Annotated in this window: 55 protein-coding genes and 8 pseudogenes (2 of these 63 running past the window's edge); 32 read left to right on the top strand and 31 right to left on the bottom strand. The window is 66.9% G+C overall.

What is annotated here, in order from left to right:
* Positions 1–66 carry the start of a zinc-dependent metalloprotease gene (locus GNX96_RS03375; protein ID WP_163566970.1) on the bottom strand. It extends 996 nt beyond the left edge of the window, so only the first 66 of its 1,062 coding nucleotides appear in the window; it begins with the start codon at positions 64–66; its stop codon lies off the left edge, out of view.
* Positions 67–204: 138 nt separating this feature from the next.
* Positions 205–1,611, bottom strand: coding sequence for a D-alanyl-D-alanine carboxypeptidase/D-alanyl-D-alanine endopeptidase (dacB, locus tag GNX96_RS03370; RefSeq protein WP_163566969.1), 1,407 nt, complete (start codon positions 1,609–1,611; stop codon positions 205–207).
* 76 nt (positions 1,612–1,687) lie between these two features.
* Between dacB and GNX96_RS03365 the strand changes: the two are divergent.
* Positions 1,688–2,182, top strand: a pseudogene (locus tag GNX96_RS03365) (inorganic diphosphatase).
* Here the strand turns inward: GNX96_RS03365 and GNX96_RS03360 are convergent.
* The 7 genes from GNX96_RS03360 to GNX96_RS03330 form a co-directional block, all read right to left on the bottom strand.
* A complete protein-coding gene (locus tag GNX96_RS03360; RefSeq protein WP_163566968.1) occupies positions 2,183–3,820 on the bottom strand; it encodes a long-chain fatty acid--CoA ligase in 1,638 nt (545 codons plus the stop codon).
* A 199-nt stretch (positions 3,821–4,019) separates the two neighbouring features.
* Positions 4,020–5,702, bottom strand: a complete 1,683-nt coding sequence (locus GNX96_RS03355; RefSeq protein ID WP_163566967.1) for an MDR family MFS transporter — start codon at positions 5,700–5,702, stop codon at positions 4,020–4,022.
* On the bottom strand, positions 5,699–6,205 hold the full coding sequence (locus tag GNX96_RS67040; RefSeq protein WP_279579247.1) for a hypothetical protein: 507 nt from the start codon (positions 6,203–6,205) through the stop codon (positions 5,699–5,701). The genes GNX96_RS03355 and GNX96_RS67040 overlap by 4 nt, the downstream gene beginning before the upstream one ends.
* Before the next feature lie 257 nt (positions 6,206–6,462).
* Positions 6,463–6,732 carry a DUF4235 domain-containing protein gene (locus tag GNX96_RS03345; protein ID WP_163566966.1) on the bottom strand — a complete coding sequence of 90 codons (270 nt, stop codon included), beginning with the start codon at positions 6,730–6,732 and terminating at the stop codon, positions 6,463–6,465.
* A complete protein-coding gene (locus tag GNX96_RS03340; protein WP_163566965.1) occupies positions 6,729–7,019 on the bottom strand; it encodes a DUF3618 domain-containing protein in 291 nt (96 codons plus the stop codon). The genes GNX96_RS03345 and GNX96_RS03340 overlap by 4 nt, the downstream gene beginning before the upstream one ends.
* Entirely contained in the window at positions 7,016–7,507 is a 492-nt protein-coding gene (locus tag GNX96_RS03335; protein ID WP_279579246.1) for a phage holin family protein, read from the bottom strand. Before GNX96_RS03335 ends, GNX96_RS03340 begins: the two co-directional genes overlap by 4 nt.
* 176 nt (positions 7,508–7,683) lie before the next feature.
* The gene (locus GNX96_RS03330; protein ID WP_279579245.1) at positions 7,684–7,932 is read right to left on the bottom strand and encodes a hypothetical protein; all 249 of its coding nucleotides are present in this window, start codon (positions 7,930–7,932) and stop codon (positions 7,684–7,686) included.
* Positions 7,933–8,237: 305 nt separating this feature from the next.
* Between GNX96_RS03330 and GNX96_RS03325 the strand changes: the two genes are divergently transcribed.
* The 7 genes from GNX96_RS03325 to GNX96_RS03300 all read left to right on the top strand — a co-directional run bounded on the left by GNX96_RS03325 (position 8,238) and on the right by GNX96_RS03300 (position 15,761).
* Positions 8,238–8,813: an Lsr2 family DNA-binding protein gene (locus tag GNX96_RS03325; protein WP_163566963.1), complete on the top strand. Its 576-nt coding sequence runs from the start codon at positions 8,238–8,240 to the stop codon at positions 8,811–8,813.
* 317 nt (positions 8,814–9,130) lie between these two features.
* Positions 9,131–9,430 carry a Gfo/Idh/MocA family oxidoreductase gene (locus GNX96_RS48440; RefSeq protein WP_279579244.1) on the top strand — a complete coding sequence of 100 codons (300 nt, stop codon included), beginning with the start codon at positions 9,131–9,133 and terminating at the stop codon, positions 9,428–9,430.
* Positions 9,427–10,182, top strand: a complete 756-nt coding sequence (locus GNX96_RS03320; RefSeq protein ID WP_279579243.1) for a Gfo/Idh/MocA family oxidoreductase — start codon at positions 9,427–9,429, stop codon at positions 10,180–10,182. Before GNX96_RS48440 ends, GNX96_RS03320 begins: the two co-directional genes overlap by 4 nt.
* Before the next feature lie 160 nt (positions 10,183–10,342).
* Positions 10,343–11,092 carry an MIP/aquaporin family protein gene (locus GNX96_RS03315; RefSeq protein WP_163566962.1) on the top strand — a complete coding sequence of 250 codons (750 nt, stop codon included), beginning with the start codon at positions 10,343–10,345 and terminating at the stop codon, positions 11,090–11,092.
* A 48-nt stretch (positions 11,093–11,140) separates the two neighbouring features.
* A complete protein-coding gene (glpK, locus tag GNX96_RS03310) occupies positions 11,141–12,658 on the top strand; it encodes a glycerol kinase GlpK (protein ID WP_163566961.1) in 1,518 nt (505 codons plus the stop codon).
* A 267-nt stretch (positions 12,659–12,925) separates the two neighbouring features.
* Complete coding sequence (locus GNX96_RS03305) at positions 12,926–13,525, top strand: ATP-binding protein (RefSeq protein ID WP_279579242.1); 600 nt, start codon at positions 12,926–12,928, stop codon at positions 13,523–13,525.
* Between the two features lie 106 nt (positions 13,526–13,631).
* A complete protein-coding gene (locus GNX96_RS03300) occupies positions 13,632–15,761 on the top strand; it encodes a helix-turn-helix transcriptional regulator (protein ID WP_279579241.1) in 2,130 nt (709 codons plus the stop codon).
* Between the two features lie 316 nt (positions 15,762–16,077).
* On the opposite strand, the gene GNX96_RS03295 is transcribed toward GNX96_RS03300, so the two are convergent.
* The 4 genes and pseudogenes from GNX96_RS03295 to GNX96_RS03280 all read right to left on the bottom strand — a co-directional run.
* A complete protein-coding gene (locus GNX96_RS03295; RefSeq protein ID WP_279579240.1) occupies positions 16,078–17,181 on the bottom strand; it encodes a cation diffusion facilitator family transporter in 1,104 nt (367 codons plus the stop codon).
* Between the two features lie 226 nt (positions 17,182–17,407).
* Positions 17,408–18,826 (bottom strand): lysylphosphatidylglycerol synthase transmembrane domain-containing protein, encoded by a 1,419-nt coding sequence (locus GNX96_RS03290; RefSeq protein ID WP_163566958.1) that lies wholly within the window; start codon positions 18,824–18,826, stop codon positions 17,408–17,410.
* Complete coding sequence (locus GNX96_RS03285; RefSeq protein WP_163566957.1) at positions 18,787–19,398, bottom strand: hypothetical protein; 612 nt, start codon at positions 19,396–19,398, stop codon at positions 18,787–18,789. The genes GNX96_RS03290 and GNX96_RS03285 overlap by 40 nt, the downstream gene beginning before the upstream one ends.
* Before the next feature lie 260 nt (positions 19,399–19,658).
* A pseudogene (locus GNX96_RS03280) lies at positions 19,659–20,918 on the bottom strand (MFS transporter); the annotation flags it as partial.
* 527 nt (positions 20,919–21,445) lie between these two features.
* Here GNX96_RS03280 and GNX96_RS03275 point away from each other — a divergent pair.
* From GNX96_RS03275 to GNX96_RS03250, 7 genes are all read left to right on the top strand, one after another.
* Positions 21,446–22,015, top strand: a complete 570-nt coding sequence (locus tag GNX96_RS03275; protein WP_163566956.1) for a hypothetical protein — start codon at positions 21,446–21,448, stop codon at positions 22,013–22,015.
* 52 nt (positions 22,016–22,067) lie between these two features.
* A complete protein-coding gene (locus GNX96_RS03270; protein WP_279579239.1) occupies positions 22,068–23,528 on the top strand; it encodes an FGGY-family carbohydrate kinase in 1,461 nt (486 codons plus the stop codon).
* A 13-nt stretch (positions 23,529–23,541) separates the two neighbouring features.
* Positions 23,542–23,982, top strand: a complete 441-nt coding sequence (locus GNX96_RS48435; RefSeq protein ID WP_390623895.1) for a histidine phosphatase family protein — start codon at positions 23,542–23,544, stop codon at positions 23,980–23,982.
* A 10-nt stretch (positions 23,983–23,992) separates the two neighbouring features.
* Positions 23,993–24,178, top strand: coding sequence for a histidine phosphatase family protein (locus tag GNX96_RS62365; protein ID WP_390623894.1), 186 nt, complete (start codon positions 23,993–23,995; stop codon positions 24,176–24,178).
* 11 nt (positions 24,179–24,189) lie between these two features.
* Positions 24,190–24,966 carry a DeoR/GlpR family DNA-binding transcription regulator gene (locus GNX96_RS03260; protein WP_279579237.1) on the top strand — a complete coding sequence of 259 codons (777 nt, stop codon included), beginning with the start codon at positions 24,190–24,192 and terminating at the stop codon, positions 24,964–24,966.
* Positions 24,967–25,443: 477 nt separating this feature from the next.
* Positions 25,444–26,361 carry a glycoside hydrolase family 43 protein gene (locus GNX96_RS03255; protein ID WP_279579236.1) on the top strand — a complete coding sequence of 306 codons (918 nt, stop codon included), beginning with the start codon at positions 25,444–25,446 and terminating at the stop codon, positions 26,359–26,361.
* Between the two features lie 7 nt (positions 26,362–26,368).
* The gene (locus GNX96_RS03250) at positions 26,369–27,055 is read left to right on the top strand and encodes a class I SAM-dependent methyltransferase (RefSeq protein WP_163566954.1); all 687 of its coding nucleotides are present in this window, start codon (positions 26,369–26,371) and stop codon (positions 27,053–27,055) included.
* 103 nt (positions 27,056–27,158) lie between these two features.
* Here the strand turns inward: GNX96_RS03250 and asnB are convergent.
* A pseudogene (gene asnB, locus GNX96_RS03245) lies at positions 27,159–28,999 on the bottom strand (asparagine synthase (glutamine-hydrolyzing)).
* 263 nt (positions 29,000–29,262) lie between these two features.
* On the opposite strand from asnB, the gene GNX96_RS03240 reads away from it, so the two are divergent.
* Entirely contained in the window at positions 29,263–30,423 is a 1,161-nt protein-coding gene (locus GNX96_RS03240) for an acyl-CoA dehydrogenase family protein (protein ID WP_163566953.1), read from the top strand.
* 31 nt (positions 30,424–30,454) lie between these two features.
* Here GNX96_RS03240 and GNX96_RS03235 read toward each other — a convergent pair whose 3' ends face one another.
* Together GNX96_RS03235 and GNX96_RS62360 are read right to left on the bottom strand one after the other, a co-directional pair.
* A complete protein-coding gene (locus GNX96_RS03235) occupies positions 30,455–30,694 on the bottom strand; it encodes a hypothetical protein (protein WP_163566952.1) in 240 nt (79 codons plus the stop codon).
* Between the two features lie 113 nt (positions 30,695–30,807).
* Positions 30,808–31,206 (bottom strand): annotated as a pseudogene (locus GNX96_RS62360) (phosphotransferase); the annotation flags it as partial.
* 249 nt (positions 31,207–31,455) lie between these two features.
* Between GNX96_RS62360 and GNX96_RS62355 the strand changes: the two are divergent.
* The 4 genes and pseudogenes from GNX96_RS62355 to GNX96_RS03215 all read left to right on the top strand — a co-directional run bounded on the left by GNX96_RS62355 (position 31,456) and on the right by GNX96_RS03215 (position 35,700).
* Positions 31,456–31,854, top strand: a complete 399-nt coding sequence (locus GNX96_RS62355; protein ID WP_163567072.1) for a thioesterase family protein — start codon at positions 31,456–31,458, stop codon at positions 31,852–31,854.
* Positions 31,855–32,085: 231 nt separating this feature from the next.
* The gene (locus GNX96_RS03225) at positions 32,086–33,690 is read left to right on the top strand and encodes an alpha/beta hydrolase (protein ID WP_279579233.1); all 1,605 of its coding nucleotides are present in this window, start codon (positions 32,086–32,088) and stop codon (positions 33,688–33,690) included.
* Between the two features lie 319 nt (positions 33,691–34,009).
* Positions 34,010–35,132: pseudogene (gene rho / locus GNX96_RS03220) on the top strand (transcription termination factor Rho); the annotation flags it as partial.
* A gap of 112 nt (positions 35,133–35,244) precedes the next feature.
* A complete protein-coding gene (locus GNX96_RS03215) occupies positions 35,245–35,700 on the top strand; it encodes a redoxin family protein (protein ID WP_279579311.1) in 456 nt (151 codons plus the stop codon).
* On the opposite strand, the gene GNX96_RS48420 is transcribed toward GNX96_RS03215, so the two are convergent.
* Together GNX96_RS48420 and GNX96_RS62350 are read right to left on the bottom strand one after the other, a co-directional pair.
* Positions 35,684–35,902 (bottom strand): hypothetical protein, encoded by a 219-nt coding sequence (locus GNX96_RS48420; protein WP_279579232.1) that lies wholly within the window; start codon positions 35,900–35,902, stop codon positions 35,684–35,686. The two genes, GNX96_RS03215 and GNX96_RS48420, sit on opposite strands and share 17 nt — an antisense overlap.
* Positions 35,903–35,988: 86 nt before the next feature.
* Positions 35,989–36,156, bottom strand: a pseudogene (locus tag GNX96_RS62350) (methyltransferase domain-containing protein); the annotation flags it as partial.
* A 218-nt stretch (positions 36,157–36,374) separates the two neighbouring features.
* On the opposite strand from GNX96_RS62350, the gene GNX96_RS03205 reads away from it, so the two are divergent.
* Entirely contained in the window at positions 36,375–36,629 is a 255-nt protein-coding gene (locus GNX96_RS03205) for a hypothetical protein (protein ID WP_163566950.1), read from the top strand.
* Here GNX96_RS03205 and GNX96_RS03200 read toward each other — a convergent pair.
* Positions 36,622–38,769: a sialidase family protein gene (locus tag GNX96_RS03200; RefSeq protein ID WP_163566949.1), complete on the bottom strand. Its 2,148-nt coding sequence runs from the start codon at positions 38,767–38,769 to the stop codon at positions 36,622–36,624. The genes GNX96_RS03205 and GNX96_RS03200 overlap by 8 nt on opposite strands.
* Positions 38,770–39,074: 305 nt before the next feature.
* On the opposite strand from GNX96_RS03200, the gene GNX96_RS03195 reads away from it, so the two are divergent.
* The 7 genes and pseudogenes from GNX96_RS03195 (at position 39,075) to GNX96_RS03170 (ending at position 43,078) form a co-directional block, all read left to right on the top strand.
* A complete protein-coding gene (locus tag GNX96_RS03195) occupies positions 39,075–39,557 on the top strand; it encodes a response regulator transcription factor (RefSeq protein ID WP_279579230.1) in 483 nt (160 codons plus the stop codon).
* A complete protein-coding gene (locus GNX96_RS48410; RefSeq protein ID WP_279579229.1) occupies positions 39,557–39,739 on the top strand; it encodes a winged helix-turn-helix domain-containing protein in 183 nt (60 codons plus the stop codon). Before GNX96_RS03195 ends, GNX96_RS48410 begins: the two co-directional genes overlap by 1 nt.
* A 47-nt stretch (positions 39,740–39,786) precedes the next feature.
* Positions 39,787–40,593: a MerR family transcriptional regulator gene (locus GNX96_RS03190; RefSeq protein WP_163566948.1), complete on the top strand. Its 807-nt coding sequence runs from the start codon at positions 39,787–39,789 to the stop codon at positions 40,591–40,593.
* A 675-nt stretch (positions 40,594–41,268) separates the two neighbouring features.
* Complete coding sequence (locus GNX96_RS03185; RefSeq protein WP_163566947.1) at positions 41,269–41,853, top strand: DUF222 domain-containing protein; 585 nt, start codon at positions 41,269–41,271, stop codon at positions 41,851–41,853.
* Positions 41,763–42,208: pseudogene (locus GNX96_RS62345) on the top strand (DUF222 domain-containing protein); the annotation flags it as partial. The gene GNX96_RS03185 and the pseudogene GNX96_RS62345, both read left to right, overlap by 91 nt.
* Positions 42,197–42,511 carry an HNH endonuclease gene (locus GNX96_RS62340; RefSeq protein ID WP_344313926.1) on the top strand — a complete coding sequence of 105 codons (315 nt, stop codon included), beginning with the start codon at positions 42,197–42,199 and terminating at the stop codon, positions 42,509–42,511. The pseudogene GNX96_RS62345 and the gene GNX96_RS62340, both read left to right, overlap by 12 nt.
* Positions 42,512–42,624: 113 nt before the next feature.
* Positions 42,625–43,078: pseudogene (locus GNX96_RS03170) on the top strand (transposase).
* A 286-nt stretch (positions 43,079–43,364) separates the two neighbouring features.
* Here GNX96_RS03170 and GNX96_RS03165 read toward each other — a convergent pair.
* From GNX96_RS03165 to GNX96_RS03135, 9 genes are all read right to left on the bottom strand, one after another.
* Positions 43,365–44,378 carry a hypothetical protein gene (locus GNX96_RS03165; protein ID WP_163566945.1) on the bottom strand — a complete coding sequence of 338 codons (1,014 nt, stop codon included), beginning with the start codon at positions 44,376–44,378 and terminating at the stop codon, positions 43,365–43,367.
* Positions 44,318–44,812 carry a hypothetical protein gene (locus tag GNX96_RS03160; protein WP_163566944.1) on the bottom strand — a complete coding sequence of 165 codons (495 nt, stop codon included), beginning with the start codon at positions 44,810–44,812 and terminating at the stop codon, positions 44,318–44,320. Before GNX96_RS03160 ends, GNX96_RS03165 begins: the two co-directional genes overlap by 61 nt.
* A 55-nt stretch (positions 44,813–44,867) precedes the next feature.
* Entirely contained in the window at positions 44,868–45,290 is a 423-nt protein-coding gene (locus GNX96_RS03155; protein WP_279579228.1) for a hypothetical protein, read from the bottom strand.
* Positions 45,287–47,011 (bottom strand): transglutaminase-like domain-containing protein, encoded by a 1,725-nt coding sequence (locus GNX96_RS03150; RefSeq protein ID WP_163566942.1) that lies wholly within the window; start codon positions 47,009–47,011, stop codon positions 45,287–45,289. Before GNX96_RS03150 ends, GNX96_RS03155 begins: the two co-directional genes overlap by 4 nt.
* Positions 47,008–47,724, bottom strand: a complete 717-nt coding sequence (locus tag GNX96_RS48405) for a DUF58 domain-containing protein (RefSeq protein ID WP_279579227.1) — start codon at positions 47,722–47,724, stop codon at positions 47,008–47,010. The genes GNX96_RS03150 and GNX96_RS48405 overlap by 4 nt, the downstream gene beginning before the upstream one ends.
* A gap of 84 nt (positions 47,725–47,808) precedes the next feature.
* The gene (locus tag GNX96_RS48400; RefSeq protein ID WP_279579226.1) at positions 47,809–48,147 is read right to left on the bottom strand and encodes a hypothetical protein; all 339 of its coding nucleotides are present in this window, start codon (positions 48,145–48,147) and stop codon (positions 47,809–47,811) included.
* Positions 48,144–48,419, bottom strand: coding sequence for an AAA family ATPase (locus GNX96_RS48395; RefSeq protein ID WP_279579225.1), 276 nt, complete (start codon positions 48,417–48,419; stop codon positions 48,144–48,146). The genes GNX96_RS48400 and GNX96_RS48395 overlap by 4 nt, the downstream gene beginning before the upstream one ends.
* On the bottom strand, positions 48,391–49,113 hold the full coding sequence (locus tag GNX96_RS03140; RefSeq protein WP_279579224.1) for an AAA family ATPase: 723 nt from the start codon (positions 49,111–49,113) through the stop codon (positions 48,391–48,393). Before GNX96_RS03140 ends, GNX96_RS48395 begins: the two co-directional genes overlap by 29 nt.
* Positions 49,110–51,284 carry a fibronectin type III domain-containing protein gene (locus tag GNX96_RS03135; RefSeq protein ID WP_163566941.1) on the bottom strand — a complete coding sequence of 725 codons (2,175 nt, stop codon included), beginning with the start codon at positions 51,282–51,284 and terminating at the stop codon, positions 49,110–49,112. Before GNX96_RS03135 ends, GNX96_RS03140 begins: the two co-directional genes overlap by 4 nt.
* Before the next feature lie 316 nt (positions 51,285–51,600).
* On the opposite strand from GNX96_RS03135, the gene GNX96_RS03130 reads away from it, so the two are divergent.
* Together GNX96_RS03130 and GNX96_RS03125 are read left to right on the top strand one after the other, a co-directional pair.
* Positions 51,601–52,779: a serine/threonine protein kinase gene (locus tag GNX96_RS03130; protein WP_279579223.1), complete on the top strand. Its 1,179-nt coding sequence runs from the start codon at positions 51,601–51,603 to the stop codon at positions 52,777–52,779.
* A gap of 352 nt (positions 52,780–53,131) precedes the next feature.
* Entirely contained in the window at positions 53,132–53,680 is a 549-nt protein-coding gene (locus GNX96_RS03125) for a hypothetical protein (RefSeq protein ID WP_163566939.1), read from the top strand.
* A 90-nt stretch (positions 53,681–53,770) separates the two neighbouring features.
* Here GNX96_RS03125 and GNX96_RS48390 read toward each other — a convergent pair whose 3' ends face one another.
* Genes GNX96_RS48390 through GNX96_RS03115 form a run of 3 tightly spaced genes read right to left on the bottom strand, consistent with a single transcriptional unit; the run spans position 53,771 to position 55,638 of the window.
* Positions 53,771–54,031: a sensor histidine kinase gene (locus GNX96_RS48390; protein ID WP_279579222.1), complete on the bottom strand. Its 261-nt coding sequence runs from the start codon at positions 54,029–54,031 to the stop codon at positions 53,771–53,773.
* Positions 54,028–54,918 (bottom strand): hypothetical protein, encoded by an 891-nt coding sequence (locus GNX96_RS03120; RefSeq protein WP_279579221.1) that lies wholly within the window; start codon positions 54,916–54,918, stop codon positions 54,028–54,030. Before GNX96_RS03120 ends, GNX96_RS48390 begins: the two co-directional genes overlap by 4 nt.
* Before the next feature lie 36 nt (positions 54,919–54,954).
* Positions 54,955–55,638 carry a response regulator transcription factor gene (locus tag GNX96_RS03115; RefSeq protein WP_279579220.1) on the bottom strand — a complete coding sequence of 228 codons (684 nt, stop codon included), beginning with the start codon at positions 55,636–55,638 and terminating at the stop codon, positions 54,955–54,957.
* A gap of 186 nt (positions 55,639–55,824) precedes the next feature.
* Here GNX96_RS03115 and GNX96_RS03110 point away from each other — a divergent pair, with 186 nt between their 5' ends.
* A complete protein-coding gene (locus GNX96_RS03110; protein WP_163566938.1) occupies positions 55,825–57,147 on the top strand; it encodes a hypothetical protein in 1,323 nt (440 codons plus the stop codon).
* Positions 57,144–57,255 carry the beginning of a hypothetical protein gene (locus GNX96_RS03105; protein ID WP_279579219.1) on the top strand. The gene runs 422 nt beyond the window's last position, so only the first 112 of its 534 coding nucleotides appear in the window; the start codon lies at positions 57,144–57,146; its stop codon lies beyond the right edge, outside the window. Before GNX96_RS03110 ends, GNX96_RS03105 begins: the two co-directional genes overlap by 4 nt.

Here is a 57,255-nt window from a genome sequence, read left to right as displayed (position 1 = left end):
CGGGCCGGGGCGGGCCAGTCGGGCCGCGGTGAGCGCGGCCAGATCCCAGTCGACGATCTCAGGCATTCCCTTACGTTACGGCCAGCGGCCGCCGATGGCTGGCCACCCGGCCGCCAACCCGACGCGAGGGTGACGTTCCAGGGCCGGAATGCCCTACTTTGTCGCCCTAGAAGTCACCCTCGACGAGGATTAACCAGACGCTGTCTAGGAACAGCCGCAGCCGGCGAGCTTGGCGGCGACCGCGTCGAGGGCGTCTTCGGCCGCTGAGGTGCCGCCGTTCGGGACCTTGTCGGCTACGACGGCGAAAACCAGAACCTGGCCGGAGCTGTCGACCAGAGTGCCGGCCAGCGAGCTGACGCCGGAGAGGGTGCCGGTTTTGGCTCGTACGAGACCGGCCCCGGCTCGCGACTTCCCGTCCTGGAACCGGCTGTCCAGGGTGCCGCTGTAGCCGGCCACCGGCAGCCCGGTAATCGCCGGTCGCAGGTTGGGATGGGCGGGCGAGGAGGCGGTGGCCAGCACCGAACTCAACAGTCGCGCGCTCACCCGGTCGTTGCGGGACAGGCCGCTCGCGTCGGACAGGGTCGCGTCACCGGCTGGCACGCCGAGCTTGGACAGGGTCGCGATCACCGCGGCGGCCCCGCCGGCGAAGCTGCCGGGCTGCCCGTTCTTCAGTCCGACCTGGTGGGCCAGCACCTCGGAGATCACGTTGTCGGAGATCTGCAGGTTGTCGTAGACAATCCCGGACAGCATCGGCGAGCTGACCGAACCGAGCTCGCGGGCGCCGGCCGGCGCCTTGCCGCTGGTGATGTAAGCGGACGGCACGCCGAGTGCCTGCGCGAAGCCCTGGGCTGCGAAGACCGCGGGTGTGGTGGTACGGCCGCGAGCATCCTCGGATGGGGACGTACGGCCGCCGTCGACCATCAGCGCGGTGATCGGCGCCACGTCGCCGCCACTCACGTCGGTCGGATCCCACCCAGCCGCCTGCGTCGGGCCGCTGAACAGCGAGGTGTCGACGATGATCTTGCTGACCGAGGCGCCGCCGAGCGCCTTGCGCACCTGCGCGGCCAACTGGTCCAACCGGGCCGCGTCTGGATATGCGGTCTTCGGCCCGATGCCGAGCGTCGGATCGCCGCCACCGACGAGATAGACCGCACCGGCGGCACCCGCCACCGCGCGGGTCTTGAAGCGGTAGTCAGGACCGAAACTCTCCAACGCGGCCGTCGCGGTGAGCAGCTTGGTCGCGGACGCGGCCGGCACCGAAGAGCTGTCCGTGTGGCCGTACAACGACTCGCCGGTGTTGCCATCGCGTACTGACACCGAAACGCTCGGTCCGAGCCTGCTGTCCGCCAGCGCCTGGCCGAGCTGGCTGGCCAGGCCCTCGGCGGTCGGATCGGCGCCACCGGCCGCCGCGAGCACCGGCTGCGGGGCAGCCTGCAGGCCGGGCACTGGGTACGCGACTTCCGGGGTCGGTGGCAGCGGGGTCAGATAGCCGCGGATCGGCGCCGCGAACGCGACGGACACCACAGCACCACCGGCGGTCCCGGCAATGCCCACCAGCACCGCCGCCACCAGGCCGGTTACCAGCAACCAGCGCGGGGCTCGCGCGACCACCCGTCACCTCCCACGACAACTCCGTAAGCGACACTACAAGCAAGCATGGAGTGCGCTTTTCGCAGAGGAGTAGATAGTGGAATTCGACGTCACCATCGAGATCCCCAAGGGACAGCGCAACAAGTACGAGGTTGACCACAAAACCGTCGGATCAGACTTGACCGGGTGCTTTTCACCGCCACCCAGTATCCAGCCGACTACGGATTCATCGACAACACCCTCGGCCAGGACGGTGACCCGCTGGACGCGCTGGTGCTGCTGCCGGAGCCGACCTTTCCGGGCTGTGTGGTGCTGGCTGGCCCGCGCGATCGGCATGTTCCGGATGCGCGACGAGGCGGGGCCGGACGACAAGGTCCTGTGCGTACCAGCGCGCGACCCGCGGCAGGAGCACATGCGGGACATTCACCACGTACCGGAGTTCGAAAGGCTGGAAATCCAGCACTTCTTCGAGGTCTACAAGGACCTGGAGCCGAAGAAATCCGTCGAGGGCGCCACCTGGGTCGGCCGAGACGCCGCCGAGGCCGAAATTCAGGCGTCGTACAAACGCCTCGAGGACAACCCCGACCACTGATTACTTCAGTGTGATCACCTCGAGTTCACCGTCCGCGTAGCGCGCCCGGATGCGCTTCTTGTCGAATTTGCCGACGCTGGTTTTCGGGACCTCGTCAATGAAAGTCCACCGCTCCGGCAGCTGCCATCTGGCGACCTTGGCGGCCAGGAAATCGCGCAGCTCGGCGGCGCTGACCTGTTCCCCTTCGCGCACCACGACGGCCGCGAGTGGTCGCTCGTCCCAGCGCGCGTCCGTCGGCACGCCGACCACCGAGGCCTCCGCCACCTTCGGGTGGCCCATCAAGTGGTTTTCCAGCTCTACCGAGGAAATCCACTCGCCGCCGGATTTGATGACGTCCTTGGAGCGGTCGGTCAGGGTGAGGTATCCGTTCGGCGTCACCATGCCGACATCGCCGGTACGCAACCAGCCGTCGTGAAACTTTTCCTCCGGTGGCGCAGCATCGCCGTGGTACGAGCCAGCCACCCACGGCCCTCGCACTTCCAGTTCACCGACCGCGACCCCGTCGGTCGGAACCAGGTTCCCGTCCGGGCCGGCCAGCCGGAACTGCACGGCGGCCGGGAAGCGGCCCTGAGTTTTCCGGTATTCCCACGCTTCGTCGGCGGTCGCGCCGGCCGGTGGCCGGGAAACCGAACCCAGCGGCGAAGTTTCGGTCATCCCCCACGCGTGAATGACGTCGATCTGGTGCCGGTCGCGATAAGCGGCCATCAGCGCCGGTGGGCAGGCCGAACCGCCGATGACGACCTCTTTCAGCGATGACGTATCAACATCGTGGGAGTCCAAATAGGACAGCAGGTCGGCGAAAACTGTCGGCACCGCGCCACCGAAAGTCGGCTTCTCGGCCGCGATCATCTTCGCCAGCGGCTCGGCCTGCAGGAAACGGTCCGGCATCAACAACGTCGAACCGGCCATCAGGCACGCGTACGGCAGCCCCCACGCCATGGCGTGGAACATCGGCACGATCGCCAGAATGCGATCGTCTCCGTTGATCCCAAACGACTCGCGGGTCAGGATCTGCAGCGAATGCAGGTAGATCGAGCGGTGCGAATACACCACTCCCTTGGGGTCTCCGGTCGTACCGGACGTATAACACATGGCGGCCGCGTCCCGCTCGTCCGCGGGCTCCACCCAGTCGAAGGTGTCTGGCTGCGCGGCCAGCAGCTCCTCGTAGTCATGGAGCTGCTTGCCGGCGTCCGCGATCGGCGCGGTGTCGGCGGGGCCGACCACGATGACGTGCTCGACAGTGATCAGTTTCGCCAGCACCCGCGCGAGCAGCGGTACGAGTGTGTTGTCGACAATGATGATCTTGTCTTCGGCGTGGTTGGCGATGTAGGTCAGCTGGTCCGGGAACAGCCGCAGGTTCAGAGTGTGCAGCACCGCGCCCATCGACGGCACGGTCAGGAAGACCTCAAGGTGCTCCGCGTTGTTCCACTGGAAGCTCGCGACCCGCTGGTCGCCGTCGATGCCCAGCGCCCGCAGCGCGTTCGCGAGCTGGGCCGCCCGGCGGCCGACCTCGGCGTACGTCCGGCGGCGGGGACCTTCCGTGGTCCAGCTCACCACCTCGGCGGCACTGTGCACGGTAGTGCCGTACTTCAGGATCCGGGTGATCGACAGTGGTGTGTCCTGCATCGTGCTGCGCATCGAAAACCTCCGCTGGCCGAGCGCCTGGCAACGTGAGCTGGGGTGACGTGGATCATGCCCTGATGGCAGCGAGCCTAAGGCTACGCACGCGTACGCGCTAACTATCCGAACGGCTGTGTCCGTACGAAAGCGGCAGGCCCCCACGAAGTTCCGTGGGGGCCTGCCGAGCAAACGTGCTCTTTCTATATCTCCAGTGCGCCTAGTGGATGGCGGCTGGAGCGACGGTCGCATCGGCGTCCGCCTGCTGCGCGGACAAGCCGTTGGTCGTCCGCAGCGGGATCTCCTTGACGAAGAACCCCAGCACGATCAGCGGGATCGCGACCGCGGCGGCCAGGATGAAAACGGTGGTCATCGAGTCGTTGAAGCCATGCAAGAAGATGTTCTTCAGCACGTCCGGCAGCCGGGTGATGAAGCTGGTGTCGTTCAGGCTGCTTGATCCCCCGCCACTGCCGGCGAGCAGGTCGCGCTGGCTCTTGGACAGATGCGCGACGGCCTGCCCGAGCGCCTGCGGCTCGGTGTGGGTGGCGTCGGTGAACCGGTCCTTGATGTTGCCGGCGACCGAGTTGAACAGCACCGACAGGAAGATCGCGGTGCCGAACGTGCCGCCCATGGTCCGGAAGAACTGCGCCGAGCTGGTCGAAACGCCCATGTCGCGGGCTGGCACGGCATTCTGCACCGACACGATCAGGGTCTGCATCGACAGGCCCAGACCAATCCCGAAGACCGCCAAATACGCCATCGGAACGATGATCGCCACGTCCGGGGTCAGCGTGGAGCAGAGCACCAGGCCAATCATCAGGAATGCGGCGCCCACGATCGGGAAGACCTTGTAGCGCCCGGTCCGGGACATCACCTGGCCGGACAGGAAAGACGCGCCCATGATCCCGAGCATCAATGGCAGCGACAGGAAACCGGCCGCCGTCGGCGAATAGCCGCGGACGATCTGCAAGTAGAGCGGAATGGCCGCGATGCCACCGAACATCACCATGCCGACCAGGAAGTTCATCACCGACGTGACACTGAAGACGCTGTTCTTGAACAGCCGCAGGGAAAGGATCGCGTCCTCGCCCATGTGCCGCTCCCAGAACACGAAGGCCACCGTGGCCACCACGCCGAGCGTGATCAGGCCAATCGACCGTCCCGAGCCCCAACCCCAGTCATTGCCCTGCTCGGCCACGGTCAGCAGCGGGACCACCCCGAGCGCCAGCAATGCGGCACCGACGTAGTCAACGCGGGAGTTGCGCCGGGTGTGCGGCAGGTTCAGCACCCGCGCCACCACGGTCAGCGCGGCGATCCCGACCGGCACGTTCACCAGGAAGATCCAGCGCCAGCCGTCGAATCCCAGAATCGTGTTCTGGCCGGCCAGAATGCCACCGATCACCGGGCCGAGCACACTGGACGTACCGAAGACGGCCATAAAGTACGCCTGGTAGCGACCGCGTTCCCGAGGCGGCACGATGTCACCGACGATCGCGAACGCCAGGGACATCAGGCCACCGGCACCAATGCCCTGCACCGCGCGGAATGCGGCCAATGTGTAGATGTCGCCGGCTATACCGCTCAGCAGCGAGCCGGCGATGAAGATCCCGATCCCGATCGCGAACAGATAGAACGGCTTGCGGCCGTACATATCCGACAGTTTTCCGTAAAGCGGCGTGGAAACCGTCGACGTGATCAAATACGCCGTGGTCACCCATGCCTGCGCGGTCTGGCCGTCCAGCTTGTCGGCGATCGTACGCATCGCCGTGGAGACGATGGTCTGATCAAGCGCGGCAAGGAACATCCCCAGCAGCAACCCGGAAAGGATCACCAGGATCTGCCGGTGGCTCAGAGCCAACCCCCGCTTGGTATCGCCGGCGGCTTCGGCCAACGACTGACTCATGCTTTGTTCCGTCCTTCCTCACTACCAACCGCCTCGGCGTACTGCCGGCGACGATTGTCAAGATTTGCGTTGAAACGAACCAGAGAGCGCAGGAAACGCTTGCGCTCAGCTTCCGAAAAATCCGACACAAGCGCGGAAACGCCGTCGATCCGGGCCCGATGCTCGGCTGCCAGCAGCGCCTCACCGGCCGGGCTTACTCGAATAAGGTGCGCGCCCGCTTGTCCACCGGATCGGTCTCCCTGGCCAGATATCCGGCCGCGGTCAGACTCGACAGGTGCCGGCTGACCGTGGACAGATCCAGGCACAGGTGCTCGGCCAGCGCCGACGGCCGGACCGCGCGCGCGCTCGGCGATCGCCCACAGCACGCCGTACGCAGGGCCTTCCAGCTTGAAGCCGTGACCTGGCGGCAGCGCGTTGTGCAGCCCCTTAAGACCCCGCATCAGCCCGAAAAGCTCCCGGACCAAGGCCTCGGCGGTTGTCTCCGCCGCAGTGTCGACCGACATGCCCTCACCTCGATAGTTACTTGCTCTCTGCAACTATCGACTGGTTGCTTGTGCCATGCAAGCGATTTTCCCGGTGACGATCATCACCGGGAAGATCGCCCGTTCGACGGGAATACCAGCCACCGCACCAAGAAGGAGCCACCGCGCGTACGCGACACGAATCCGGACAAAATCGCCAGCCAGCATAACGAAGGCGGGGCCCGTCCGATAAGGACAGACCCCGCCTTCGATTTGTCAACCGCCGGGCTCCTGCTGAGCTACTTCCCCGGCCACACTCCGATCACCCGGTGATAGACCTCCGCACTGCCGCGATCGACCGCGGTCTTCACCAAGGCGAAAATGACCGCCTCGACAGCGGCGCCAGTGAGCACTTCGGCCCAACTGGAGTCCGCCGCGGTGGGCTGTGGCCGGTCACCTTCGTGCCCCATCGCCCGCCAAACCTTGCGGAACACCATCCCGGCCAGCAACCCGCCGGCTATTCCGGCGCCAAAGCTGATCGGCTTGTACGCCAAAAGTGCCGGCTTCATGACTTCTTCTTCCTGCCGCGCAGAACCACCAGCACGCCGATCGCCAGCAGCCCGATCCCGATCGCGGCTCCGATCACCGGCGCTTTCTGGATCAGCGCCGCGCGGCCTTGCGCGATCTTCTCCTCGGCCTGCTTTCGAACGTCGAGACGACCAGCCAGCTGATCGACCGTGCCGCCGAGTTCCACCCGCAGCCGCGCGATGTCGGCATGCAACTCGGCCTCGGTGAGCTCGACCGGCTTTTGGGCATCGGTAGCGGTGGGCGCCGGCTTTACCTGCTCCGCCGTCATCGATCCGACCTTTCTTTCAGGTTCTTGAGGATGCTCACGTCCGTCTTCAGGCCTTCGATAGCCTGCTGCGGCACCGGCGGGCTGCCACGTTTGACCAACCGAATCCCGATCAAAACCAGCACCGCCGCGACCACGAGCATCACGCCAAAGACAATCAACGCGGCCGCCCACGCCGGCAACACCACGGCGAGGCCGAGAACCGCGGCGGCCAGCAGAACGCCGACGGAATAGAAAGCGATGACGCCAGCGCCGGCGAACAAGCCGATGCCCGCCCCCAGCTTCTGGGTCTTCGCCTTCAGTTCGATCTGGGCCAGCTTCAGTTCACTGCGGACCAGTTGAGACACTTGCCCGGAGAGCTGGCCGACCAGTTCTCCGGTGGAACGCTCGTCGGCCGGATCTCGTCGCGCGTCTACCGATTGCGCCACCTCGCGGCCCCCCTTTCCCATCTCTGCCGGCCGGTCCGTCGCGGTATTGCCGCGGGCCAGCACCGATCATCTTGCTGCGCAACGCTACTCGTACCGCGTTGACCGGGCGATTCGTGCACGCCGATTCCGCACCCTGGTGCGCAATCAGCACCGATCGGTGGCCGGCGACGGGCAATAGTTACCACAGCACGAGAACATTGCGGCGGGCGGCCGTACCCACGATCCGTCGAGCGAAACGCTCAGAAGCCCGGCGATCCAGCGGAGCCGACCTCCTTGATAAATGCGAACAAGATCTGCACGCCAGGTGGCGGCCCGATCGCGGCACCCGATTTTTGGCCGACAGGCTGATCAGCGGTCACCGGCGAGTCACCGCCGACCCGCCGGAAAATGACCGTCCGCAGCGGCCAGTGGTTTTGCGGACAACCGCCGGCCACGGTCTGGACCACAGATCTTCCACCGATGGCGGGCAACGGAGGATGCGCGGCCACCGGAACCGATCGAAACAGGTGCCCGAATGGGCCGCTTCGGTGCCGTTACGGCGTACCGGCCGGCAACCCAACCGACACCGAGCCCGGCCGCCAGACTTGTGAACGAGGAACATCACCCCGATGAGAACAGGATGAGAATGCCGTCGCGGTGGCCGCCGGTGGTCGTGTTTGGGGCAATCGCGGGTGCTTTGCCGATCGTGACAGCGCCGTCAATCCGGTGTGGTCCGGGTGGAAATCGAAGTTCCTATCGATTATTCTGCTCCCGAGGCGACAAGCGGACTAGAGAAGTGGTATTAATTCCTCTAGTGATCGCGGATGTCACGCGCGCTGCGATCGAAATCATCTACTACGATTGTCGGACGCGTCAACAGTTCGACATGAGGAGAGTGCACATGCAGGTCAAGCTGGACATCGCAGACGCGGTCATCACTGTTGGCGACAAGGGGCTTCTGCTCTCCATTGCCGACAACTCCGGTTCGCCCATCGGGCATTTGCGGATCGGTCAGTCCGCAGTGGAATGGCGCAAGGGCGCGAGCCGGGCCGGGCGGGGCAAGAAGGTTCCGCTGCAGCAGTTCATCGCGGTTCTCGAAGAGACCATCGAAGGTGGCGGCGCGGCCGCGGCCCGGCCGGCCGCAAAGAAGGCCAGCAAGGCTGCCAAGGCAGCGAAACCGGCGCCCGCGCCGGTGAAGCGTGGCCGTGGCCGTCCGCGCAAGAATGCCGCCGCACCGGCCCGTCCGGCCGCCAAGCGGGCCGCTCGGCGCGCTTCCGCGGTCGATACTCAGGCCGTCCGCGCCTGGGCACAGGAACAGGGCCTGCAGATTTCCACCCGTGGCCGGCTGCCCGGCTCGGTCCTGGAGCAGTACCGTCAGGCCAACTCGTAACCTCGGCCCGACAAAGGTAAAACGCCGAGCTGCGGTTCACTCGGACGCGTCCAACGGCGCGATGCCAACCGGCATCGCGCCGTTTCGCATTGCCGGCGGCGTTTCGATCTCCACCAAACGGGTATTGCCCAGGAGCCAAGGTCTCGATGACCAAAGTCATGCCTATTCGACACCGTCGGCCATCGGCCGAAAAGACGAGTGCCGTACGGGCCGAAATACCCTGACACCAAGCCGATCGGTCCAGCGATTGACGTTCCGGGTCGCGGGGGCTGACCCCACCAGCACCGCATCCTGCCACCATTGGTTTACTCCTGGTCATGACCGATTCCTCGCCAGCGTCCTTCCGGGTCGGCCTCATCGGGTTTGGGCTGGCCGGGTCGGCCTTTCACGCCCCGCTCATCTCAGCGACGCCCGGACTGCAGTTGAGCGCGGTGGTGACCGGCAATCCGGAACGGGCCGACCGGGCCAGCCGCGACTATCACGACGTCATCGTCGTACCGACCGCCGAGGAATTGCTTTCCCGGCCGGACCAACTCGATCTGGTCGTGGTCGCCAGCCCGAATGGTTCCCATGCCGCGCTGGGGATGGCAGCGCTGGCAGCGGCCTGCCGGTGGTGATCGACAAACCCCTCGCCACCACCCCACAACAGGGCCGGGAGTTGGTCATCGCGGCCCGAGAACGCGGGCTGATGTTGACCGTCTTCCAAAACCGGCGCTGGGATTCGGACTTCCTGACACTGAAGAAACTCCTTGCCGAAGATGTCCTCGGCACCGTGCACCGGTGTGAATCCCGGTTTGAAAGGTGGCGGCCACAGCCTTCCCGAGGCTGGCGCGACCAAGCACCCGCGGACCAGGCCCCGGGCATCTTGTTCGACCTGGGCAGCCATCTGATCGATCAGGCCATTCAGCTTTTTGGTCCGGTTCATTCGGCGTACGCCGAAATCGACCGGCGGCGCCAGGGCACCCGGTCCGACGACGACTCATTCATCGCCATCACGCACCAGTCCGGCACCCGGTCGCATCTTTGGATGAGTTCGGTGGCCGGCCAGGGCGGGCCGCGCTTTCGCGTACTTGGCGACAAGGCCGCATTCGTCAAGACTGGCCTCGATCCACAAGAAGCGGACCTGCGAGCCGGCCGGCATCCGGCCCGGCCCGGGTGGGGCGAGGACCCGGTGGCGCAATGGGGACAGCTCGGCACCGACGACAACCTGGTCACCATTCCCAGCGTTCCCGGCACTTATCCGGAGTTCTACCGGCAAGTCCGGGACGCCCTTCGCGGAGTGGCACCGGTGCCGGTCGATCCGGCCGACGCGGTCACCGTGCTGGAGGTCATCGCGGCCGCCCGCGAAGCCACCGGAGTGACCTCCTGACCTGTTCCGGTCAGAAGAGGCGGACCCGGCGGGCCATTGACCTGCTTCGTTCGGCGGAATGCGACTGTCGGCTCGTAGACAATCGCCGGCAAATCACATAACGTCCGGCGACGGGTGTGATTGGGCACACAATGTTCACGCCCTCGGCTGAGGAGGCGCTGTGAATCCTGGCTCCATCGTGCTTTGGGAGCTGATCGGAACCGCGATTCTAGTGTTGCTCGGCACCGGGGTGGTGGCAAATGTCACCCTTACCAAGACATATGGGCACGCCGGCGGCACCTTGATGGTGACCTTTGGCTGGGGATTCGCGGTCTTCGCCGGTGCCAGCATGGCGAATGCGAGCGGCGCGCACCTGAATCCGGCGGTGACGCTCGGACTGGCGATCGCCGGCAAGGTCGCCTGGAGCCTCACGCCTTTCTATCTACTGGGCCAACTCGCCGGTGGAATCGTCGGCGCGGTCCTCTGCTGGCTGGTCTACAAGCTGCAATTCGACACGTACGCCGACAACGAGCACACGCTGGGGATTTTCTCCACCGCGCCGAACGTCCGGAACGCGCCGTGGAACCTGGTGACCGAGATAATCGGCACCTTTGTCCTGGTGGGCTGGATTCTGCTCTCCCCCGGCGCGGCCGCGACCACCGGCGGCGTACCGCACTTCGGCAATTCCGCGCTGGGATATGCCGGCGTCAGTTTCGTGGTAATGGGCATCGGCCAGTCCCTCGGCGGCCCGACCGGCTATGCCATCAATCCCGTCCGCGACCTCGGGCCGCGGATCGCGTACGCGTTCCTGTTGCCCATCAAGGGCAAGGGAAGTCCGGATTGGGGCTATTCGTGGATTCCGGTGGTAGGCCCGTTGATCGGTGGCGGGCTCGCCGGGCTGCTGGCCCTTATCCTGCCCTCAGCAACGTAACCGACCCGGCCCGCAGATTCGGCACCGCACAGGAGGAACCCAGCAGCCATGAGCAGGTATGTCGCGGCTATTGATCAGGGCACCACATCCACCCGATGCATGGTTTTCGACCATTCCGGCCGGGTGGTCGCCTCCGACCAGACCGAGCACGAACAGATCTTCCCGAAAGCCGGCTGGGTCGAACACAACGCCGAGGAGATCTGGAAGAACACCCGGCAGGTCTGCGCCGGCGCGCTCGCGAAAGCAGACCTTTCGCCGTCCGACATCGCCGCGGTGGGCATCACCAATCAGCGCGAAACGACCCTGGTGTGGGACGTGAAGACCGGGAAACCGGTCTACAACGCGATCGTCTGGCAGGACACCCGTACGGACAAGATCTGCGCCGAACTCGGCGCGCTCGGTGGCGGCCAGGAGCGATATCGGCAAAAGACCGGGCTGCCGCTCGCGACCTACTTCGCCGGCCCGAAGATCCGCTGGGTGCTGGACAATGTGGACGGTGCCCGGGAACGCGCCGAGGCCGGCGACCTGAAGTTCGGCACGATGGACTCGTGGGTGCTGTGGAACATGACCGGCGGCCCGGACGGCGGGCTGCACATCACCGACCCGACAAACGCGTCCCGTACTTTGCTGATGGATCTCGACACCCTGACCTGGGACGAGGAAATCTGCGGCGAAATGGGCATTCCGGTCGCGATGCTGCCGGAAATTCAGTCCTCCTCGCAGGAATATGGGCAGGTACGCGATCGAGGCGTGCTCGCTGGCGTACCCATCGCCGGCATTCTGGGTGACCAGCAGGCGGCGACTTTCGGCCAGGCGTGCCTGAGCCCCGGCGAAGCGAAGAACACGTACGGGACAGGTAACTTCGTCCTGCTCAACACTGGCACCGAAAAGGTGATGAGCGACAACGGCCTGCTCACCACGGTCTGTTACAAGATCGGGTCGGCAGACACGGTTTACGCGCTGGAGGGTTCGATCGCGGTCACCGGATCGCTGGTGCAGTGGATCCGCGACAACCTGAAAATGATCAGTTCGGCGGCCGAGATCGAGCAGCTGGCGAGCAGCGTCGACGACAATGGCGGCTGCTATTTCGTACCAGCCTTCTCCGGTCTGTTCGCGCCGCATTGGCGTTCGGACGCGCGCGGCGCGATCGTCGGCCTCACCCGTTACGTGAGCGCTGGCCACTTGGCTCGCGCGGTCCTGGAAGCGACCGCTTTCCAGACCAAGGAAGTCATCGACGCGATGAACGCGGATTCCGGCGTACCGCTGACTTCGCTCAAGGTCGACGGCGGAATGGTGGTCAACGAGCTGCTGATGCAGTTCCAGGCCGACATTCTCGACGTGTCGGTGATCCGCCCGGTGGTGAACGAAACCACCGCCCTCGGCGCCGCCTACGCGGCCGGCCTCGCGGTCGGTTTCTGGGAGGAGTCGGAGGACGACATCCGCGCCAACTGGGCCCAGGACAAGCAATGGGACCCCTCGATGGAACCAGCCGACCGCGACCGGCAGTATCGCAATTGGAAGAAGGCAGTCACGAAAACCTTCGACTGGGTCGACGCCGACGACTAACCGTCTGTTACCACCTCTTGTCCGCATCGACGCGATGCGTGCGTCCAGCGCACGCATCGCGTCGATGCGGACGTCTGGGCGGTACGGGCAGTGACGGCGACTTAACGGAATATATGGCGACAGGCGGGTACCGGGCCGGCATTGCTAATGTCAGGGGAAAGCCGGTGACAACGGCGTCGGCAGGTGAAGGAAAGACGTGCAACCGCTGTCTGGTGGGGCCGAGCGGTTCGTGGGGCGTGGTCCGGAGTTGGCCGCGCTCTCTCCGACGTGCTGCGGGCATTCGGCGAGGCCGAGTCGCCGCGGCTGCATCTGGTGGAGATCACCGGCGAGCCCGGGATCGGAAAGACCCGGTTCCTCGCCCAGCTGCGCCAGGCCGCCCGCAAACACCGAGTGCTGTCCGGGCGGGCCAGTGAGCTCACCGGCATCGTGCCTTTCTCGGTGCTCGTCGACGCCATCGACGACGAGTTGGCCGCGCTCGCCGCACATCGCGAGCGGATCGTCGGCACCGAATCGGCGGCGCTGCTCGCCGAGGTCTTCCCGGCGCTCGCCGAGGCCGGGTCGTACGCCGAACAGTCCGCCGACGACCGGGCGAGCGTCGAGCGTTACCAGACCCACCGGGCGATCCAGGATCTGATCACTCGGCTGTCCGCGCCGCGCGGGGTGGTGGTGCTGACGCTCGACGACATGCACTGGGCGGATGCCGCCTCGATGGAGTTCATCGCGCACTTGCTGCGCCGGCCGCCGGCCGCGCCGCCGTGCTGGTGGCACTCGCGTACCGGCCGCGGCAACTGCCACCGCCACTGGCCGCCGCGCTGCGAGCCGGGCCACCGCCAGACCTGCGGCTGGACCTCGGCCCGCTCAGCCTGACCGAGGCCGCCGAGCTGCTCGGCGCGGCCGTGCCAGCGAGCCGCCAGCGCGCGAGTTTTATCGGCGCAGCGGCGGAAACCCGCTCTATCTCGACGCGCTGGCCCGGGTGGTGGCCGGCGGCAGCCGGCGGCCCGGCGGCGGCCAGCACCCGCAGTATCCGCCGAACTGGCCGGTGCTCGCGGTGCTGCGGGCCGAGTTCGAGCAACTACCGCCCCGGCAACGGCTGATCGCGCAGGCCGCCTCGGTGCTGGACGACCCGTTCGACGCCCAGCAGGTGGCCGAGGTAGCCGATCTGACGTCCGAGGACACTCATGCCGGCCTGGACGGGCTCATCCAGCGGGACATGATCCGGTTGGAACGCGGCGGCAAGTCGATGCACTACCGACATCCGCTGGTACGGGACGTGGTCTACCGAACGGCCGGCCGCGGCTGGCAGCAGATCGCCCACACCCGGGCCGCCGAGGCGCTGGCCCGGGCGAGCGCGCCGCTGACCCACCGCGCACCGCACGTCATGCGGGTCGCCCGGGTCGGCGACCAGGCCGCCGTGCACCTGCTCACCAACGCGGCCACCGTAACCATGATGACCAGCCCGTCGACCGCCGCCCAATGGCTGCAGGCGGCACTGCACAACCTGCCCGAAGACCAGGTTGAGCGGCGGATCGAGCTGCTCGACGACCTGGCCAAGGCGCTCCAGCTGGCCGGTCGGCTGTCAGACAGCCGGACGGCGTACGAGCAGCTGCTGGCCCTGCTGCCATTCGGCACCCAGCAGCGAGTGGACGCGGCGGTGGCCTGTTCGCGGGTCGAGATCATGCTCGGCCGTTCCGCGGTGGCCCGTGACCTGGTCGTCAACGAGCTGCGCCGGCTGCCCGGTGATGCCACCGACCACCTGATCGCGCTGCATGTCGAGCTGGCGTCGGCGCGGGTGCTGAGCGGCGAGTTCTTCGGCGTTGACCGGGACCAGATGATGGAGGTCCTGGAGATCGCCCGGCAGCGCGCCGACCGCGGTCTGGAAGCGACCGCATTATGCGAGCTCGCGGCGGCGCATATGGGTGTCGGGGACATCCCGGCCGCGCTGGACTGGCGGCGGCAGGCCGCCGAGCAAATGGACTCGCTCAGCGACGACGAGCTGGTCACCTGGCTGGAGGCGCTCACCGCGCTCGGCTGGACCGAGTTCTTCCTGGGGTTGAACGAGGCCGCGCTGCGGCACCTGGAGCGCGGGCTGCGGCTGTGCCAGCGCGCCGGAAAGCACGACCTGCTGACGTATTTGCTGGCTGGTACGGCCATGGCGCTCTGGGATCTGGGCCGGATCGCGGACTCGCTGCGCTACGTCGAGGACGCGGTCGACGCCGCCGAGCTGTCCGGCAGCGAGCATCTACGGGTGGTCGCGTACTCGATGCAGCCTCGTGCACGTCTCTCGGCGAGACGGCCCGGCCGCGATGAAAACCGCCGAAACCGCGGTCGACTCGGGGCAGGAGCGGCGGAACTGGTTCGACGCGGTGGCCGGCGGCGCGCTGGGCTTCGCGAAGCTGATCATGGGCGACCCGGTCGGTTGCCTGGACACCGCGGTCCCTGCCTTTGGTGGCCCCGAAATGCCGCTGATCGATCCGCTGCACCGACCGTTTTTTTTCGCGCAGGGCCTGGTTCTTGCCGAGCTGGCCCGGGGGCGTACGGACGAGGCCCGCGGCTGGCTGCGGATCATCGAGAAGGCCGTCGAAAACGGCGTCGACCTGCCAAAATACCTGGGATACCAGGAAATCAGCCGGGCCCGGATCGCCATTTTCGGCGGCGCCCCAGCGGCCGCCGCCGAGTACGCGAAAGCGGCCGCCGTCGCCTTCGCGACCGGCAACCATCGCGCCAACGAAGCCGATGCGTGGCTGCTGGCTGGCATCGCGCGCTGGCTCCCCTTGGACCGGATCACCGCGAAGCCGCCGTCGCCGCCCTCGAACGCGCCGGCGAACTTTTCGAGTCAGGCGGCCTGCTGGCCCGCCGCGCCGAAGCCGACGCTCAGCTGGATCTCTTGCGTACGCCCAAAACTCCCGAACCAGAAACGCCCGCCCGCACTCGCCTCACCACCCGTGAAGCCGAAATCGCCCAACTGGTCGCCGCCGGCCTCACCAACCCAGAAATCGCCGACCGCCTCGGCCTTCGCCCCCGTACCGTGGAAACCCACATCACCAACATCCGCGGAAAAACTAGCCGTAAAGTCCAGAACCGCGCTAGCCGCCGCCGTCATTGACTCACCCCCCACCCATTGACCTCAGACATTCTTGTTAGAAGGGGTGTCTGCTTGGGAGGTAAGCGCCGTTGGTTTAAGGGCGTTTGCTGCGGAGGTGAGCGTCCTGGTTAAGGGCGTTTGCTGCGGAGGTGAGCGTCCTGCTTAAGGGCGTTTTCTGTGAGGGTGCGGCGTCTCGTCTACCAGGCACGAGAAAACCCCACCCCGACACCAAAGGGCGGTGTCGGGGTGGGGTTTTCTCGTGCTTACTGCCGATCCGCCCTGTATTTCTGGCGGCTTCGGCGCGGGCGCCGTCGACTACGGCTACGAGAGCCGGTCCTCAGACCCTGCAAAAACCGCAGGGTCTGAGGACCGGCGCCCCTGCCGGAGGGGCGACAACATCGGCCTGGCGGCCGATGGCGCCGGACGGGGCTGGGTCCCGCACAAAGTTGACCAACTTTGGTGTGAAAGTAACGGTGCGCATGGGGTGGGGACTAGATCTGGTCACCTGCAAAACCGGCTGATTAAGTGTGCGAGCCGGATTCGTGGTCGGCGTGGCAGGCCAGTTCCAACTGGAAAGTGGAATGTTCGACGTCGAAATGGCCGGAGACGCAGCGCTGGAGGGCGTCCAGGATCGTGCCGGAGCCGCATTCCAAACGCTCGTTGGCGACCACCACATGGGCGAGAGAACCGGGGCGCCGCTGGTGATGGTCCAAGCGTGCAAGTCGTGCACGTCCAGGACTCCGGGAGTTTCGCAGAGATGTTTGCGTACGTCGTCAAGGTCGACGCCCTCGGGAGTGGCTTCCAACAGCACTTCGACGGCTTCTTTGAGAAGTTTGAGCGTCCGCGGCACGATCAGCAGCCCGATGCCGAGCGAGGCGATCGCGTCGGCACGTTCCCAGCCGGTCAGCGCGATCACCACAGCGGCGACCACGACGGCGGCCGAGCCGAGCGCGTCACTCATCACTTCCAGGAAAGCGCCCCGAATCCCGATGCTGTCGGCCTGCGCGCGGGCCAGAATCAGCAGCGAAACAGCGTTCGCGGCCATCCCGACGACCCCGAAGATGATCATCGGTGTGGTGGCCACCTCGGGAGGCTCGATCAGCCGGCGAATGCCTTCCACCACCACGAAACCGCCGACGCCCAGTAGCAGAACGGCGTTCGCAAGAGCGGCCAGCACCTCGGCACGCTGGAAGCCGAAGGTCCGCCGACTGCTGGGCGGACGCTGGGCGATCCAGATGGCGAGCAGCGTCAGCGCCACCCCGGTCGCGTCGGTGAGCATGTGGCCGGCATCGGCGAGCAGCGCGAGGCTGCCGGAGATGAGCGCTCCGACGATTTCGACGACCAGGATCGTGGTGGTGATGCCGAGCACCACAGCGAGCCGGCGACGGTGCGCACCGGCCGCGGTGCCACCGCTGTGCCCATGCCCGTGACCGACTCCCATAACCTGCTCCACCTTGTCGGGATTGCGCTGTTGCCATCGCCGACTATAGCAACACATAGTCAAACACGCATATGTGGGACCGGTTGTCATTACGGTTTCCCGTACGAGCGGAGTTACAGCAGCTCGCGGCGTTGCATGGCGACGAAGGCCACCCAACCCGGGAGCACCGGCAGCCAGAAAGTCAGCAGCCGATACAGCAGCACGGCCGACACCGCGGTGGCCGGATTCAACCCGGCGCGGCCGTCAGGCCGGCGGCCAGCACAGCCTCTACCGCGCCGAGGCCGCCCGGCGTTGGCGCGGCCGATCCGAGCGCAACCCCCACCACCACAACGAAAGTGACGGTCAGCAGCGACGCTTCTCCGTGGAAGGCCCGAATGCTGACGGCCATCACCAGAACCGTACAGACAGACTGGAAAAACAAGCCGCCCATGCCGGTGAGCACGCGGCCTGGCCGGGTCAGCACCGAGGCCATCCGGGGCCGAACCTGGTCCAGATACGGCTGGACGCGCGCTCGTACGAACCGGCGTACGCGCGGGACCGCGAGCGCGGCGAGGACCAGCACGACAGCGGCGCCAATGACCGGTAGGCCGATCCCGCGCGGCACCGGGATCAGCGGCTGGCTGATCCCGTACACCAGGTTGAAAACCAGCACCCAGAAGACGTTGACGGCGAGGCTGCCGAGCTGCCAGAGCGCGATGCTGGCCAGCGCCGGGGCCGCCGGGACGCCGCTTTTGCCGAGGAAACGTACGTTCAGCGCCGCCACTCCGACGCCGGCCGGTGCGGCCAGTCCGACGAACGAGCAGGCCAGCTGGGCCAGCACCGACCGGCGCAGGCTGATCCGCTCCGCGACGAACCCGGTCAGGCCAACGCCGGCGCCAAGGAACCGCGCCGCCGACAGCGCCACACCGGCCGCCAGCCAGGTCCAGTCGGCGTGCCGTACGACCGACCAGAGGTCGAGGCCGGCGACCTGGCTGACGAGTACGACGACGGCGACGATCACGATGACCGTCGACACCACCGCGCGAATGCTGAACCGCTCGACCTTCACCGGACCGGCTGGCGGGGTCGGCACCACGGCCAGGATTTCCTCGCGCAGCCGGTCGATCAGGCCGTCCTCCTTGCGCAGCGCGGATCGGGTGGCCGACGGCATCACGATCGGTTGCAGCAACGGCACCGCCGTGGTCAGCGCCCCCGCGCCGACCACCCGCAGGGCGCTGGCGACCGCGCGGGCCGGGCCGACCAGTAAACCGGTGGCGACCAGCAGCTGAGCGCGGTCGATCGCGAGCGCCACCTCGTCCGCGGCGACCACGCCGCCGGCCGTCAGCCGAATGTCCACCCGCTCACGACCGCCCTCGGTTGCACAATCGGATTCCGATTGTGCAACGAGGTGGACGTTGTCGAGGCAGCGGTGGGCGACCGCCCGGCGCTGCAGGAGAGCGACCTGCTGCCAGGCCGAGTCGAGCAGTTCGTCGGACACTTCGGCCAGTTCGGACAGCGGCCGGCCACCGATGTCCTCGATCACCAGCATGGCCGCGTCGGGAGCGACCGGCGCGGTGGCGACCAGGGTTTCGGTGCGTACGCCGGCGGCGGCGATCGCCATCGCCATCAAGCTGCGGTGCTCGACCGTACGACGAAGGGACACCACCGGAAAGCCCCAGCCTGCTCCCTTAAGCGCGCGTTGCGCCACAGCGCCAGCACCGCGCCGGCGTGGTCGCGGTCCAGGATCTGTACGAGTAAATGGCGCCCGGCGGAGTCGGTGACCTCCATCCGCGAGCCCTCGCGAATCCGCAGCTCAGCCGGGTCGACGTCAGTCCGGCGCAAGGCGGCGAGTACGTCCACCGGGCGCGGCCGGGTCGTCGACGCACCACACACGACACGTACGAGCAGACCGACGACCCGGCCGGCCAGTAGGGCGACCACCACCGCCAGCACGCCCGAGCCGACGAAGACCATCGCCACGGCGACCAGCGCGACCACCACGGTCGCGACCATCCGCCAGCGGGGCCGGCGGCCGAGCTGGGCGACGGTTGTCAGCGAGGCCAGGCCCGCCACCAGGCCTTCCAGCGGCCGGGACGGGTCCAGGAGGGCCATCGCGGTCCCAGCAACGGCGAATCCGGCGGCGGCCTCCACCACTGTCCGGAGTCGCCGCCGGACCGCGAGATCCACCACGATCCCACCGGCCAGCGCGAGCCCAGCTGCCGCCGCGACCGCCAGCACCAACCGCGGCGCGACGCCCCCCCCAGTCGGTGGTGGTGACCACCGCGATCCGGCCGATCAGCAGCGCGAGCACCAGCCCGCCCGCCGCGACGCCCATCCGAAGCAGATCCAGCGGCCGTCGTACCCGCCGCGGCGGGTCCGGCACGCCAGCCAGGATCTCCGCGTCCGTCAGCAGCCCAGGGTCAGCCGCCGTTGGTCCCAGCGGTAGCGCCCGGCGCAGCTGCTTCACGCCGCCCATGCTCCCCTATCGACCCGCCTCCTCAGGTTCTACCTCTTCGTTTTCGTCGTCGACACCGGCGTGTTGGCGACGAAAAGGTCACGTTCGCGGCGGGCGTACGAAGAGGAAGGTGACGAGTGTGGCGGCGAGGAAGCACGAAGCGCCGAGGATGACACCGATGTGCAGGCCGGAGATCAGGTCGCTCGCGACGATGAAGGAGCCGACGATGCCGACACCGACGGCGGTGCCGACCTGGCGGCCGGTGTTGAAGACCGCGGAGGCGACGCCCGCTCGGTCCCGGTGGGGCGGCTTCCATGATCGCGGCGGTGGAGGCGGGCATCGTGAAGGAGATGCCGAAGCCGGCCGCCACCATCGGGGCCACCAGCAGCCAGTACGGGGTGCCGGCGGCGGCGACCAGCCAGCCGAGTACGCCGGCCGCGCCGATCGGAAGGCCGATGAGCATCGGGATCCGCGGCCCCAGCCGCGCGGTGAGCCGGCCGGACACCGCGGACGCGATCGCGACTATCGCGGACAGCGGCAAGATCGCGAGGCCGGTCAGCAGCGGCCCGTACCCGAAGATCCGGCTGAAATACAGCGGCGCGGCGAAAAGCAGGCCGTAGAAGCCGACGTTGATCAGTACGCCGACCGCAGCCGTGGCCGAGAACTCGGCCCGGCCGAACAACGCGGGCGGCACCATCGGGTGCCGGGATTTTCGTTCGCTCAGAACGAAAGCAGCCATCAGGCCGAGCGCAGCGACCAGCAGGCCGACAACGACCGGCGCCGCCCAGCCGCCGGCGGCTGCGGCTTCGTTGAGCGCCGCGGTCAGTGCGACCAGGCCGGCGATGCCGATGGCCTGGACCAGCAGCTCAGGCAGCAGCCGGTCGGACGACGGCCGGGCCGCTGGCGCCGGTACGGACCAAGCCGCCATCACCAACGCCGCGAGGCCGATCGGCACGTTCACCCAGAACACCGCCGGCCAACTGACGGCCGCCACCAGCACTCCACCGAGCACTGGACCGGCGGCCGCGGCCACCCCGCCCATAGCGGCCCAGATGCCGTACGCGCGCGCTCTGCTCGCTTTATCCGGGTACGAGGCTTGCAACAGCGACAACGAAGTCGGCACCATCAGTGCCGCACCCGCGCCTTGGACCAACCGGGCCACCACCAGGGCGCCGGCCGCCGGCGCGAGCGCACAGCCGACCGAGGCAAGCGCGAACACCGCCAGCCCGATCAGGAACACCCGCTTCCCGCCGTAGCGGTCCCCCAAGCCGCCGCCGATCAACAACAAGCCGGCGAAAAACCATCGTGTAGCCGTCGACCACCCACTGCAGCGAGGTCACGCTCGCGTGCAGCGCGGCGCCGATGCTCGGGTTCGCCACCGTCACGATCGTCACGTCCAGGATGACCATGAAATAGGCGAGACAAACCGCTATCAGCGGAAGCCGACCGGTGGTCTGTCTATCGTGGACCGTTTCGGAGATTGCCATGCCTTGAGTATTGGGCCGAAAAGCTTTGGTCCTCGCCGAAGCGTGGTTGTCACAATCGGAATCCGATTGTGACAACGGCAGGCCGCTGAGCTGCGGGTTTAGCCGCCGCCGTAACAATCGGGCGATTCACCCGGCGACGACGGCCGCGGATTCATGGCGGATTCACAGAGAACTGATCAACCTGCGTTCCCCGTACGCCGTGCGTATGCTGCCCTCCGACGGTCCACCAGCACGCGACACTAAGCCGTTGGGATCGAGAGGGAGACATGGCCTACCCGCCCGTGTCACGCAGTGCGCCGTTCGGGCGGGCCCGCCGCCCAACAGAGGGCTCGGCACCGGAGCGATGATCGGCGTCCTCGCCAGCGGCCTGGTGGTCGTGCTCTGCCTGTGCTCGGTCGGCATCGGTGGCGTGCTTTATCTGAACCTGCGCAACAATCCGGGCACCAGCGCGAGCTCCGCGCCGGGCGGCGACTCGGTGCACACGGTGACCTATTCGGCGACTTCCGCTGACGGCACCATCTTCGAGGTCGATTACTACGACGACAGCGGCGCCGTGGTCACGGACGACCTCCGCGGGTCGCCGTGGACGGACTCCGAAACGCTCGACAGCGACGACATCAGCTACATCACGCTCGACGTACACAACAATGACGTGTACGACGGCACGTTGACCTGCTCGATCACCGTCGACGGCCGCCGCAGGTCGACAGCGACTCGACCAGCGGTTCCTTCGAGTCCGCGATCTGCAGCGCCGCTCTGGACTAGCCCTCACTCCCCGTACACGCCACCCTGTCCGCATCGACGCGATGCGTGCGTTGGACGCACGCATCGCGTCGATGCGGACAAAACAGGACTACTGAGGGTGAGAAAGAACAGGTCGGAGGGCGGCGCGGGCGTACGACACTTAACATAGTGGTTGAAGAATTTATCATTCAGGTATGTGATCTTCGGGGAGAGAGGGTGCGGTGGGCGACCTCTGGGCGGGCGTCGACATTGGCACCCAGAGCGCGCGCGTGGTGCTCCTCAATGAGACCGGCCAGCAAGTCGCGGCCGGCTTCGCCGCGCTCGGCACCGACCACCGGATGGCCACCCGGCACGAGCAGGATCCCGACGAGTGGTGGGACGCGGCGTGCGCGGCCAGTCGGCAGGCGCTGGACGGCATCGCGCCCGAGCGGGTACGAGCCCTCGCGATCTGCGGTACGTCCGGAACGGTCCTGGTAGTGGATCACGCCGGCCGCCCGACCGGGCCCGCGGTCATGTACGACGACAGCCGCGCGAGGGACGAGGCCGAGTGTGTGCAGCAGGTCGGCGCGGACCTGTGGGACCGGCTCGGTTACCGCATCCAGGCCTCCTGGGGGCTGCCCAAGGTGCTCTGGCTGGCCCGGCACGGCGAGCTGACCGGCGCCCGCCGGATCGAACACCAGGCCGACCACCTCGCCGCCCGGCTGGTCGGGCACCCGGTCGCCACCGACACCGGGCATGCTCTCAAAACCGGCGCTGACCTCACGAAACTCAGCTGGCCAACGGACGTACTCGACAAGCTGTCCCTGGACCCGGCCGTCCTTCCGGACCTGGTGGTTCCTGGCACGCCGTTGGGGACAGTCAGCCAGAGTGCCGCGCAAGCCTGCGGGCTGGCGGCCGGTACGCCCGTGCTGGCCGGAACGACCGACAGCTGCGCCGCCCAGATCGGCGCCGGCGCGCTTCGGCCGGGCAGCTGGAACTCGGTGCTGGGCACCACGCTCGCGATCAAGGGCGTGTCCACTGAGCTGCTTAGAGACCCAGAAGGCAGCGTCTATTCGCACCTGCACCCGGACGGCGGCTGGCTGCCCGGCGGGGCGTCCAGCGTGGGCGCCGGGGTGCTGAGCCGCGACTTCCCGGCCGGCGACCTGGACCGGCTGACGGCCGCGGCGGCTGCCGTGGAACCGGCCCCGGGCGTCACGTACCCGCTGGTCGGCCACGGTGAGCGGTTCCCGTTCCGGGCCACCGCGGCGGAAGGCTTCCAGCTCGGCGTCCCGGATGACGAGGCCGTACGCTTCGCTGCCGTACTGCAGGCGGTGGCCTTCACCGAACGCCTTGCCTATGTGGCGCTCGCCGAGATCGGCGCCGACGTGAGCGGCCGGCTGACCGCGACCGGCGGCGGCAGCCGCAACGGCTACTGGAACCAGCTGCGGGCCGACGTGATGAAGCGCCCGGTCTCGCTGCCGGCGCACGTCGAGGCGGCCGCCGGGATGGCGATCCTGGCCGCCGCACCAGCCGGCGAACTCACCGCGACCGCCGAGGCGATGGTCCGCATTCGCGAGGTGGTCGAGCCGCGCGGCCGGACCGGGCCGGCCGGTTCGACGACGCGTACGCGCGGTTCGTCGACGAGCTGTGCCGCCGCGACTGGCTGCCCACCGCACTGGCCGCGGCGGCTTTCCGGCCGTTGACCAAAGGCGACCAGTGACCAGCCTTTTGTTGGTACGGCACGGCGAAACCGAATGGCACCGGGAAAATCGGTATGCCGGTTCGTCGGACATCGGGCTCGCACCAGCCGGGTACGCGCAGGCGAGGCTGCTCGGCGAATGGGCCGGCAGCCGGACGGCCGCCGAAAGGCCGACCGTCCTCGCGTGCTCGACATTGCGCCGGTCCCAGCTGACCGCCGCGCCGGCGGCGCGGGTTCTGGGCGTACGGCCGGAAATTCACGCCGATCTGCGGGAAGTCCACTTTGGATCGGCGGAAGGCCGGACGCTGGACGAGATCCGGGCGGACAGCGCGCAGATCGCGGACTCGTTCGTACGCGACCCGGTGGCGTCGCCTTTTCCTGGCGCGGAGCCGCTTTTTCGCGGCCGCCAACCGGATGGTCCACTGTCTACAACTGCTTGCCAAGGCACATCCGGGTGAACGAATCCTGGTGGTCGGCCATAACACCGTGATCCGGCTCGCGCTCTGCCAGTTGCTGGGAATCGATCTCTCGACCTACCGCCGGGTGCTGGCCGCGCCTGACAACGTGGCGGTGACAGAACTGCAGGTAGCTGACCGAATGTTCAGGCTGGCCAGATTCAATGCCCCGTTAAGCCCGGTAGACCCGATCTTCTAAGCTCAGGCCACATGGACGCGCAAAAGCCCGCCTCGGCCCGCCGGTCCCGGCAGGAACAGATCGCCCGTTACGTGCTGGACCGCGAGTCGGCCACCGCGAACGAGCTCGCCGAGATGACCGGCGTCAGTCTGATGACCGTGCACCGGGATCTGGAAGATCTCGCCCGCCAGGGCATTGTCCGCAAATTCCGTGGTGGGGTGTCCGCGCAGCCATCCAGTGTTTTCGAGAGCAACATCGAGTTTCGGCTGCAGAGCAGGCAGGCCGAGAAAGCCGCGATGGCGCGGGTGGCCCGCCGGCACGTCGACGCTGGGATGGCCATCATGCTCGACGACGCCACCTCGACGCTGGCGACCGCGCGGCTGCTCGGCGATGTCTCGCCGCTGACCGTGGTGACGAACTACATCGGTGCCATCGAGGTGTTGCGCAAAATGCCGGACATCCGGCTGATCGCGCTCGGCGGGGAGTATTCGCACACCCACGACTCGTTCGGCGGAGTGGGCTGCATCGACGCCATTTCCCAGCTCACCGTCGACGTGGTTTTCGTTAGTACGTCTGCGATGACACCGGAAATGACGTACCACCAGGAGCAGGAGATCGTGCTGACCAAGCGCGCGATGCTGCGGGCGGCGCACAAGAAGGTGCTGCTGATGGATTCCCAGAAGATCGGCCGGCGGGGCCCTGCACCAGCTCTGTCCGCTGAAGGATTTCGACGTGCTCATCGTGGACGCGGGCGTCGGCGCGCAGCAGCAGCAGTTGGAGGACATGCGGGCCGGCGGAGTGAACGTTGAGGTCGCCAGCCTGCGGGAATGACTGGTCCCCGCTGACCAGCACGGCCAGCGGGACCCCGCCACCACCGGAGCCTCCCCCGACCACGCGCATCGAGCGCGACGGACGCGCGACCCGGTGCCCACCGGCACCACGGCCCCACATCCCCGGTGACAGAGGATCTGCTGCAGACCCTCGGCGCGTACCCGATACGGCGTGTTGCGCCGTGCTAGACGATAGCTCGAAAGATCAACCCTGCGTAATGGACAAAAGGCCCTAAAGCGGTAGCAATTGCCGAGAATTTTGGCTGCCAGATGCGGACAGTTCAGTGCCGCCCGGCTGTTTACAACGTGAGAATGGGATGTCCGCCGCATTCCGTCGTACCCAGGGAGCGCCCAGATGACCGTTCCGCGCACCGGATTAGCTGGGTACGTACGAGGCCTGCGCCAGGTGGTCTCGGTGGGGCTCGTCGGCACCCTCGTGATGAGAGCGCTCTGGTTTTGGGTGATCTGGCTTTGGGCGATCTGCCCGCGGTCGCCGCCGGCGCGCCGACTCCGCTGATCAACCGCGACTTCCCGGATCCGGACGTGCTGCGGGTCGGCAACAGCTACTACGCGTACTCGACGAACAGCACCTACGACACCGGCCTGCGCAACATCCCGGTCGCCCGGGCTTCCCGGATCACCGGCCCGTGGACCGTTCAGCCCGTCGACGCACTGCCGCAGCCGCCGTCGTGGACCGTCTTCGACCAGGGCAGCGGCACCAACCTGATCTGGGCGCCGGACGTGTCCCGCCGGCAGGACGGCAAGTTTCTGATGTATTTCGCGGCAAACTTCCACGGCCAGGTGCAGTGCATCGGCGCCGCGCTGGCCGACCGGCCGACCGGGCCGTTCCGCAACGTCGGCTCCGCGCCGTTGGTCTGCCGGCAGGACGAAGGCGACATCGACCCGTCCAGCCTGACCGTGAATGGCCGGCATTACCTGGTTTACAAAGACAATTCCAACGCCCATGGGCAGCCGGCGTCGATATGGCTGCAGCCGGTGGCCGCCGACGGGCTGACCTTTCGGGGCGACCGGGTCCGGCTGCTCACCGCGGATCCGGCCGGCGACGAGAACAACGTCATCGAAGCGCCCATTATCGTGCCACGAGCCGGAAAATTCGTGCTGCTCTATTCAGCGAACCCGTACACGCTCAACTACCACGTCAAATTCGCCACCGCGGATCGACTCACCGGCCCGTACCAGAAATCCAGCACGTACGTGCTGGACAGCACCACCTGGCCGGGGGTGATCACCAACCCCGGCGGGCAGGACGTGGTCGGCGGCCAGATCGTCTTCCACGCGAACATTCCCAGCGGGCGGGCGATGTTCACCGCACCGCTGTGCTGGCGCGGGTCGACGCCGGTGGTGGTGCGATAATTTCCGGATGCGCGGTGCGATTCCCAGTCCGAACATCTGGAAACACCCGGATGTCTACGAGCTGGAAAACCGCGCGGTCGACCCGGACGGGGTGATTCCGGCCGCGATGCGGCGGATGCGGGACTGGGCCGGCGAGCCAGTGCTGGATATCGGCTGCGGCACTGGCTTTCACCTGCCGATGTTCGCGGCCACCGCGGCCAGTGTGATCGGGGTCGAGCCACATCGCGGCAATGCCCGGCAGGCGGCCCGCCGAGTTGCCGGACTGTCCACTGTGGACGTGAGAGTCGGCGTCGCGCAGGCACTGCCGGTCGCCGACCGTAGCATCGCGGTGGCGCATGCCCGCTGGTCGTACTTTTTCGGCCCTGGCTGCGAACCAGGGCTGCGCGAGCTGGAGCGGGTGATGCGCCGCGGCGGGGTCGCCTTCATCATCGACAACGACGCCACTCGATCGTTCTTCGGGCCGTGGTTTCGCCGGCAGGTGCCGTCGTACGACCCGATCGAGGTCGAGCGGTTCTGGGGCCGGCACGGTTTTTCCCGGCAGAGCCTGGACATGGGCTGGCGGTTCGAGTCGCGCGCCGACTTGGAGGCGGTCGTACGGATCGAGTTCTCGCCGGCCCTCGCTGACGAGTTCTGCGCCGCTCACCAGGGTTTGGAGGTCGACTACGCCGTCAACCTCTGGTCCCGCTCGTACTAGAAAGGGAGACCGGGATCGGCGCCATCGCCGACGAGGGGGGCGTTCGTGGACGGATGCGCCGATCCCGGTCTTACCTAATCGTACACGTGTTCGAATGATTCGCCTAGACGGCGACGGTGACCTTGTAGTCGGTGAGCCAGGTGTGCAGGTTGAGGGCCATGTCCAGGCCCATCCGGGCGCCCTGGTCGTGGCCGGCCGGCACCTCGGCGAGCTTGCGCAGCGCATCCGGCGCGATCACGTCGAAGATCGGGCTGTCACCGGTCGCCAGCAGCTTGCCGGCCGCGTCCTCCAACGCCTGGTGATAGCGCGGGTCCTGGGTCGACGGGTAGGGGCTCTTCACGCGCTGCACGATCGACTCGACGGCAACACGTCCTTGGTGGCCGCCCGCAGCAGGCTCTTTTCCCTGCCGTCAAAGGTTTTCATCGACCACGGAGTGTTGAAGACGTACTGTACGAGCCGGTGGTCGCAGAACGGCACCCGGACTTCCAGGCCGACCGCCATGCTCATCCGGTCCTTGCGGTCCAGCAGGGTCTGTACGAACCGGGTCAGGTGCAGATAGCTGACCTCACGCATCCGCGCCTGGAACGGCTCCTCGCCGTCCAGTCGCGGCACCTCGGCGAGCGCCTGCGCGTACCGGTCGGCGACATAGGCATCCAGGTCGAGCTGCTTGGCCAGCGCCGGAGTCAGCAGGTTCTGCCAGCCGCCGTCCATGCCGTGCTGCATGGCCATCCACGGGAACGTGTTCGCGTTGACCGCGGCCTTGTCGTGGAACCATTTGTAGCCACCGAAAACCTCGTCCGCGGACTCCCCCGACAGGGCCACTGTCGAACGCTTGCGAATGGCCGCGAAAAGCAGATAAAGCGAGGTGTCCATGTCGCCCATCGAGAGGCCGTCCCGGGCGCGTACGACCGCGAGCCGGTTCGCCTCGTCCATCAGGTCGGCGGTGTCCAGCACGATGTCCTGATGGTTGGTCTTGGCGAACTCCGCCAGGTCATGCACGTACGGGCCGTCCGGAGTCCCGCGCATCGCGTCCGGCTGGAAGTTCTCGGCCTGGCCGGTGAAATCGACCGCGAAGGAGCGCACCGAGTCGTGGCCCTGCGCGATCAGCGCCTTCTGTGCGATCGCGGTGATCGCGCTGGAGTCCAAGCCGCCGGACAGCAGCGTGCACAGCGGTACGTCCGAGATCAGCTGCCGGGTGACGATGTCGTCGAGCAGCTCGCGGACGGTGTGGATGGTGGTGTCCAGGTCGTCAGTGTGTGGCTCCGAGTGCAGCTCCCAGTAGCGGTGTTCCTCGATACCGGAACGGCTGACCTTGACCAGGTGTCCGGGACGCACCTCCCGAATGCCCTCGTACGGCGACTCGCCCGGCGTCTTGATGAAGGCGAGCACCTCACGCAGCCCGGTCGCGGAGACGACCGGTTTGATCAGGCCGTTGGCGAGAATCGCCTTGGGCTCGGAGCCGAACAGCACGCCGTTCGGGACGGTCGCGAAGAACAACGGCTTGACGCCCATCCGGTCGCGTACGAGCAGCAACTCCTGCGTACGGGAGTCCCAGATGGCGAAGGCGTAGATGCCGTTGAGGTGGTCAACCATGCCCGCGCCCCACTCCAAGTACGAGTGCAGCACGACCTCGGTATCGCTGTCCGTCTGGAAAACGTGCCCCTTGCTGGTCAGTTGCTCGCGCAGCTCCCGGAAGTTGTACGTCTCACCCGAATAGGTCAGCGAGACAACGTCGTTTCCGGCCTGCTCGTACGGCATCGGCTGGGTGCCGCCCTCGATGTCGATGACCGCCAACCGGCGGTGCCCGAGGGCCACGTGTTCGCGCAGCCAGAGTCCCTCGGCGTCCGGGCCGCGGCAGATCATCGTGTCGACCATGGCCTGGGCGGCTGCTCTTTGTTGGGTCAGATCACGGTCGTAGTCGACCCACCCGGTGATTCCGCACATGCGCGTTGCTCCCTCGAGGTTCCCGGCAGCGAGGCCTGGTGTTTCGGGCAGGTTTCCGACGCCGGGGATTTAATTTGCAGTGCTAACTAATTTCGACGGTAGATACTCGCCGGTAGATCACGCAATATGACAAATCAGCCAATCTTGCGGTGTCCGCTTTGCTGGCTTTCTCCGAGCAGTGGTGTTACGCCGATGTTTCCGGAATCTGGCCGGTGCCGGCGTGACACACTCGGTGCAAGAAGCAAGAGCAGAGGGGACCTGTGATGCGCCGCCAGTTGTACGGGTCAGACCATGAGGCATTCCGGGAGAGCGTGCGCCGGTTTCTGGACAAGGACGTGGTGCCGCACCTCAGCCAGTGGGAGGAGGCCGGGATCGTGCCGCGCGAGCTGTTCGGCGCGGCCGGCGCGGCCGGGTTCCTCGGGATGGCCATCCCGGAGCAGTACGGCGGTGGCGGAGTCGACGACTTCCGCTTCAACGCCGTCTTCGGCGAGGAGGTGCAGCGCTGCGGCGCGGCCGCCGCAGGGCTCGGGATGACCCTGCACAACGACATCTGCATGCCCTATTTTCTGTCGTACGCAACGGAAGAACAGCGCCAGCGCTGGCTGCCCGGGATCGCCGCCGGCGAGCTGATCACGGCCATCGCGATGACCGAGCCCGGCATCGGCTCCGACCTTGCCAGCATGTCCACCACCGCGCTCCGGGACGGTGCTGATTTCGTCGTCAACGGCTCGAAAACGTTCATCACCAACGGCATCAACGCGGACCTGGTCATCACCGCGGTGAAAACCGACCCCACCCAGCGGCACGCCGGCATGAGCCTGCTGGTGCTTGAGCGCGGGATGGCCGGCTTCGAGCGCGGCCGCAACCTGGACAAGCTCGGCCAGCACGCGCAGGACACCGCCGAGCTGTTTTTCAACGATGTTTTTCACGATGTACGCGTGCCGGCCGGCAACCTGCTTGGCGAGCTGGGCCAGGGTTTCCGACAGCTGGTGGCGAACTTGCCGCAGGAACGGCTGTCGATCGCGGTCGCCGGGGTCGCGGCGGCCGCCGCCGCGCTGGAGTGGACGCTCTCGTACGTCAAGGAGCGCACAGCCTTCGGCAAGCCGATCGGCTCGTTCCAGAACAGCCGTTTCACGCTCGCCGAGATCTCCACCGAGGTCGACGTGGCGCAGGCGTACGTGGACGCGTGCATTCTCGCGCTCGACGCTGGCGAGCTGACCGTCGAGGACGCGGCCAAGGCCAAATGGTGGTGCACCGAGCTGCAGGGCCGCGTGACCGACGCGTGCCTGCAGTTGCATGGCGGCTATGGCTACATGACCGAGTATCCGATCGCTCGCGCGTACGCGGACGCCCGGATCACCCGGATTTACGGCGGCACCACGGAAATCATGAAGGAAGTGATCGGCCGAGGCCTCGGGCTCTAACGAGAGCGCACCGACGGATCTTCTTCCGCGATTAGCGGAGGGAGCCGAGGCCGGCGCGGACGAGGGCGCGGTCGCCCCGGCGGGGGCCGCGCATCGCGAGCCGCAGGGCGTCGACAGCGACGAAGAAGTCGAGCTTGTCGACCAGCCGGGTACGGTCGTGGTGGCCGAGCCGGATGGCGACCTCCAGCGCCACCGAGAGGCCAAAAGCCTGCGCCAGGTGCCGCAGCTCGTAGTCCGGATCGCCGATCGCGGCGGCGGCGAAATCCAGCACTCCGCGGATCGCGCCGGTGGTCGGGTCACACAGAATGTGGTCGACGACAACGCGTTGTGCAGAAGGACGGGTTCGTAGTCGAAATTGGCGGGATCGCCCAAATAGTCGGCGAACCGCAACTCGATGCGGGCGGCTTCGGCAGCACTCATCCGCGCGGCGAACTCGTCGCGGAACCGGTCGCGGTCGGCGGTGTACGTACCGAGAAAGTCGAGGTCCGGTACGCCACAGCCGCGGGCCAGCTCGAGGGTGGTGGCACGCAGCGCGGCGATGAAAGCGGCCAGCTCGTCGAGCACCCGCGAGCGCGCGTCGCTGTCCAGCGTCAGGAACCGGTCGGCGGTCAGGAACTGGCCGGTGAGCTGCGGATATCCGACGTACGGCAGGCCCGTGACGGTCTGCCCGACGAACCGCAGCTCGGGCACCGGCGCCGGCAGCCGGGGCGCCAACTCGGGCAGCAGCCGGGTTTGCACCTGCAGCGCGACCGCCTGCCCGGCGACTTTCGGGAAGCGGAACACAAACCGCTCGTTCACCAGGTAGGTGACCGAATCCGACCGGTGACCCAGCGCGGTGATGCGCGCCGGGTGCGGCGACGCGATCGCCGTCTCTATCGCTTGCGCCCGGACGGCTTCGTCCGTACGGCCCGCCGGATTCACGTTCGGGAGTTTGCCAGAAGAACTCCGGGTTCCGGACCGAATTCATCAGGTGTGACACGGATCTTCGCCGGCAGGTCGCCTGCCCTTCGCCGCCGCCCGTACGATATCCGGATGGCTGACGAGTTCCTTTTCCCGGCACGGGTGCGCTATCTGGAGGTCGACGCCCAGAACGTGGTCTTCAACATGTGGTATCTCGGCTATTTCGACGAAGCCTCGTACGAGTATTTCGGGTATCGAGGCGTCGCCTACCACGACTTGATCGCCAGCGGCACCGACATCCAGCTGGTGCACAGCGACCTGGACTACCGGTCCAGCGTCCGGTGGCGCGACCCGCTGGTGGTCGCGGTCACCACTGGGAAGGTCGGGAACACCAGCTTCCAGCTGGACTTCCAGGCCCGAGTGGGCGACCGGCTGGCCTGCGAGGCCCGCAATGTGTACGTCACGGTCGACACCGAGCAATACGCCAAAAAGCCGGTCCCGGACGACTTCCGGGCAGCGTTGCTTGCTTGACCGCTGCCCTGTCGGCCTCCGCAAGCACCAACCCTGAACAGCACATTTGCCCCTCGGCAGGCGAACGCCGACATCCCATAAACAGAACCTGAAGCCCCCATCACAGTTTGATAACGGTATGGGTGGCGTCTCCCCATCGGGCCCCGCGACGCGAAAAATCACCCCCGCCCCTGCGTGAATGACGCCGTTCACCGGTCCACGCGGGACATTTTTTCGGCAAAGGGGTTTTGAGTGAGAAAACTGTTAGTCGCGGCCGTGACCGCGGTCGCCGGCGGTGCGACGCTCGTCTCCGGGATACCCGGGGCGGCCGCCACCGCGGCGCCCACCACCACCAGCACCGCCGCCGCCAGCATCACCTGGGGCACATGCGACTCGACCCGCCTGCAGCAGGCCGGCGGACAGTGCGGCTTCCTGCAGGTGCCGCTGGACTACAGCAAGCCGTCCGGCACGAAGATCTCGCTGGCGGTCTCGCGCATCAAGCACAAGGTCCCCGACGCGAAATACCAGGGCATCATGCTGACCAACCCGGGCGGCCCGGGTGGATCCGGCCTGACCCTGTCCACCCTCGGCGCCTCGGTGCCCAACCACGTCGGCGACGCGTACGACTGGATCGGCTTCGACCCGCGCGGGGTTGGCTCCAGCAAGCCGGCGCTGACCTGCATCTCCGACTACGCCGGCTTCAACCGCCCGCAGTACGAGCCCACCTCGCTCGCGCTGGAGAAGATCTGGCTGGCCAAGTCCAAGGCGTACGCGCAGGCCTGTGCCAAGAACGGCGGCGCGCTGCTGGATCACCTGAAGACCACCGACTCGGCCCGTGACATGGACTCGATCCGGGCCGCGCTTGGCGCGAGCCAGATCAACTACTACGGCTTCTCGTACGGCACCTACCTCGGTCAGGTCTACGCGACGCTGTTCCCGTCCCGGGTCCGCCGGGCGGTGCTGGACAGCAACGTCGACCCGCGCAACATCTGGTACCAGGCGAACCTCGACCAGGACATCGCCTTCGAGCGGAACATCAAGATCTGGTTCGGCTGGGTCGCTCAGTACGACAACATCTACCACCTCGGCAAGACCGAGCGGGCCGTCGAAGCCCAGTGGTACCGGCAAAAGGCGCTGCTGGCAAAGAAGCCGGCGGCCGGCAAGATCGGCCAGGACGAGTGGGTCGACGTCTTCCTGCAGGCCGGCTACTACATTTACGGCTGGGTCGACATGGCCAACGCCTTCGCCGGCTGGGTGCACAAACAGGACGCGCAGCCGCTGCTGGACCTCTACGGCGACCCGACCGTGCCGAACGCCGACAACGGGTTCGCGGTCTACAACGCGGTGCAGTGCACCGACATCCAGTGGCCGCAGAGCTGGAACAAGTGGCGGATCGACAACTGGCGGACGTACGCGCAGGCGCCCTTCGAGACCTGGGGCAACGCCTGGTTCAACGCGCCGTGCCTCTACTGGCCGGCGAAGGCCGGCAAGCCGGTGACCGTGACCGGCAAGACCGTCGCGCCGATCCTGCTGCTGGACGAGACCCTCGACGCGGCCACGCCCTACGAGGGCACCCTTGAGGTGCGCAAACTCTTCCCGAACGCGTCCCTGATCGCGAGCCCCGGCGGCACCACGCACGCCGCTTCACTGTCCGGTGTGGCATGCGTCGACAACCAGGTCGCCGACTACCTGGCCACCGGCAAGCTGCCCAAGCGCAAGGCCGGCGGCGGCGCCGACGCCACCTGCCCGTACCTGCCCCGCCCAGTGCCCACCGCGCCGACCGCCAACGCGGCGAAGGCGGCTCCCGGCACCACCGCGAAGGCTGCCGGCACACTGCCGGGCAAGTTCCGCGGCTAGTTTTTCGGCGCTAGTACGACCCTGCTAGTACGGCCCGGCCGGCGGATTCCACTCTGCCGGCCGGGCCTTTTTTATATGCCCGGCGGAATAGGCGTACGGATGGCGGTGTTGAACCCGTCAGAAGCGACATGGCTAACAAGGTGCTTGCCGGTGCCTTGTGGACAAGCTATGGTGCGTTCAACAGCTCCTGTGGATGACGGCGAAGCGCCGCCCCAGGAAGCGGTTAGAGTCCAGTCATCAGGTTTGCGCTCGCGGATCTGATTCCCACCGCCCGTGACAGCGGCGACCTTTTCCTGGGCTCGATCCCAGTCTTTCCGCTCTCGCAAGGAGAAATCTCATGAAAACCGTCAGTGGCATTCTCGACGTACGAGAAAAATCCGCTTTCATCCGCACTGCCGGCTACCTGGCCGGCCCCGACGACGTACATGTGCCAATGGCCTTGGTACGCAAGCACAATCTCCGCAGTGGTGACCTGGTCACCGGCGTTCCGTCCGAGCCGGACGCGAAATTGGCCACGCTGGCCAGCGTCAACGGCCAACCACCGGAGTCTTTCCAGCGACGGCAGGAATTCCAGTCGCTGGTGCCGTTGCACCCGGACCAGCGCCTGTTGCTGGAAACCACCCCGAAAAAGCTGACCGCACGGGTTATCGACCTGGTGATGCCGATCGGCAAGGGCCAGCGCGCTCTGATCGTTTCGCCGCCCAAAGCCGGGAAAACGTCCGTGTTGCAGGCGATCGCCGAAGGCGTCGCCACCAACCACCCGGAATGCACCTTGATGGTGTTGCTGGTGGACGAGCGCCCCGAAGAGGTCACCGACATGCAGCGGTCGGTACGCGGCGAGGTCATCTCGTCCACGTTCGACCGGCCGCCGGCCGAGCACACCGCGGTCGCCGAACTGGCGGTCGAGCGGGCCAAACGGCTGGTCGAGATGGGCCAGGACGTGGTGCTGCTGCTCGACTCGATCACCCGGCTCGGTCGCGCGTACAACCTCGCGGCCCGCCCGTCCGGCCGTGTGCTGTCCGGTGGCGTGGACGCGGCCGCGCTGCACCCGGTCAAGCGCATCCTCGGCGCCGCCCGCAACATCGAAGGTGGCGGCTCGCTGACCATCGTGGCCACCGCGATGGTCGAGACCAGCTCGGCCGCCGACACCCTTTTCTTCGAGGAACTCAAAAGCACCGGCAACGCCGAGCTGAAACTGGACCGCAAGATCGCCGAACACCGGACCTTCCCGGCCGTCCGTCGACGTGACACCGTCCAGCACCCGTCGCGAGGAGCTTCTGCTGTCGCCGCAGGAGTTGGTCCTGGTCCAGGAACTCCGCCGGCTCCTGCAGACCCGCGACAGCCAGCACGCCATCGAGCAGCTGCTCGACCAACTCCGCAAAAACCAGTCCAACGCCGAGTTCCTCATGCGCATCAGCGCCACCACCCGTCTCGCCGCTTAGACCCTGCCTTAAGGGGCACCCGGGGCTGTGTACGGTCGAGGCCATGGACGAACGGACCGGAGAGGCGTTCGAGCTGGACGAACAGCTCACCGTGGTGGGTCGTAAGCTGGTCGTGGGGGCGCCGGCCCCGGCGTTCGAGCTGGACTGGCTGGCGTCCGATGGCGCGGTGATCCCGGTGCGGCTGAGCGACTCGGCCGGCGCCGTACGGCTGCTCAACGTGATCAACTCGATCGACACGCCGGTCTGCTCGCTGGAGACCCGGACCTGGGATGAGCGGCTTTTCTCCGAGGACTCGGCCATCAGGATGTCCACGGTGAGCATGGACCTGCCGTTCGCGCTGGATCGCTGGCGGACCGAGACACACGCCGGCCACCAGTTCCTGTCCGCTCATCGCGACGAACGCTTCGGCGTCGACTACGGCGTGCTCCTCAAACAATGGCGGCTGCTGCAGCGGGCCGTTTTCGTGATCGATCGCGAGGACCGCATCGCGTACGCTGAATATGTGCCCGACCAGATGCGCGAGCCGAACTATTCGGCGGCGGAGGCCGTCATCAAATCGTTGGCTTGATCTTTTCCCGTACGGCAAGGACAAGATAGCGTTCATCGGCGTCGTCGACGGACTCGCATCGCCAGCCGGTGGCGGCCAGCGCGGCCCGAATACGCGGTTCGGCACGGATGTCGTCGGCGGCCAGTTCGTGGCCGTGTTTGCGGGCGAGGGCAGCGCGACCGACCGGGTGGAAAAGAGCCAGCCGGGCGCCCGTACGAGCCACCCTGGCCAGCTCGGACAGACCACCCCGGTGTCCCGCAAATGCGGCAGCAGTCCGGCCGCGAAGACCGCGTCCAGCGAGGCGTCCCGCAGCGGCAGCCGAGTCGCGTCGGCCAGTACGAGCCCACCGCGGCCGCGCCGAGCGGCCTCCGTCAGCATCTCGACGGTCACGTCGACGGCGATCACCGTGCCGGCCGGTCCGACCGCCGCCCGCAACGGCTCGATGGCCCGGCCGGTGCCGCAGGCGGCATCGAGCACGGCCCCGGCGACCGGCACCGCGAGAGCTCGTCGACCGCTCGCTGGTAGGCCGGCCCATCCTCGGGAAACTTGTCCTCCCACCCGGCCGCGCGTGGCCCGAAAAACGCCCGTGTGGCCGCGATGTCACCCATCTGGCCAACCTATCGGAACGGAGAGGATCCGGCGCCGACCGTGGACAGCCGACCATCGCCGCGACGACAATCTCCTCGGAGGTCGCCATGCGGAACCGGACGTTCAGGGCGCAGGTCGGGGTCGAGAACGCGGCCATCCTCGCCACCGAGAGCCGCACGCACTGGCTCGCCTCCGAATACCGGCCGCACGATGCCGGCGACGGCTGGATCGAGCTGAGCGAAGCGGCTCTCGGCGCCTCCCGCGAACTCGGCGAGGAAGAGGACGGTGCGATCACCGACGACGCCGACGGTCTGCGCATCTGGGTCGGCGACGAGGCGTACGACCTCGACCCGGTCAGCTGAGCGACACCTGCCGCGACCACACCTGATAAGGCGAAGGGGTCGGCGAGGACCAGTTCGCGCCGCGGTCCCCGAAAAGCAGCAGATGTGCCGGGTCGAGCACGACCAATGTCCCGTTCGCCGAGTCCTGGTAGTCCGCGGCCACCGATCTGGACCACGAAAGCCCGCCGTCATCGGAAACCAGCAGAGACAAACCCGGACGTCCGGTCACCATCACGAAAGTGTTGCCGGCGGTGTTCACGATCGTCGGGAAGACACTGAAAGTCGACTCCCCCGGTCCGTTGAGCAACGGTGTCGGCGTCGACCAGGTGACACCGTTGTCGGTCGATCTTGACGCGTACATCGGCAGATAACCGCCGATCCGCATCGCGGTGAAGAGCGAACCGTCCGCGGCCCGCGCGAAGGCGCCCTCGCAGAATCCCTCGTACCGGCCATCACTGGTCAGCGTCGGATTGAATCCCACCGTCGCCCGTACGGTCCAGTTGAGCCCGCCGTCGGTGGAGACCAGCAACAGCTCACGGTATTTCGGGTCGTCTTGGTAATATCCGTACGCGGACTGGAAAAGGCTGCCGTCCGAGTTTTGCAGCGCGCTGTGCACCAGCACGAATCCACCCTGCGCCGAGCCGGGTCGATCGGTGGCCGAGGAAATCGGCCGCATTTCCTGTGTCGTTGTCATCGTGCCGGTACGTTTGGTCCACGTCATGCCATTGTCCGTGGAAATCGCGCTGTCGACCGACGCGCTTTTGTTTCCGGCGAGCATGTACGTGTGATAGTTGACCGCCAGCAGATTTCCATTGCCGAGCCTGGTCATGCTATAGGACGCTTCATTCGGCATCGGGTTGCTGGCCTGCGCGTGCACCCAACTCGCACCGCCATTGTCCGAGTACGCGTACTCGTTGCCGCTGGTGGCACTGCTGTCGGTGTGCGCGGGATAGCTCAGCAGCACCCGCTGGCCGACGACAACTGCTGTGTTGGGCATTTGCACTGGAGTGCTGCGCTGGTCGATGAGCACCAGCGGCGAAATGTCGAACCGGCCGTGCGCCGCCGGTGGCACGGCGTCGTCCGCCGCGCCAAGCCCCACGTTGTCAAGGAAAACCGTGTCCCCGGTGGTCGGCGTGCCGTTGCTGGCGAAACCGTACCCGACAATGCTCGTCACCTCGCGTACGCCCCAGGGCCCGCCGGCTCCGACATACTGTCCGTTGACCGAGACATATGCCACACTTTGGTCTGTCGGCACCGAAATCTCGAAGCTGGACCAAGTCGCCATCGGTACGGTCCCGGCCGGCGCGACGGCACCGGCATCCCAGGTCCCACCGTCGTACCAGTTGATGCCGCCGGCACTGGTGACCGCGAGGTGGAAAACTGTTCGTACGTCCGAAAAGCCGCGGACGGTGCCGTTGAAGTCGATAAGGAATCCGTTCGCCAGCGCGGCCGGGTAGGCCATGAACTTCAAGTCCCCACCCTGCTGCACTGGCCGGTCACAGCCGACCTGGACGATCGCGCTGGTGGACTGGTCGTTGATCAGCAGCGACCTATTGCTGTTATATCCCCGCTGAGCGCTGACCGTCGCGGGCGTTTTCCCTGCCGGTGTGACACATCCGGTCGGCACCGCGCCGGCGGTGTCCGTCTCGAAAGTCTGGATCGACGGCACCGCACCGAAAGTGACGTTGTCAAAGAAGACTCGGTCGCCAGTGGGGACCGTACCCGTGCTGGCGAAGCCGAATCCGGTGATGCCGGTAATGCTTGCCGTCCCCCACCTTCCACCCGTACCAACGTCATGCCCACCGACCGACACGGACATCCCGCCATAGTTCGACGGAACGGCGATCTCCACCGTGCTCCACTGGTTCTGCGGCAACGATCCGGCCGCCGCGAACGAGTTCCATTTCGAGCCGTCGTACCAACTCATCGATCCGTCCGCGGAAGCCAGCAGATGAAAGACCGGTGTCGTCCCGCTCGTCGCGGTGGTGCCGAGAATGTCGATCAGGAAACCGTTGGCGCTGTGATCGGGAAACGCGGCGAAAGCGAGGTCGGCACCGGCCGCACTGGCTGAACCGCAGGCTATCGCGGTCATCGCCGTCGAAGTCTGATCATCCACCAGCAATGAGCGACTTCCCGCGTACGCCCGCTGGTCACTGACCACCGCCCCAGCCCGCCCCGTCGGCGTCACACACCCCGCCGGCACACACTGCCAACCGCGTCCCCCTCGAAGGTGTAGCTCGCTGGCGACCCGAACGCGGCCACCGGCACCAGCACCGCAGCGGCCAACACCATCCCCAGGGCGCAGAACAAACGTCGGCCACCACCGCAGCCACCTTCCCTCGACCAGCACTGTAGCGCTACATGCGGCCTTTCGCGAGGGTGACGTTTCGGGGTCGGTATGCCGTTATTTGTCACCTCAGAACGTCACCCTCGCGAGGGTTTCGCTCTCCGCTACTGTTGACAACCGTGCGTGTACTCGTGGTGGAGGATGACGGCGATTTGCGCTTCGCCGTCCATACCGCGTTGCGCGGTGCTGGGTTCGCGGTGGACTCGGTCGGTGACCTGCCCGATGCCGATGTGGAGCTCGCGGTCAACTCGTACGACTGCGCGGTCTTCGACCGGCGCCTGCCGGGCGGGGACTCGCTGTCGTACGTACGAGATCGGCGGGCCGCCGGGTGGGCGGTGCCGGTGTTGTTCCTGACCGGATTGAGCACTGTGCCGCATTTGGTGGAGGGACTCGCGTACGGCGACGACTACGTGACCAAGCCGTTTGAGATGGCGGTGCTGGAGGCGCGGGTTCGGCGGCTCTGCCTGCAGGTGGTGCCGGGCCCGCCGCCGGTGCTGCGATGCGGTGACCTGGAGTTGGACCCGGGCCGCCGGGAGGTCCGGCGGGCCGGGACGCTGCTGACGCTGACGAAAAAACACAGTTCGCGGTGCTGGAGCTGCTGATGACCAAGCAACCCGAGCCGGTGTCGACTCGGGTGCTGATGGAGCAGTGCTGGGACGAACTCGAACCGGACCCGAACCGCGTCCAGGTGCTGATCGGCCAACTTCGCCGCAAGCTACACGACCCACCGATCATCGAGACCGTACTGCGCCGCGGCTACCGCCTGATCCCACCACGGCCGTAACGATTTCGGCTTGCAGCTCACACGATGTGAGGTAGGACAGTGACGGCATGATCAACATTGGAGATTTCGGGCGCCTTGGTGGAGTGTCGCTGCGGATGTTGCGGCACTACGACGAGATGGGGCTGCTGCGGCCGGCGGAAGTCGACCAGTGGACTGGTCGTCGCCGCTATCACTTGGACCAGCTCGGCGATCTGCATCGGATCGTCACCCTCAAAACGCTGGGATTCACCCTCCAACAGGTCGGCGAAATGCTGCACGACGGCTTCGACACAGCGCAGTTGCGCGGCATGCTTCGGATGCGGCGTGCGGACTTCGAACGGCAGTCGCAGGACGCGCGCCACCGGATAGCCCAAATCGATGCCAGGCTTGCGCTGATCGAAAGGGAAACGGGTAGGTCCGACCCACCGGTCGTGGTCAAACAGGTTGAGTCGATTCGGCTCGCCGCGCTCACCAGCGTCGTCGCCGACGACGAAGATTTCGGTGCCGCGGTGGAAGAACTGTTCATCAAAGCGTGCGATCTTATGAACTCCGCTGGATGGAGCCGCACTTCACCGATCAGTTGGTACGTGCCAGCGGCAGCCGACGCCGTACGCATTTACACGGGTTTCGCCGCACCGGCCGAAACCCCGGGCCTGACCTCGGTCGATCTGCCCGCCGCCAACGTGGCGTCAGTCATCCACCACGGCCCGATGATGCAGGACATCGGCGCCGCCAACGTGGCTCTCGCTCGCTGGGCCGACGCCAACGGCCACACCGGCGAGCAGCGCCGGCGGTCGATCTTCCTCGAAGCGACCGGCGACGACCAACACAACTGGGTGGTGGAAGTGCAGCTTGAGCTTCCTCCGCAACGCTAGTGGTCTTGTCGCTACCTGGCAACGGTTTGTCAGATTATGCCCGCTTCTGAAGAAGGCTCACCACCCACAACCTCGCCGCGCCCGGCTAACCGCCAACACACCGAAGCGGCGCGAAACTGTCGTACCGATGCTGTTTTCTAGCCCCCTCCCTTTGAACGGGCGGGGGGTGGGTTTGAGGATCGATGTTCAACTAAAAATTAAGGTCTGCCTCTCGACCCACCCCCCCCCCGTCACTGGGTGGGGGCAACTTTCGCGGGTGGGTACGACAGTTTCGCGCCGCACCCCTCTTACTTCGCCGGAATGTCTCAACACAACCTGACAGGAAGGGTCGGCGGGGTGGTGGGTCCCTTCGGGTGGAGCCTCAAGGAAGAACGGGGATCGACGGGTGGGGCGGCTTGGGTACGGGGGTTGGGCGAGGTTCGTTCTCCCCCTCAGCGGGCAAACAAACCAGCATCACGTTTCCGGGGGTGGTTCAAGACCTGAGTTTGGGCTCGACCGTCACCTCCGCGACTCCAGTGACTATTGCCGACTGGGCCATCTGCGAAAGCAACGAATGGCTCACAAAACGTTGAACGCGCGCGCTCTATATGTTTCGTTGGGGTTATTGTGAAAGTATGCATTTCCTGATTACCCGTACGCCATCAAACTGTCGGTGCCGGCGGTAGAATTAGTGTCATGGCCGCCGGCGATGACACCACCTCTCCAGAGCTCTGGAGGTGTGACCCGGATGAGCTGGGTGAGTTGCTGCAGGAGAAAGAGAAAGCGGTTCGGTTGCTGCAGGTCGAGGTGTTGGACATTGTCGCGGCGATCCACCGGCGAAACGTCGGCAAGACGCTCGGGCACCGCAACACCCTGGGCATGCTGCAAGACCTCCTTCGACTGTCCCCCACAGAGGCATCCCGACGCTACAAACGAGCCCTGAACCTGTGCCCCAGCCAAGCCCTGACCGGTGAAACACTCGCACCCACACTCAGCATCGCGAGCCATGCGATGCGCCGCGGGGAACTCGCCGACTCCCAAATCGACACGATTGTTGGGGTCGTTAACAGGCTCCCGGCCAGGGTAACCATCAAAGACCGCGAAGAAGCCGAAGCGTCGCTGGTGGAGCACGCGAAACGGTACACCGCACACCAGGCCTGGCCAAAGTCGGGCGACGGATCCATGACCACTTGGACCCCGACGGACCAGCGCCGTCCGAACATGAAAACGAGACACCACGCCGCGAACTGTCCTTGCACACCGGGACAGACGGGCGCCTGAACTTCACTGGTTCGTTTGACGGTGAAACCGGCACTTTGTTCAGTGAAATTCTGAGCCCACTGGCCAAACCCCGGCCCGCTGAGAACGGCACCCTGATCAGCGGTCAGTGTCCGAACGCAACGGGGACGCGCTCGCGGAAGCCCTGAATCTGATCGCGGACTCCGCGAAACTCCCCACCCAGGGCGCCGAGCGACCGCATCTCACCATCACCATCAACTGGGACATGCTCCGAGACCGCCTCGGAGCCGCATACCCACACAGCGGCGCACCGATTTCCCCCGAAGGCGTCCGCCGGCTTGCCTGTGACGCGGACATCATCCCGATCGTGCTGGGCAGCGACAGCGTGCCCCTTGATGTCGGACGCAACGAACGACTCATCACACCAGCCCTACGCAAAGCCCTGATAGCACGAGACAAAGGCTGCGCCCGATGCGGCCGACCACCCCGCTGGACGCGGGGGCACCACGTGCAGCACTGGGCCGATGGTGGGCATACTTGCCTTGACAATTGCGTACTCCTGTGCGATCGCTGCCATCGTTTAGTGCACCACGGCGGCTGGGACGTACGCATTGTTGACGGAATCGTTGAATTCCTGCCGCCCGCGTACGTTGACCGCGAACGAAGACCCATCCGCGGGATTAACCAGCTCGCCGCATAGAAAGCCCACCTGGCCGCCGGGCAGCAGCACGCCCGGCGGCCGACAAACTCTGCCACCGACTGGCTAGAGCGTGTCTGCTTATTCGGCGCGGCTGGGTAGGTGATCATGAATGGATGCTGCGGACGGGTGCTATGTCGGATGAATTGTGGGCTGTTATTGAGGCCGGTTTGCCGAAGCGTGGTGCCGACGGGGCCGACCGTGGAATGATCATCGGCTGACGCTGGAAGAGCTCGTATGGCGGTTCCGGACCGGTATGCCTTGGCGCGGCGGGCTGACGACCAAGATCCACGCTCTGGCGGACAAGGCGTACTCACACCCCTCAACCCGCCAGCAGCTGCGTGATCTCAAGATCCCCCACACGATCCCTGAGCGCAGCGAGCATATCCAGGATCGCGAAACCCAAAGGCTCACGCGGTGGCCGACCCCAGCTTTCGACCCTGAGATCTACAAAGAACGCAATATAGTCGAACGCGCCTTCGGCCGCATCAAACAATGGCGCGCCATCGCCCCCGCTACGAGAAATACGCCACCAACTACCTCGACGGCGTCCTCCTCGCAGCCACCTAGCCGGAGTTTCCGGCCTTTCATGATCAACATCGACGAACCCGCTGGTCAATGGGCTTGACTCGGACGCCCCGGCGTATTACCCAGGTCGCCAGAGTCTCGCTATGACGTACTTGCAGGTGGTGGTGCAGGAGTGCGGAAGTCTATCGCCAGGCGAGACCCGACAAGAATCGCGATCCCTGCACTACTGGGTAATACCGCCGGAAGGGTGGAAAGTGAGGTATCGCAACGAAGATGAATTGCCGCGTCCTCAAGCCCGGAAACTCAGGCTAGGGCATTCCGGTGATGGTTATCTTTGTGGCGCCGGCGGGGGGGTCGGTTGTGCCGATGCCGGGCAGGCCGTTGAAACCGCTCCAGTCCAGTTCGCGTTCGCGTAGCGGATTTCGTGATAGACGTGGTTGTCGAGGCCGATGATGACAACCTGCGCCGAGTTGTCCGGGTCAGCGCCGATGCTGATTTCCTTCGCTCCGGCCGCAGCGGTGGTGCCGATGCCGGGCACGCCCGCGAAGCCGGTCCAGTTTCCGTTGGCGTAACGGATCTCGTGGTAGACGCTGTTGTCCGTGCCGATGATGAGGACTTGCGCCGAGCCGTCCGACATCCCGGTGATGGCGACTTTCTTGCCGCCGGCCGCGGCGGTAGTGCCGATTCCCGGTAGACCGTTGAAACCCGTCCAGTTTCCGTCCGCGTGGCGGACCTGGTGATAAACCTTGCCGTCGAGTCCGACGACCAGGACCTGTGACGAGCCGTCGGGCATTCCGGCGATGCTGATGGCTTGCGCGGTCATGAAGTTCGCCGCGCCGATGCCGGGGATCTGGGCGAATCCGCTCCAGTTTCCATTCGGATAACGGACTTCATGGTAGACGCGATCGTCGGTGCCGATGATCAGGACCTGCGACGAGCCGTCTGGGAGGCCCGCGATGGCTACCTTTTTGGCGCCGGCAGGCAGGGTCGTACCAATGCCCGGCAGCCCGGCGAAACCACTCCAACTGCCGTCCCGATAGCGCACCTGGTGATAGACCCGGTCGTCACTTCCGACGATCACGACCTGGGCTGAGCCGTCCTTCATTCCGGCGACGCTGACCGATTCGGCGGTCCGACCAAGACCCCCGAAACCAGTCCAGTTTCCGTCTGGATAGCGGACTTCGTGATAAAGGCTGGAGTCCATCCCGGCGATCAGGACCTGCGCCGAGCCCGGACCGGCCGGCTGCAGACCGCCGCCGGGCAACCCGTTCGCGCGGCTGATCAGGTTTTGCGCGATGGCCTGCGACTGGTCATAGCGATCCGGGTAAGCGGAGTGCTGCACCGCTTGCGCGATCTGCCCAGCGGTCCAGCCGGGGTTGTTGGCCCCGAGCGGGATGGCGGATCGAGGAACGCGTTGGTGGCATGCGGTACGTCCATGCACAGGCTCGCGGGCGAACACCAGCCTTGACTGGGCCGCTGCTGGAAAACACCGACTGAGTCGGCGTCGCCGCAGGGCAGGTTGTTGACGTGTGACTCGACCCAGGCGGTCTCGAATTCGGACAGCCGAACTCGGCCGTCAATGCCACGCTGGTTGGCCACATCGCGGATGACCCGAAGCACGTTGTCGTCGGCATTGGGCGGGATTGCACAGGCAGGCGCCGCCACGGCCGCTGGCACGGGTGTGCCCGGGGCGGCTGGACTCGCCGCGTACGCGCCGGTTGGCGGCACCAGCAGCGCGGCGGCGACCACCAGGGCTCTCAAGGTATGCCGGCTCATGAAATTCCTCCCGACGCGGATCGACAGACATCAGAACGCGCCAGGCAGCCGAGGGTCACACTGGTACGGGAGTTTGCCGGGGCGGACGCAGGCTGGTGGGGTGGAAGGCGGCGCCGAGCCGGCGGCGGACCGGGCGGCCGGCGAGGGCGCGGCGGATCAGCGCGACGGCCGCCCAAGCGGCCTCGACCGCGCCAGCCTGGGTACGCGCGCCGGACCACAGAGTTGAGTCCATAAGGACAGCTAGTACGGCCAGATGCTCAGCGACGGGTGGGCCGTTCAGGAGCAAGCAAGCGGCAGCCACATCGCGTACGGTCATGCCGCTGGTCACCCGCACGACATGGGAGCGGAGCAGATCGCGCGCTTCCGCCCACGCGGCGACCACGCCGTCCGACCCGGTGGCTCGGCGCCGACGCCAGGTACGGATCCGTTTGGCCACCGGCACGCCGGCCACCGCGGCCAGGAAAAGCACCAAAATCACGAGAACAAAAGGAAAAGCCAAGACAGTGAGGCCCGCGAGGTCGACCGGGCCACCGAAGGACTGAGGGGGCAGCGGCGGATCCTTGAGGTCCTTCGACGGCGGCAACTCCGACCGGGCCTGGGCGGCCGCGGCGGCGGGCGGCCGGTGTCGGTTTTGGTGTAAGCTGCGCCGGTGACGCTGGAGCCACTGGCCGTCCGGGTCGGATCCAGCGGCACCCAGCCGACGCCGGCCACCGCGACTTCCGGCCAGGCCAACACATCCCGGTTCCGTACGATCGTCGTACCACCGGTAAGTGCCTGCTCGCCCCGATAACCCACGGCGATCCGAGCGGGAATGCCGAGAATCCGCGCCAACACAACATAAGATGCGGCGAACTGCACGCTGGTGCCGCGTTTGGTCTGCAGCAGGAAGGTGCTCAGCTGCGGCCAGCCGGCACCGGTCGGCAGGTCGGTACCGGTGGCGACTTTGTAGTTTTCGCTGAGATAGCGCTCCAAAACCAGCGCTGCCTGGAAGGACGGCCGCATGCCATCGGTTGCTTTGATGGCCAGGGTGGAAATTTCCGGCGGGACCGCGCCCAGGCCGGCGAAACCGCCGGCCGCATGCGGGTCGATGGCCGCCCCGCCGAGCTGCACGGCATCAACTTTTGGCTCTTTCCAGGACAGGTCGTAGTGCACTGGGCCATCGCGGTGCGGCACGACCAGGACACCTGACTCCTGATCCAGCAGCGGAGCAGCACCCGCGACCGAGGTGGGCAGCGGCTGGCTGGGCACCCACGGATCGCTGGGTTCGGGCAGGAAAACACTCGCGTCCCGGCGTACGGTCGGAGCAGTGATCGTGCTGGGCAACGAGACCGTGCTGCCCATCCGGCGGAAGGTCGCGGTGAACGACCAGCCAGCGCCATCGAAGCCGTCCAACACCGCCAACCGCCAGCGGTCGACCTGAGTTTTGGATGTATAGCTGAACACCGGCAGGTCCGGTTGACGCAGATCCGCGGCCACCTCGTCGAGCGGGCTGGCCACGTCCTCGGGCAGTGCCGCGGAAGCCTGGATCTGTCGCAGCGAAACCGTCGGCGTCACCGGGTCGGCGACCATCATCGCCAGCGCGCCCAGCACCCCGAGAATCGCGGTGGGCGCCCACATCCAGACTCGCAGCGGCGTCCGGTGGCCGACGGATCGGCGGGATGCCACCAAAAGTGCGGCCGCGGCCACCGCGTAACAGAGCGCGCCGCCGGTCGCCGCCGCACCGGTCAGCGGCACGAACGCCTGGCTGAGGCCAACCACCGCGAGGCTCGGCAACAACGCGGCCGGTGCCCATCGCAGCAGTTCCAGGCCCAACAGTGCGGCCGCGACCACCGCCAACGGCACGAAAAGCAGCAGCTCCGGATCCGGCCGGGCCGGCCAGGTCGACTGCAGCGTCAACTGCCACGACTGGGTGACACCGGCGGCGATCGCTCGTACGGTCGCACCGGTCGGCAGCCCGCCGAGCGTGGTCGCCCACAGTTCACTGTAGACGGCCGCCAAAAGCCCACCGACCAGCACCAACAACGCTCGCCACTGCGCCAGTTTTGGTACCCGCAAAGCCAACTCGACGGCCAAATAGCAGGCGACCAGCACTGCGGCGATGGGCCGTATCAACGCCCACAGACCAAAGACCGGCTCGAAAAGCAGGCCGGCGACTCCGGCGGCGAGCAGCACCGGCACCGCGGAAAGACGAGTTTTCATCGGGAGATCACCGTGTTCCAGCGATGGACGGCGTCTTCGGCCGTCGCCGCGGACAGCACTCGTACGCCCGGAATCGCCACCTCGGTACGGCCGCCAACCATGATCAACACGACCGTGGCGAACCGGCCACGAATGGCCGCGAGCGCGGTCCGATCCGCCGGCGAAAGCTCGGAAAGCACCACCACGAGCCCGCCGCCACCGCCGAGCTGAGGGGGCACCAGCGGCCCGGTCTGCTCGGCGCGACCGAGCTGACACAACTCGTCCAGCACTTGACGAGCGCCGGAACGCACCCCCGACGCGGTCGCCACATCGAGCCCGCAGGTGCTCAGGAACCGGCACCGATAATCGGCTTGTACGGCCGAAACCAGCAATGACGCGGCCAGGTCGACGGCGTCCTCGAACACGCTCGCCGGCATGAAATCCTGGCGGGTGTCCAAAAGTGTGGTGAACCGCGGCTGGTTCGGGTCCACGTAGTCGCGAACCATCAGCTGCCCGGTCTTCGCGGTCGCCTTCCAATGCAGGTGCCGGACCTCATCCCCAGGCACGTATTCGCGCACTTCGCGCAGGTCCATCGAGCCACCCAACGCGTACGCCGTGGGCGGCCCTGCATAGTGATTTCGCAGGCGTCCGCTGGAAATCGCGCGCATGGGGAGCGTACGCGGATGGACCCACAGTGTCGCCGTGTCGCCGGTGGTGAGCCGGCTCCGACCCAAGCCCGAGCGCGTCCTCGCGGTCCAGGGTCAGCGGACCGACGGTGTGTCGGCCGCGCGCACTCGGTCGGGAGTTCATAGCTGTATTCAGCGGTGGCGCCCTGGCGCAGCGGTCGTACCACCACGTGCCGGAACCGCTCGCCGACCCAGTCGCCGGCGGTGAAACCGGTTTGCCAGCGGGTGCCAGGATTGCGCACCCGAAGGCGAGCCAGCGCGCGCGCCGCCGCGGGCCACCCGGTCCGGGTAGACCTCCCGCGACACGGTGGCGCGCGGCCGGTGCGCGCCGACGATCAGCGACGCCACCTCGACACCGGCGCCGATGGCGGCCAGCACGAGCAGCACCGGATAGCCGAGCCATTGGCCAGCGACGAAGAGGGCGACCGCGGCGACCAGGACGGCGATCCCGCGGCCGGTCAGCCGGGTCATCGACGCTCCGCGCCGACCCTGGTCGGGGCCGGGGTGTGGTCAAGCACCTCGGCCACGATGACCGCCGGTTCGCGCTGGTTGAGCTCGGCCTCCGGAGTCAGGATCAGCCGGTGGCCCAGGACCGGCACGGCCACTTCCTTGATGTCGTCAGGAGTCACGTACGTGCGTCCATAAGTCGCGGCGAGCGCTTGTGCTGCGCGTACCAACGCGATGCTGCCCCGCGGGCTGGCCCCATAACGCAGGTCAGCGTGGGTACGAGTGACCGCGACCAACTGGGCCGCGTACCCGGACGATCTCGTCCTCGACATGGACCGTACGCACCTGCTGCACCGCCGCGTAGAGCTCGGCCAGCGACACCACCGGTGACAGTCCGTCCGGGCCAAAACCGGCGCACTCCCCCTTGATCACCATCACCTCGGTCTCCAGGTCCGGGTAGCCGACCTCGATCCGCATCAGGAACCGGTCGAGCTGTGCCTCCGGCAGCCGGTACGTGCCTTCCATCTCGATCGGGTTCTGCGTCGCGATCACCAGGAACGGCCGCGGCACCTCATGCCGCACCGAGTCGACCGTGACGGTCCGCTCAGCCATCACCTCCAACAGCGCCGACTGAGTTTTCGGCGTACCACGGTTGATCTCATCGGCGAGAACAACGTTCGCAAAGACCCCACCCGGATGAAACTCGAAGCGTTCCAGATTCTGGTGATACACCTGCACACCAGTGATGTCACCAGGCAACAGGTCCGGCGTGAACTGGATCCGGCTGAGCGTCCCGCCAATGCTGCGCGCGAGACAGCGGCCGATCGTCGTCTTGCCCAGCCCGGGCACGTCCTCGATCAGCAGGTGACCCTCGGCGAGCAACGCGCAGACCGCCAGCCGGACAGCCCGCGGCTTGCCACGTACGACAGCCTGCACGTTGGTGGCGATCCGCTCGTACACCTGGTGGGCGACGTAATCTGCCTGACTCATCTGCGCTCCCAATACAAAGTGTTCGACTGGACCCGGCCGTCGGCGGTGTCCGCGTAGACGTAGACGGTGGTGTCCGGCACGTCGTAGCGAGTGTCGTTGTCGCAGGTGGCGGCGCCGGACGAGTCGGTCGTCGTGACGCACGGCTCGCTGAAGACGTGCCCGTTGGCGTACGGCTCAAGCTCGACGCGGGTGTTCGGGGCGAAACCAGTGAGCCGCATGTTGATCCACGAACAGTTCGGCGACTTGCAGTCCGAGCTGTGCGTGTCGCTGCCGCGACTGATGAAGATTTTCGGGTTCTTCACGGCGATCGTGACGGTCCTGGACGCGGCCGCGCCGGTCATCGTACGGCCGCCGACCGTGGTCACCGCTCGTACGGTGAAGGTGACCTGGCCGCCTCGCAGCCCGGAGTAGCTGGTGCTCGTACCAGCCACGGACCTGCTGCCGATGCCGCTCGCGGTGACCGTGTAGTGCTGCAGGGTGCCGCCGCCGAGGTTGGGCTGCGACCAGCTCAACGAGGCGTCATTGCCGGAGGCGGTCGCGGTGAAGCCTCCCGGCGCACTCGCCGCCGCGGCCGGAGTGACCGCGTTGGAGCCGGCCGCCGGGCCGAGGCCGACGCTGTTCCGGGCGGCCACGCTGAAGGTGTAGCTCTGGCCGTTGGTCAACCCGCTCACGGTCGCTCGGCGCGCGCCCCCCCCTGCGACGGTCGTCGAACCTCCGGACCAGCTGACCAGATAGCCGCCGATGGTCGCGCGGTTGGCGGCGGCCGCGTTCCAGGTCACGGTGGCCGACCCGGAGCCAGCACTGGCGGCCACCGCACCGGAGCACCCGGTGCGCTCGGTGGCACCGGCGGCTTCCGGGACGCTGGCGCTTCCGGCGGCGCCGGCGGTTTCGGCGGCGCGGGCGGGCGGTTCGGGGTTGGTCGTCGGTTCGGGGTGGGGCGTGGGCTGAGGCGGCTGCGCGGACGGCGACGGCGGCGCGGACGGGGATGCTGGACCGCCAGGGCTCGGGGACGTGCTCGGTACGGCGGTGGGCACCGGCTCGGTCGCCACCGGTACGTCCGCGACCTTGCCGTCCTTGCCGACCACCAGCAGGTGGCTGCCGCCACCATCCTGCACATACACCTGGCCGTCGGCGCCGCGAGTCATCTTCGGCGCGCCGGTGGTCACCGGGATCTGCTTGCTGTCGGTCCGCTGGCCTTTGATGTCGTACGTCGTGACAGTGCTTGTCGTCTTGTTCACCACCGCGATCACCGACCCGCCGGACAGCGGTCCGTCGTACTGGCCCGGCGGCAGGTCGACAGTGATGGGCCTGCTTCCCGAGGTCTTCGGATCGACCAGGTAGAGGGCATGTTTGGCGGCATCCAACAGCGCCACTTTGCCGCCCGCGTCGGCGGGCGCGACCTGAGTGGTGGCCGAGGTCGGCACGCCCACCGGCAGCCCGGCGCCGAGGCCGTCCGGGTTGATCGGGCGCAGCACCCCGGCGGTGGTGTCCAGCACCCGCGGCTTGTCGGCGATCACCGTCAACGCGCCGGAGTGGCCCGCGGGCACCCGCGCCGGGCAACTGTTCGTACTCACCGCCGCCTTGGGCAGGGTGCACACCAGGCCGGTTTCGCTGTGCAGCAACCACATCGTGCCGTCGGCGGTGACCACCGGATCGCCGATCCGATCCCCCGTCGGGATCACCACCGGTGACGTACCGAGGCGGACGATTTTCCCGGCCTGCCGGTAAACCAGGTAAGGTCCGCCCACCGATTCGATGGTCAGCGGGACCTCGTCGGAGGGTGGCACGACAGTGCTCTGGACCTTCAGGTTGGACTTGCCGAACCGGACGATCCGGGAACCGCCGACCACATATCCGTCGGTGTCGCTCTGCACCACCTGACTGCCCGCGTCGCCGGCCACCGGCACCCGCGCGTCCACGTTGGTGGTCGCGCCGTCGACGTGGAACGCCGTTTGCAAGGCGGTGTCGTAAACCCAGTGGCCGGTCGGGTGGAACTGCATGCCCGCGACCGGCGGCACCGCGCCGCTGAAAGCCGCCGCGACCAGGACCGTACCGACCGCCACCGCGGTCACGATCGACAGCGACCGCCGCCACGACCTCGGCCCCCGGCGCGATCGCCGGGCCGTGGACGCGACGAGCTTGCGATCGTCGGAACCCGCTGGTTCGGTCACGCGGGGCACCGTAGGCCGGTGCGGCCGGGACCGGTCCCCACCGACGCTGGATGTGTCGGCGTTTGCCCCTGGGGCGTTCGGCAGCAAGCTGCCGCTTTCCGCTGGCGCCGGTCAACGTACCTATCATCGGGCGAACGGCCACGGCATATCAGGGAGGTGACGGTGTTCGTACCAGTCGGGCGCAATCTCGGCGCTTTCACCTTCGGCGCCGAGGAATTCGCTCGTACGCACCAGCGGATCTTGTCAACGAAATCATCGGCGACCTGCGTATGCTTCTCGTGCATTGCTGCGCCTATCTGGACGTGACCCGTCCAGCATGAGTACGACCGAGGCATCCATGTCCCTGAACGAGCAGCTGACCAGCGTCGGCAGCGGCCCGATGGCAGCCGTCTACCGATCCGACCTCGGCGGGGTTTCCAGTGCTCTCAAGGTCTTTCCCGGCCGTTTCGACCGGCGTACGGTGGCCGAGCTGGACCGCGAGTTCGCGAAGCTGCGCGCCTTGCGAGTCCCCGCCGCCCTGATCCCGTCCCGGATCGAGCAGCTGCCGGACGGCCGACACGCGCTGCGAATGGAGTTCTGCACGCAGTCGCTGGCCGCGCTCGTCCAGCGCTGTGGCGCGTTGCAGCCGTCCGACGTGCTGGTGCTCGGGTACGCGGCGGCCACCGCACTGGCCGCCGCGCATTCGGTCGGCGTGCCACATGGTGGCGTACACCCGAAAAACGTGCTGTTCCGGCCCACTGGCGAGGCGGTCCTCGCCGATTTCGGGGTGCCGCTTCGACGGGCTTTCCCGCGCGATCCCATGCAGTCGATCGAATGGCTGTCGCCCGAGTCGTTGCGCGACGACATACTCAGTGACCGCACCGATCTTTACGGCCTCGGCGCGGTGTTGCATTTCGCGCTGACCGGCCGGCCGCCACACCCCGGCCGGCTCGGCGAACGCCTGGGCGACCGGGTTTTGCGGGTGCTGCGCGAACCAGTGCCGCCCATCGCGCTGCCTGGGGTGCCGGGCGAGCTTTCCCTGATGACTGGCGCCTTGTTGAGTGCCGACCCGGCTCGCCGGCCAGTGTCCGCGGAATTCGTCGCGTACCGGCTCTCAACTTTGTTGGCGTACCAACAACGCGGGCCGGCGGCCTATCATCATGCGCCGCCGCCGTTCCAACCGCCAGCGCCGCCCACCAGCCCCGCACCGCCGCTGGCCGCGCCGCCTGTTCCGACACCGCCAGTTTCGACACCGCCTGTTCCGACCCTGCCTGTTCCGACTCTGCCTGTTCCGACACCGCCTGTTCCGACACCGCCGCCGCCGCCGCTGCGCCGATCCCGCCACCTCCGGCCGCTTCGACGCCACCGGTTCCGGCCCCGAATCCACGGCCGCTTCCGGTCGTACAGACGCCATACCAGCCGGCGATCGACGAGGATGACTTCGACGATTTCCAGGAAACCCCGAACCCGTCGTTCGCTTCGCCAGCGCCCGAAAAACCAGTTGTCGCGCCGATAGTCGAAAGGCCAGCCGTCGCGCCGGTGGCGGAATACCCCGTCCAGCCAGTGATCGCCGAGCCGCTGGTTGAGGCTGCCACCACTGCGGCGACTGTCGTCGACATTCCCGAGGTGGTCGAGGTCGCGCCTGAGCCGGCACGCGGCGGCGAGAGGGCGCATTCGACGACTTCGATACACCGGACAACGCGGCCGAGTTCGACCACCAAGAGGACGACTTCACGAAGGTAGCCGCGGATTTCGCTGAACTTCCGGATGTTTTCGACCAGCCGTCGCCCGGCCCGACCAGTGATTTCCCTGCGCCGACGCGGGATTTCGCGGAGCCTCGAGAAGATTTCACCGAGCCGGGCAGCGGTTTGGCCGAGCCGCCCGACGACGATTTCGACGACTTGCTGCCGACAGCCGAGCCATCGCACTATCCGCCGGCCGTGCCCGCCGCCGCCCCCGCCCCCAGGGAGCCGCGCCGCCGCATCCCGTACCGGATGATCATTGGCGCGGCCGCGCTGGCGGTTGCCGTGGTGGTGCCGTTGGTGTTGGTTTTCCAGTCACATCCGCCGGAACTGACGACCACTCCCCGGCCGGTACGGTCAGTGGCCACCAGCGTGCCGTCCGGCCAGCCGCCGAAATCCGTGACGCTCACGCTCTCCAATCCGACCGATCTGGGCAACGAGGTCGTGCTGAACTGGACCGGCAGCGTGCCCAACCTGGATTTCGCGGTCGTGGTGGCGCAGGAAAACGGACCGACCAAGGTGGTCATCGCGAATCGCCTGCGGTCGCTCACCGTTGCGGTCGATCCAGCCCGCAAATACTGCTTCCAGATTCAGGCCGTGGACAGCAGCAGCAGTGACTCCCAGGTGTACGAAAGCCAGCCCAAACCCATCCGCGGCGCCACCTGCCAACAATAGAAATCAGCTAACGCTGGCGAATCGGGGATGACGTGGTACGCACCAAATCCAACTCGAAGATAGCACCACCCTCATCCGCGTTGTAGACGTTCAAAACCCCCCGTGCGCCTGCGCGACCCAACGGACAATGGACAGCCCGAGCCCGGTCGAACCACCACCGGTGTGGAAGCGATCGAGGACGAATTCGGCAACGTCTTCGGCCACTCCGGGGCCGTGGTCGGCGACGGTGATCCGGCCGTTCGTGACGGTGATGTGGACGATCGCGGCCTGATCCGGTTGCTTGCCGTAATGCAATGCATTTTCCAGGAGATTGCGGACAGCTCGGCGCACCAGCGCCGGATCGACAGTCACCCGGGAGGGCGCCGCGGCAATTGTGACATTCGCGCCGACTTCGGTCGACTCCTCGACCACACCGGCGACCAGTTGGTCGAGCCAGACCGGCTCGAGGGCGAGCTCGTCCAGGCCGGCCGCCAGCCTCGCTCGTACCAGCAGGCCGTCGATGGTTTCTCCCATGCCAGCGGCCAAAGCGACCGTACGCGGCAACAACTCGGCCCGCACGCCCGGATTACGCTGTGCGGTCTCGGCGAGCGCCCGCAGTTTCGCGACCGGCGTTCGCAGGTCGTGCGCGGTCTCGGCGAGCAGGATTTTTCCTGCTGTTCCAACGCGATCGCGGCCGGCCGGATCGCCCGGCCAGCGAGCAGGTAGCCGGTGGTGGCCAACGCGGCGATCCCCAGCAGACAACCACCGACCACGACCAACACCAGCAGGTCGTAGGTGGCCTGGTCCGGTCCGGCGTCGGCGACCGCCACCACCGCACCGATGTACTGCCCGGTCGGGTTGCGGACCGGATCGGCCAACACCCACACCCGGCGCCCGTCCGTACCGTATTGCAGGCCGGAAAGAATGTGGCCGGACTGCGCCGCGTCGTGCGCGAGGCCGCCGAGCATCGCGCTGTCCATCGGCACGCATGTACGCGAAGAGAAGTAGCCGGGAAAAGTGCCCGAAGCGCCGGGCAGCACAGCGAACTGCGGGCATTGGTTGTCGATTTGGTCCTCCCGAATAAACGCGGTGACCAGCGTGTTGTTGTCGTACTGAAGTAATCGGGAAACCGTCGACGTGACACCCTGGAGATCGGATTCCAGGAGTTTCTGTTGCTGGTCGGCATAGGTGTGCAGGAACGCGACCGCGAGCACGACCAGGCCCACCATATTGAGGCTGGTGAACAGGATGGTCAGCACCCAGCGGAGGGCGCAGCTTGTCCGCGGCGGTTCGGCTCACGACTGGCCCGCCGAACCGAACCGATAGCCGGTGCCTCGTACGGTATGGATCACATTCGGGTCGTGCAGCTTGTCGCGAAGCCTTTTGACCGTCACATCCACCACATTCGCCTTCGGGTCGGACAGCTCGTCCCAGCAGTGCTCGATCAGGTCGGCCCGGGAAATCGCCTGCTCCGGGCGCAACATCAGATATTCCAGCACCGCGAACTCCTTCGCGGACAATGTCAACAAAACGCCGGCACGACGGGTTTCCCTGCGAGCGGTATCCATTTCGATATCACCGAACCGCAAGACCGTCGAGCGCCCGGAACCGGCCCGCCGGGCCAGATTACGCACCCGTGCGGTGAGCTCCTGCACCCGGAACGGCTTGACCAGGTAGTCGTCAGCACCGCTGGCGAATCCGGCGACCACGTCCGTTCTGCGGTCCCGGGCGGTCAAAAACAGCACCGGCACCGCGCCACCGGCGACCCGGTATCGGTGCACATATTCGATCGAGTCGCCGTCGGGCAACATTCGATCGAACACCGCGCAGACAAAAGGCTTCGCCGAGAGGGCGGCGGCCGCCGTCGCGATGTCCGGCGCCGGCGTCACGTCGAACCCGGCCGCGCGCAGCTCGGCGGCCACCGCGACGCGCATGTCCTCATCGTCCTCTACCACCAACACCCGCAAAGTGCGCCCCATTGTCATCAAATCCTCAGGTCGGCCGGGCAATCATAAGCGCGCAAGGTCAAGGAAACGAAACGGCACGAGAACAGGAACGGGGGTCCCGCACAGTGGATGAGCAGGAGTTTCGCGGCCCGCCCCGGCCCGCCCCGGGACGTGCGGGGCGGCCTTTCCCACCGCAGCTGAACGCCCCGCCCGCGCCCCATGCTGGTGGTGGCGGCGGCCGCGGATCCGCGAGCGGTGACCACCCCGCGGCCGATGGTCCGAGCCGCCGCGGCGCCAGCGGTGATTGGCACCGCGGTGCGGACCGCCGGCCGTACGACATCACTCGGCACGCTGCCCGGAACCGTGCCGATGCCCGCGACGGCGACCCGTACGACACCCGTGCCACGGCCACCCATCGCCCGCCCGGCGGCTCCTGCGCCGGCTGGTCCGGTCCGAGTTCGCATTCCGATTCGGCAGCGAGCCACCGGAATTGTCGAGCAGCTCAGCGTGACCCAGGCGGTGTGTTGGCAAATCGCCGTGCTTTCGGTCATTTTCACCCTGCACCGGCCGTGGCCGGTGATCGCGACAGCGGCGACCGCGGCAGTTTTGTTGTTGATTGTCACCACTGTCCGCCTGCACGGACACTGGTTGTACGAACATGCCGTGCTCAGATACCAGTTCTTGTCCCGAAACCGGCGCTTCGACCTGCCCAACACCGGCGCTCGGGCATTGGCGTTGGTCGAGCGGCTGCTGCCCGGAACGTCGATCCGCAGCATGGACGCCGGCACCGAAACCGTGATGGTCATGAGCCAACGACACGGCCTGACCGCGATGATCAAGCCAGCGCAGGTATCCCGCGAACTGGTCACCACTTTTCCCTCCCCCACCGCACTTTTGCCGCACCCGGACAGCTCCACCGGGGTGTCCACCGAATTCGGCGTCCAGACTGTTTACCACTCGGGCACCCGGCCGGGAGAACCGCCACGGATGTGGCTCGCGGTGCACGCTGACCGTACGGCCGACACCCCCATCGACGATGATTTGGCGCTGGCATTGCGAAATGCGCTCCGGCGCATCCGTAAGGCATTGCGCCGGGCCGGTGTCGACACCGAACCGCTCGCCGACGAGGCGGCGCTGGCAACCATCGCGGCGCTGGCGCACGTTACCGGCGGTCGCCATGAAGTAAGGGAAAACTGGCGGTTTCTCGCCACCGGAGTCGTGTCGCAAGCCTGTTTTCGGCTCGATGGCTGGCATAAGATCGACGACACCGCAGCACGAAGCCTGACCAACGCCATGGTGAACCGGCATCGCGGCACGGCCGCAGTGGCGATCACCCTGACCTGCTATGCCCGTTCCCAGCTCGGCGAGGTGAGCTCCGGCGCGCTGGTACGGCTGGCGGCCACCACCGAGGGCGGGGTCAACGCCACTTCCACCGCACTCGCCGGCATGCTCCACCCAGCCGGCGTCGGACTCACCCGACTGGACGGCGAACACGCCGCCGGCCTCACTTTGTCGCTCCCGATCGGAGGTTTCGGATCATGACCGCAGCCCTCACCCTGGAAACGCTTGTCAGGTCCTCGGTCACCAGCCCGGTCGCCGGAATCAACACGTTGCTGGCGAACGCCAAAACGCAGGTGCTGATCATGCGTA

Origin of the sequence: Fodinicola feengrottensis, from assembly GCF_010993775.1 — a bacterium.
In the GTDB taxonomy this organism is placed as follows: Bacteria; Actinomycetota; Actinomycetes; order Mycobacteriales; family HKI-0501; genus Fodinicola; species Fodinicola feengrottensis.
The sequence above is the reverse complement of the archived record's forward strand: the minus strand, read 5'-3'. Positions and strand labels throughout refer to the sequence as shown.

What these genes read in the sequence shown, in the direction of transcription:
- GNX96_RS03150 (WP_163566942.1), bottom strand. Translation starts at nt 47,011, where the DNA reads ATGAAAACTCGTCTTTCCGCGGTGCCGGTGCTGCTCGCCGCCGGAGTC.
- GNX96_RS03185 (WP_163566947.1), top strand. Translation starts at nt 41,269, where the DNA reads ATGGCCGCCGGCGATGACACCACCTCTCCAGAGCTCTGGAGGTGTGAC.
- GNX96_RS48440 (WP_279579244.1), top strand. Translation starts at nt 9,131, where the DNA reads ATGACCGATTCCTCGCCAGCGTCCTTCCGGGTCGGCCTCATCGGGTTT.
- GNX96_RS48400 (WP_279579226.1), bottom strand. Translation starts at nt 48,147, where the DNA reads ATGACCCGGCTGACCGGCCGCGGGATCGCCGTCCTGGTCGCCGCGGTC.
- GNX96_RS03115 (WP_279579220.1), bottom strand. Translation starts at nt 55,638, where the DNA reads ATGGGGCGCACTTTGCGGGTGTTGGTGGTAGAGGACGATGAGGACATG.
- GNX96_RS03295 (WP_279579240.1), bottom strand. Translation starts at nt 17,181, where the DNA reads ATGGGAGTCGGTCACGGGCATGGGCACAGCGGTGGCACCGCGGCCGGT.
- GNX96_RS03275 (WP_163566956.1), top strand. Translation starts at nt 21,446, where the DNA reads ATGATCGGCGTCCTCGCCAGCGGCCTGGTGGTCGTGCTCTGCCTGTGC.
- GNX96_RS03205 (WP_163566950.1), top strand. Translation starts at nt 36,375, where the DNA reads ATGCGGAACCGGACGTTCAGGGCGCAGGTCGGGGTCGAGAACGCGGCC.
- GNX96_RS03355 (WP_163566967.1), bottom strand. Translation starts at nt 5,702, where the DNA reads ATGAGTCAGTCGTTGGCCGAAGCCGCCGGCGATACCAAGCGGGGGTTG.
- GNX96_RS03340 (WP_163566965.1), bottom strand. Translation starts at nt 7,019, where the DNA reads ATGACGGCGGAGCAGGTAAAGCCGGCGCCCACCGCTACCGATGCCCAA.
- GNX96_RS62355 (WP_163567072.1), top strand. Translation starts at nt 31,456, where the DNA reads ATGGCTGACGAGTTCCTTTTCCCGGCACGGGTGCGCTATCTGGAGGTC.
- GNX96_RS67040 (WP_279579247.1), bottom strand. Translation starts at nt 6,205, where the DNA reads ATGTCGGTCGACACTGCGGCGGAGACAACCGCCGAGGCCTTGGTCCGG.
- glpK (WP_163566961.1), top strand. Translation starts at nt 11,141, where the DNA reads ATGAGCAGGTATGTCGCGGCTATTGATCAGGGCACCACATCCACCCGA.
- GNX96_RS48410 (WP_279579229.1), top strand. Translation starts at nt 39,557, where the DNA reads ATGACCAAGCAACCCGAGCCGGTGTCGACTCGGGTGCTGATGGAGCAG.
- GNX96_RS03160 (WP_163566944.1), bottom strand. Translation starts at nt 44,812, where the DNA reads ATGAGCCGGCATACCTTGAGAGCCCTGGTGGTCGCCGCCGCGCTGCTG.
- GNX96_RS03130 (WP_279579223.1), top strand. Translation starts at nt 51,601, where the DNA reads ATGAGTACGACCGAGGCATCCATGTCCCTGAACGAGCAGCTGACCAGC.
- GNX96_RS03360 (WP_163566968.1), bottom strand. Translation starts at nt 3,820, where the DNA reads ATGCGCAGCACGATGCAGGACACACCACTGTCGATCACCCGGATCCTG.
- GNX96_RS03110 (WP_163566938.1), top strand. Translation starts at nt 55,825, where the DNA reads ATGCTGGTGGTGGCGGCGGCCGCGGATCCGCGAGCGGTGACCACCCCG.
- GNX96_RS03240 (WP_163566953.1), top strand. Translation starts at nt 29,263, where the DNA reads ATGCGCCGCCAGTTGTACGGGTCAGACCATGAGGCATTCCGGGAGAGC.
- GNX96_RS03190 (WP_163566948.1), top strand. Translation starts at nt 39,787, where the DNA reads ATGATCAACATTGGAGATTTCGGGCGCCTTGGTGGAGTGTCGCTGCGG.
- GNX96_RS03250 (WP_163566954.1), top strand. Translation starts at nt 26,369, where the DNA reads ATGCGCGGTGCGATTCCCAGTCCGAACATCTGGAAACACCCGGATGTC.
- GNX96_RS03140 (WP_279579224.1), bottom strand. Translation starts at nt 49,113, where the DNA reads ATGAGTCAGGCAGATTACGTCGCCCACCAGGTGTACGAGCGGATCGCC.
- GNX96_RS03345 (WP_163566966.1), bottom strand. Translation starts at nt 6,732, where the DNA reads ATGAAGCCGGCACTTTTGGCGTACAAGCCGATCAGCTTTGGCGCCGGA.
- GNX96_RS03260 (WP_279579237.1), top strand. Translation starts at nt 24,190, where the DNA reads ATGGACGCGCAAAAGCCCGCCTCGGCCCGCCGGTCCCGGCAGGAACAG.